Raw genomic sequence first — 56,566 nt, 5'->3', positions numbered from 1 at the left:
GGCCGCACGTGGCCGAGCAGCTCGCGGAATGCCTGATCGACGGCAGTGAGCGGCGCGGGGCCCGCCCCGACGGCATCGTCGTCTTCCTGTGCCAGGACCCCGAAACGGGCGGCAGCGGCCAGCGGCGCGCCGATCTGAGCCCTGAGCGCCTCTCTCGCAGCCCCGCTGCTGCTATTGCGGCAACCTCCCGTCTCCCGACCGTTTTCGAGCCGTACAGGGCGTCACAGGCGTTCAGCGTCATCATCCAGCCCCAGACTCAAGACGCACCCGTCAACGCGCTACTGAACTTGACCCGGTGATGTCGAGTGATTGCCTGAAAGGCGAGGCATGGGTCCGGTAGGTCTGTGCGGGTGAACCCCTCCATACCCTCCGACCAGACTCCCTCCGAGGACGTCGAGCCCACCTCCGTCGCGGAGACCGTGAAGAGCCCGTTCAAGAAGCACAGGAGGAACATCATTGGCGGCGGCACGGTCCTCGCCGTCGTCGCGGGCAGCGTATTTATGAGTCTGGCCAAAGGGCAGGACGACACCGAGGACACCGACGGCTCCGACTCGTCCCCCGACCCCGTAACCGAGGATCGGAAGCGCCAAACACCTTGCGAGCACCAGGTATCCGGGTACGAGAGGATGACCAAGTACGGGCCTCAGGCTGTTCGCCCCTACTCTCGGGGTGGCTCCACGGCCTGAAGCCGGCTGCGCTCCCGTCCGCCTCTCACCCCGGCGTGGGTCAACCCGTCGCTCTGTGCGTGCTTGGCCGCCCCCCCGCTGCCGGAGCGGACCAGTCGCTGTCCAGCGAACGGCCCGGGGCCGATCAGGCGTCGGGCCGGAGTGCCGTACTCGGCGGAGTCGGCGAGCCAGTCCCATGCCCGCTCGTACAGGACGATGTCCTCCTCGCCGGTCAGCCAGAGTTCCTCGCTGATCGTCTCGACGATGACGAGGCGCCGGTCGGTAGATCCAGAAGGCGTGCGGTGCGGTGCAGCGCAACTGGGCGCCGAACGGGATAATGCCGAGTTCGATGCGACGCTGCCCGACGAGGTTGTACAGGAGGTCAAGTTGCTCCGCCATGATGTCCGCCGAGCAGGGCCGGTGGTACAACGCGGCCTCGCAGACGAGGAAGCGGAAGGCCTTCTCCGGGTCGTACAGCGCTTGGCTGCCTGCGCATCCGCTTCTCGACGGCGTCCTCGGTGGTAGCCGGGATCTGACGGAAGTCGGGGTTGGTGTCGAAGACGACCCGCGCGTACTCCGGGGTCTGGAAGAGGCCGGGAATTCGCGAGACTTCGAGACCGCGGATCACCGACGTGGCCTCGCTCTGGCGTACGGCGATCTCCTGGCGACCCCGGTGTCCGCCGGCCAGCTGTCGTCGCCATGAGCGGTGGCGCTGCTTCATGTCGAGACCCGCTAGCAGCCCGTGCAGCTCGGGTTCCACCTCTGCACGGTCGAGGGCATGCGCCCACGCGGTCAGATCATCACGGCTGGGGGTCTGCTTGCCGTTCTGGAGGCGGCTCACCTTTGAGGTCTGCCATCCGAGCCGGGCGGCCAGCTCCTTGCCTTCCAGCCCGGCCTCGGCGCGCAGCTCACGCAGCCGGGCGTCGAGGGCTTCGCGGGCCGTCTGGAAGTCGGTCGTCACACGCTCGAAGTTGCCGCCCGTGTGGGTGCGCCCGTTCGGCCCGCCGCCCACCAGCGCGCCCCGCCGCCACGCCTGGGCCAGCACCGCCGCGTTCGTGGAACTGTGGCGCACCCGCCACGCCATCACCGCGGTGCCCGGACTGGGACCGCGCCCCGCCGACTCAGGCGGCGCCGTGGCCTGCGACGACCTGGACGCCCGCGTGCGCGCCCTGGCGCACGTTCTCCTTGACCTGGGCGGAGCTCACCTTGCCGCCACCGAACCCCGAGCCGTCGTTGGAGTGGAACTCGCTCCAGTCGAAGTGAGCGGAGGAACCGTCGCTGTTCTCCAGGCTGTTCAGCATGCTCTGCGTCTGCGGTCCGACGACACCGTCGGACGTCAACCGTAGGCGGACTGGAACCGCCTGAACGCGCTCTCGGTGGCCGGTCCGAAGGCGCCGTCCCAGGCGACACAGGTCTGCTGGGCGCCGGATGCCGCCCACCCGCACCTGCAGTTCCGTCACGTCGGCACCCCTCGTGCCCTGCTGGAGGGTGCGCGTCCAGCCGTACGCCGAAGCCGTGCCCGCCGTCCCCGCGCCCACGGCAAGCGCCATACCGGCCACTGCCGACCAGCCTGCCGCGCCGCGCAGGAGGGTGCGACGGCGAACGCCGTCGTCCGCGCTCCCCGCAGCGTTCAAGTCCGCCATGACACATCCCTTTCCGCGGTACCTCGGTCCTGGTGATCCCATCCGCTGCCTGCCGTCCGGCGAGGAGGTGCTTCTCAGCCGAACGCCTTGACCGCCTGGTAGTAGGTCCATGCCGTGCTGTCACAGGCGGTCTTCGTGCCGCCGGTGTAGTTGAGGCAGACGCGCTTGAGATCCTCGTGGAGGGCGCTGTCGAGGCGGGACTTGTTGGCGCTGAAGGTGCCCGCGGCCTTGTAGTTGCGGTAGCCGAAGTCATGGCGGGCGCAGGACATGGAGAAGGGGAATCCGAACGGGTTGTCCGGGGAGCTGGAGCAGTAGTCGGTGGACCAGTCGAACGCGTACGCGGACCAGGCGGCCTGGTTCGCGCGGGCGGCGGCCCAGGTGTTGTAGCTCGACGCGCTGGTCTGGGTCCAGTTCGCGAGGACCTGGGGCTTGTCCGCAGGTGCGGCGTCGGCGGCGGTCGCGGTGCCGACGACGGTGATGACGGCCAGGGCCGAGGCGGAAAGGCCGACGGAAAGTCTTCGGTGCATCGCAACACCTCCATGAGACCGCGAACCGCCCGTCGGTTCGCAGGTGCATGACAAGATGATTGAGGCACCAACAGGGCTTGCCAACCCCCCTGTGCTTACTGAGTGGTGAAATCCTGGCAGCGCTCAACGCCGCTCCTATCGCCAACCTCGCCGACCTCGCCGCCGTGGTCACCGCTCGGTGATCGCGTAAGGTCCGCACCCACCGCGAACCCCCGGTGACGGCCTCGCCGCCGCACACCCAGCAGCCCGGCGTCCAGCACACGCTGGGCCGGACCGCAGCAGGAGTCGCGTGAGCACGGGGCGGTCTGAATTTCTGGGCACTCTCGCGAGCCGAGCTGTCGGAGAGGGCTTGTACCCTGAACGCATTCGGCGATCGGACGATCACGGGTACGGGCATGCGGGAACGGGGCGCGCGTCCAAGGGCGGAAGCGCGGGGATTTGGATGAGTGACGCACATCCGATACGCAGCCGCAGACCGGGCCTCTCGGTCGGCGCGCGCATCATCGCCGTGGTCGTCCTCGCCGCGATCGGGGCCGTCGGCGCCTGGCTCCAGCACGACGCTCCCGGCCGGAGGGCGGAGCCGCGTACGGAGTTCACCGCGAACAACCCGCCCGCCGGTCTGCCCACCGCGCTCACCACCGGCCAGCACCTCCACTGGTCCCGCTGCACCTCACCGCCCGCCGCGCGCACGGGCTACGACTGCGCCACCATGAAGGCCCCCCTCGATTATCGGAAACCGGACGGCAGGACGATCGACGTCGCCCTGATCCGCCGCAAGGCCACCGGGCCGAACGCCCGGCGCATCGGCTCGCTCGTCCTCAACTTCGGCGGCCCCGGCGTGTCCGGCGTGAGCGGACTCCCCGAACGCCTCAACCAGTACGAGCCGCTCCTCGACCGCTACGACCTGGTCTCCTTCGACCCGCGCGGCGTCGGCGCGACCATCCCCGTGCGATGCGGGAAGACCGCGGACGACACCGGCTACGACGCGGCCGACGCCTGCGCCGAGCGCTCCGGGGCGCTCCTCCCGTACATCGGCACCTCGCACACCGCGCGCGACCTCGACCTGATGCGCTACCTCCTCGGCGACGAGCGGCTGCACTACTTCGGCGTCTCGTACGGAACGGCGCTCGGCGCGGTCTACGCCCACCTGTACCCTTCGCACGTCGGACGGCTCGTCCTCGAAGCGTCCGTCGATCCGACCGAGGACCTCGCCGAGGAGCAGGTGTCGCAGGTCAAGGCGGTCCAGGCGGCGTTCGACCGGTTCGCCGCGCACTGCGCGGCCCGTATCCGCCACTGCCCGACCGGCGACGGGCCCGAGGAGGCCGCGCGGCGCATGGCGCGCCTGGCCGACCGCCTGGGGAAGAAGCCCGCCCCGGCCGGAGCCGGAAGGAACCTCGACGCCGACGACCTCGCGTACGCCGTCAGCGACCATCTCGACCTCGGCACGGACGGCTGGACGCCGCTCGCCAAAGCCCTCACCGCGCTGATCGACCACAACGACGGCCGTCCGCTGAGCAAGGGCGCTGACGACATCGGCTCCGCCGACCGCGCGGCGACCCCGCGCGACGACAGCCGCGCCGCCCTGACCGCGATCACCTGCGCGGACTCCAGCCTGCGCCCCGGCTTCGAACGCCTCGACCGGGACGAGGCCCGCATCAAAGCTGCCTCACCTGTCTTCGGCGCAGCCTGGTCCACCGGCGTCTACCTCTGCTACGACTGGCCGTTCGACGGCGAGCGCGCCACGCTCCAGGTGAACGCCGATGGCGCGGCCCCCGTTTTGGTGGTCGGCGGTACCGGCGACCCGACCACCCCCTACCCCGGCGCCCGCCACATGGCCCGCGCCCTGGGCGACGGCGTCGGCGTCCTCCTGACGGCCCAGGAGGAGGGCCACGGCACATACCCGCAGAACCGCTGCGTCAAGGAGACGGTCGACCACTACCTCCGCACGGGCCGCACCCCGGCTCCGGGGACGGTGTGCCGGGGCAGCATGTCCTGAGGCCCGTACGGATCCGCCGGGCGGCTTCGAGCACCTCCTCGCGATCGCTTCAGAGCCGGATCCGTTCATGCTCACCAAGGGCAGACAGTTGGCAGAGACCGTTCTCACGGTGGCGACAGATCCTGCGGATGCTGCGGCGACAGCACCTGATCCTGCGAGAAGGCTGGCGTCGCTGTGCGGAGTGGACGCGGCCACCTGGTCCTGGCCGACGTCGACCTGTCGGGCTGCCCGTTCGCCCGCACCGTGCACCTGGACCAACTGCGCGTGGAAGGCGCCTTCACGTTCGACACAACCCCGTCCCCCGCGCGCTGGCGACGCTGGCTGCCCGTACGGTTCACAGAGCGCCGCGTCCTCGCCGAAGAACACCACTGGCGCGCCGGCCTGCCGAGCGCCGTACGGGGCTGGAACCCGGCACTCCTCGGCGCGGGACGAACCGGCCCGCTGCAGCCGGCGCCGGTGTACTGGGTCCTGCGCAAAGCCGTCGAGGACGGAAGGCGTGAACCCGGGGCTGGCGCGTTGCACCCTGGCTTTGCCGTCGGCGATGCCTCTGGTCAAGGTGGCGTGCCCCGGGCGTTACTCGGGTGAAGGTGAGTATGGGTACTCATGTGGGCAGTGATCGGCTTCCTGCATGTTGCGTGTATGCGATCGACATCCCTCTCGAAGCCTGTTCTGGTGGCCGCGCTCGGCTGCATGGTCCTCTCCGGCTGCGGCACTCAGAACGCCGCCGAACACACCCCCGCAGGCAGCGCGGTCTCGGCGACAACCCTGCTGGATGCTCCGCAAAGCGATCCGGAGACGCGGTTCCTTGAGCTGATCAACCGCGTCACGCTGCACTGCGTCCCGGACGCTCCCAACGACAAGGCTGATGATGTCGCGCCCAAGCCGGAGGACCTGCCCGGTTGGGAGGGAGCGCCTGCACCGAGATACGGGCCGGGCGAGACTCCGCCAGGTGTCGCGAACGCCGACGGCGACATACCTGTTCGACTTCCTTCGGGTGCTCCCGAGCCGCCGGAGTCGACCCCTTCTCCCGCCAAGCCCAAGTCGCTCATGGACGTGCCGCTGACCGATATCGAGAAGTGCAGCGGCAGCGAGCACGCAAAGCGCGTCAGCGAGGCGTTCAAGAACACGAAGACGACCAGCTACCAGACGATGCACAAGAAGCTGACGAGCCTGGGCTACCCGGCGTCGCGGATTCACCAGATGCCGAACCGTGCGGGCGCGCCAGTGGCAAGGCTCGACCTGCGCTTCATGAGCGACCACTTGGCTTTGGAGGTCACCGGCGCCAGAAGCGGGGTGACAGTCGAAGCGTTCGGGGCTTCGGAGATGGACAACGTGAAGGTGACCGACGTTAAACGGAAGCCGAAGCCGGACGAGCCCAGGTCCTGACCGGATCACACGGGACGTGCGCAAGAAAGGGGGAGGCCTTCGACGTCCTTCCTTAAGGGTGAACGACCGTGGCCAGGGGCAAGCGACGGCCGCACTCGCCCCGGCAAGGAAAGCGCAGCGCTGTCGAAACTCGGGTTCCGGCTCACGTGTCGAGCGACCAGCGGAGCGAATTGATCGACCTGCTCGGGGCGATGGCCGAAGCCGAGTCCGGCCCGCGCGGCGAGAGTTCCTGGAAGGGTTCCCAGAAGGCTTCGGGGTCCCTGATGATGCGGTCCGGCCTCTGCTTGACGAGTAGAGCCGGACGCGCTTGCGGAGCAGATGGGAGCCCGGCCCGGCCGAACGACCCTTGCGCGTTCTCACCGAAGGCTGGTGGGTGGTCTTCTTTCGCATCGGCGGTTCAGCGGGCTGATCAGAGCCAGGCCCGTACCGTGAGTGTGGCGGTCAGCGCTCGCAGTACGAGCACGTCGCCGGTCGCCGTCAGCGTTACCAAGCGGTGTTTCCGGCGGCGGGCTGTTCACCACGAGGGGTGATCACGAGAGATGTACGCCCAGCGCAACGGACAGCGCGCGGAGTTCTACGTCCGCGTCGGCCCGAGCACGGTGCCCGCACGCCACCATGAGGTCGCCTCCGGATTCCGGCAGACACCCACATCGTTGAGAGGCCGGCATGTAAGTCATTGTCCGGTTCGCTGATGTGTGTGGCTGAGGCGCAGTGATCATTTGTTTGGCGTCAGCCGATACCGGGTGCCGAGGACGAAACTCAGTGGGCGGGAACCGGCTCGGACGACGGCTGCCACTCCCGCCTGATCAGCCCGTAGACCCACGAGTCGGAGACCTCGCCGTTGACGACGCAGTCTTCCCGCAACGTCCCTTCACGCACGAAGCCGAGCTTCTCCAGCACACGGGCAGAAGCCACGTTGCGAGTATCGGTCTCCGCTTGGACGCGATTTAGGTCCAGCGTGTCGAATGCCCACCGCAGCAGAGCGCGCGCGGCCTCGGTCGCGTAGCCGTGGCCCCACGCTGCATCGTCGAAACAGTAGCCGAGCGACGCGCTGCGGTAGTCCGGATTCCACCTGTTCAGGCTGCACCAGCCGATGAACGCCCCGTCGGAGACACGGTCCACGGCCAGCCGCGCCCCGGTGCCCTCCTGTGCCATCTGTCGGCAAGCCGTGATGAACTTCTCGGCGCGCACGCTTTCGCTCCACGGGGGCGAGTCCCAGTAGCGCAGCACGTAGGCGCTGCTGTGCAGTGCGAAGAGGTCGTTCGCATCCGCGTCTTCGAAGGCACGCAGTCGAAGGCGAGCGGTGTGCAACGACGGGGCGGGCAGCGATGTCCTCATGTTCCCTCCCCTGATCGGTGGCCGATCAATCAGACATCCGATGCGGGTCACTCGCAACGGGTTTTCTCAGCGGGCTGGCAGAACGACGTGTCCGCTCATCGGCGCGACCGAGCGGCCCAGAGGACGGCATCTGAGGTGATGCCCGGTTTGGGCTTTCGGTTGGGCTGAGAAGGGCTGCTTGCGGCCCGCCGGAGGGGCTGCGGCCGTGACAGGGTGCGTAACACCTGCTCGGTCCCAGCCAGGCTCCCTCACTATGGCCCGTCAGCTTTGCGGCCGGCGGCACGGGCAGTGGCGGACGGAGCAGCTCCAGCAGCGTCTTGCAAGTGACCCGGTTCTCCTCGGCGGCGGTGTCGAACGCGTCCAGCCATGTGGGCAGCCCCACGACCCTCTCCCGAGCCCTTCCGCCTGCCCGGTGATCTCCCGCTCCTCCAGCTGCGCCGGCAGTGCCCCCGACGTCAGCTCCAATGGCTTCACGGAGCTGAGGGCGACCGGGATGAATGGCATGTACTTGACTGATCAGGCCCTGCATCAGACCGCCCCACTGGCAATCGGCGGCGCCGGCGGCCTCGGCGAGGGTGTCGCCGACACCATGAGACTCGTCGCCCGCGACGTTCGGAGCGCAGTCATCGCGGGCACCGGCCACTGGGTGGCCGAGGAGGCGCCCCAGGAAGTGCTCGCGGCGCTGACCACGTTCTCGGCCCCGTCCCGCGAGCGCCGGTCCGCCTGAGGTGAGCAGCGCTGCGGTGCCCTCGGTATCCCGCGCGAGCACCGGCGGGCCGCAGCGGCGAACCGGGACTGTCGCTCGGTCGATCAGCGAACCTGGCGACCAGTGAACTCGGTGGGTCAGCGAGCCGTTTCATGCCCCGACCGCATAGCGTTGCATATGCCGTGTTACGCAGTATTCCCGCAGAGAGGAACGTCATGAAGATCGCAGTCATCGGCGGTACCGGTCTGATCGGTTCGCAGGTCGTAAGGAACCTGAACGCCGCCGGACACGAGGCCGTACCCCACTCGAAGTCGACCGGAGTCGACATCATCGGCGGACAGGGTCTGGACGAGGCGGTGGCGGGAGCCGACGCCGTTGTCAACCTGACCAACTCCCCGACCTTCGACGAAGCCTCGCTCGCCTTTTTCCAGACCTCGATGGACAACCTCTTGGCCGCGGCTCAGAAGGGCGGCGTCGGCCACTTCGTCATCCTCTCGATCGTCGGCGCGGACCAGGTGCCGGAGCTCGACTACTACCGCGCCAAGGTGCTCCAGGAGAAGATCCTCATGGCGGGGCCGATCCCCTACTCGATCGTGCGGGCCACGCAGTTCATGGACTTCATGGACGCAGTCCTGTCCTGGACCGCCGACGCCGACACCGTCCGGCTGCCGGCCACGCCCATCCAGCCCATCGCTTCCAAGGACGTAGCCGACGCGGTGGCGGAGGTCGCCGTCGGTGCGCCGCTGAACGGCATCCGCAACATCGCAGGACCCGAGGCCTTCCCCCTGGACGAGCTGGGCCGGATGACCATGTCCCACAAGGGCGACACCCGTACCGTCGTCACCGACCCCACCGCCGGCATGTTCGCCGTCGTCAAGGGCGACGTCCTCACCGACAAGAACGCGCGCCTCGCCCCCACCCGCTACGCCGACTGGCTCTCCTGACATCCCCGCCTCGTGTCCGTGGAGCAGTTGAGCGAGGTAGACGATCGTGTATCCGCAGACGGTCACGTGCTGCTGCGCGCCGAAAGGCTGCGCGCTGCTCGACGAGACCGTCACCGTCATCAGGCGCGAGCGGCCCTTCCAGGTTGAGCCGACGTCTTCTCACCGTTCGACCGGTTGCGACAGAGCGTGCTTGACCTGCCTGGTCCGCTCGCCGGCAAGGACTTCAACCCGGTCGTTCGCCAGAGCGTCCATGGTCTGTTCCGCGACATCCTCCACGCTGATCTTCGGTGAGTTCGTAAAGGAGCTGAGATCCGTCTCCACGAAACCGGCGTGGACGCCGATCCTCGGCAGGGCGGCTTCCTACCCGTTGTCCTCGTTCCGGCCGTCTTCGAAGACGAACAGCGGCTTGGTGCCGTGCGCGGGTGCCTCGGCGAGCGCGACGGCCTCGGGGAAGCGTTCGAGCGGGAACGGCTGGCCCCTGGGGATGCTCAGGACCCCGTCGGCGACGAGACCGCGCACCTGGGACAGCGCACGCAGCACGTCCTCGGGCGAGGCGGCGCCGAACCAGCGGTTCAGCCAGAAGCCCCGGACCGTCTTGGTCTCGTAGATGAGTGAGCGTGCCTGGAGCGGAATCGTCAGTGCCGAGGGGTCGCTCTGCCGGTGGGTTGAGAGCGCGCCGTAGACCACGACCTCCCCGCCCGGAGCCAGTGCCTGGGACACCTGGGCGCCCACCGCGCCAGCGACACAGTCGACGGCCTTTCGCACGCCGGTCGGCCCCGCCGTCTCGGCGACGCGCTGCAGCAGGTCCTCGTCCTCAGTGCAGATGACCTCGTCCCCACCGAGCGCCCTGATCTCCTCGACGGCGGCGCGTCGCCGCACCACGTTGATCGTGCGGACACCCAGATGCCTGCACAGCTGGATGACGAGCCGGCCGACGGTGGAGCCTGCGGCCGTCTGCAGCAGCCATTCGCCCGGCTGTACGTCGAGTTCGCGCGTCACGAGGAGCAGGGCGGTCAACGGGTTGACGGCCAGCTGGCAGGCGCTGGAGTCGCTGAGGTCGTCCGAGACCGGGAGGAGCCGTTGCGTGTCGGCGACGAGGTACTCCTGCCACGTGCCGGCCACCGGGGGCCCGGGTATCGCCGGGACCGCGGCGACCACTACGCGCTCGCCGACCGTCGGTGCTGCGGTGTCCGGGCCCAGGGCCGCGACACGGCCCACGCACTCCATGGCACCCCCGACAGCCGGGAACGCGGCGGAGAAGCCGTAGCGGCCGCGCAGCACGTGCAGATCACTGGCGTGAATCGGAGTCGCCTTCACCCGGATCAGCGCCTGACCAGCTTGCGGCGTCGGAACAGGCCGGGATTCCGGGCGCAGGACATCAGTGGGCTCGCCAGCCTTCACGGCCACGAGCGCGCGCATGGATCGATGCATAAGCGGCCCCTCGTCTCTCAGCCCTCGAGAAGTCCGACGCGATGCCGTGGCTGGCATCCTCATGACCCGGACTGTCTCCGGCGTCGCTTTCCAAAGGCCTTGATTCGCTTACTCAGGATGACCGGGTCGGCACTGAGGCTCGTGGTCATGATCACGAGACGCAGCGCTCCCCGCTGAGTGCAGATGAGTCCCCTGTCTTCTCACGCTACGCCCGGATCCGGAAGGATTCCCGGCAGTGGATCGTCCACTCTGTTCTGCATGCCCGCCGCGCCAATCCAGGGCCGCGCAGAGAGCCCCGGCTCGATCGGGGTGCGTTTCGTCGTACGGCGGGTTCGCAGGAACTCCCGTAGAAGGGCCTCAGGGCCCCGAACCGCTCGCCTTGCGAGCCACTTGGGCATGGCGTGACACGGCGATGAGGGGCTGCTGCTCTCTCCCCGCTTCGACGAGGGGCTGCGTGACGGGGTCGAAGCGGCCGCGGCTGCCGATCCGGTCCAGGCCATCCTCGTCGACCATTCCGACAAGCCGACGAAGGGGATGTAGTCCCATGTCGGCGGACACCGACGTCGCAGCCCTGCGCAGAGACGGTCGGATCGTGGTCGTGGGCGCATCCCTGGCGGGCCTGCGCGCCGCGGAGACCCTGCGCGAGAAAGGCTTCAACGACTCCCTGACCATGATCGGTGACGAACCGTACGAGCCCTACGACCGGCCCCCGCTGTCCCAGCAGGTGCTGCTGGGGCGGGCGCGAGCCGAGGACACAGAGCTACCACGGCGGCGCGACGTCGACGCCGAATGGCGTCTGGGCGTGCCCGCCGAGGGCCTGGACCGGGACGCCAAGCATGTACGTCTGGCGAACGGGGACACCGTCGGCTACGACCGCACGCTGATCGCCACCGGGACCAGACCGCGACCCTGGTCCCACTCCGAACAGGCGGAGCTGCAAGGGGTATTCGTCCCGCGGCCCCGCGACGACTCCGCACGCCTGAACCGGAGACTGGCCGCCGGCCCGTCCCGAGTGCTGGTGATCGGCGCCGGTTTCACAGGCTGTGAAGTCGCCTCTGCTTGGGGGTAGACGGCCCGGGCCTCCGGGTCGATCACCGGCGGTGCGTGCGTCGCAGCAGGCTACGGACAAGCCTGCGCGTCGAACGCAATGAGGGCCGGGTCATGCCGGACGGGGTGGTGTCGTCCTGGGCTAGTGGGATTGCAGGCATAGGGTGGCTGCGTCCGGCGAACTCCATCAGGCAGACGGCGGGATACGCAGGGGCCTCGCCGAAACGGAGAGTGATGCGGAAGGACTGCGGCGGATCGCCGGGCAGCTCGGCAGTGAGTGCGGTCGTGGGTTCGCGGTGCCCTGTACGAGCGTGGAGGTAGTCGACCACCTTGCCGTCCACGAGCAGCTCGGTCTCGCGTGCGCCATGGCGTGTTTGCACCGTGACGGAGTGACCTTCCACATCCAGGTGGAAGCGATGGGCGTGGGTCACGACACACCTCCCGGGATCTTGAAGGCGACGCGTATTCCCAGCGTATGCGGCGCTTGACGGCAGCGCAGTGGGCGGCGTCCGAACGTCGGCACTCCCTTCAGCTGCCGTCAACGGAAGGAAAGGAAGTCGGTCAGGGCGCGTGTGCCAGAGCCTGCGGATCCGCTTAGGGCTTCCGCGGTGCGGCGGACGCCGTCTGGTCGGGGCCGTCGCCACGGCTGAGGTGCACACCGATCGCTGACGTCGCCAGGCCCAGTACGGCGGCTGTGCACCAGGCGATCCGGAAGTCATGAAGGGAGGTGGCGCCGACGTGGGAGCCGACCACCGCGACTAGGACGGCGACGCCGACCGTGGCCGCGCTCGCGGAAGACGGCGACCCCGGCGAGAAGACCGTGGCTTCTGCCTGCAGCGACGATCTTGTCACCATCACGCCGGACGAGGACCTCGACCGGGCGGTCGTGCTCATGCGTGAGCATTCCCTCCGCCGTCTTCCGGTCGTCGAGGAGGGCGACGCCGTGGGCCTCGTCTCCATCGGCGACCTGGCGATCGAACGCGATGAACGCTCGGCAATGTGCGACATCAGCGCCGCCGGGCCCAATCAGTAGGACAGCCCATACCGCGTGAGGAACGCCGCGCGGATGTCGGCGACGTTCCTCACGCGTGCAGTCAGAGCCCGGTCCAGCTACCGGGCATGGCTGCGTGAGCGGTGGCTTTCCGGCGAAGCCGTGCTGTGGTGGTGCGCGGATGCCTCCGCAACCTGCTTGAGCCCCCAGCTCGTGGCGGCGTCCCCGACCTTGGCGGGCTGTTCATGCACGTGACCCTCGGGGTGACGGAAGTGGGAGAGTGGGAACCTGTCGCCGGCACCAGAGCGATATGACGTCGCGCCGGTGGGTTTCGCCAGGGGCAAGCCTGGCCCGGCCTCTACGTACGCCTCGCGCTCCGGCGTCGTCCCGCTTGCCATCTCTGTTCCCACTGAAGGCTGCGCTGGTTGATCGGGCCGCGGCTGGGTCAGCCAGGCGACGGCTGCGCCGGTGAGAGCGACCGGCCATTCCACGACCCCGGCCGCACCAAGCACTGCGGCCCCGGTATAGACCGCCATACGGCGGCCTGCCGGAGAGACCGTGCCTATCCGGTCCAGCGCGCCGTCGGCGACCCTGCTCACCTGCTCGGCTCCGGGCAAGCGGCGGAGCGCAGAGGTGACCACACGCGACGACTGCGAAAGATCCGACCAGCTCTTTTTGACCTGGCTCATCGTGGACTCCCTCCTCTTGACTTCAAAGGGGGCTCACTCCGGCTTCCCATTGTCGCGGCCGATATACGGGGTTGAGCAGGCCAGCTGCCCCTCGACACGACGCACTTCCGGATCTCGTTACCTTCATACATCTCGCCGATCTTGCTGTCGTGGTGGATCGCCCCGATGGGGCAGGGCCGGTCGTCGGCGCCGAGCTCACGGGCGAAACCCAGGCCACCGAATGCCTGGACGGCGTCGCGTGCCATGTCGACGGAGAGCGGGTGGCATGGAACTTGGCCATTGCCGTCTCGGTTCGGGGAACGGGTTGCCGGCGTCCAGGCGCAGTGCGGCCTTGGTGTAAAGCGTTCTGGCCGTCTCGATCTCGGTGGCACGTTGGCCGAGCAGGATCTGCCAGTGAGCGGTAGGGGACGCGAAACGTTCATTATGGCTCTGCTCTGGGATGTCCTGCGCTATGACCGCACTGTGCCTGCCGCCCGCTTCACCGATGCCTACGTTGAGCCGGTCAGCACGGTTGGGCCGGTCGGTCCAGGCGGACAACGACCATGGCGATGTCGTCGTTGGCGCCGCTAGTGAGGTTGAGGCGGGCGAGGAGTGCGTCGGCGAGGTGTTCCGCGCTGAACTCGGTGCAGGTAGCGAGTGTGTCGGTCAGGCGGTTGAGGCCGGTGTCGATGTCCTCGTCGCGGCGTTCGATCAGGCCGTCGGTGTAGAGGATGAGGGTGTCGCCGGGCGTGTAGGTCGCGGTGGCCTGGGGGCGGGGGACGTGTTCGGGGCGGACGCCCAGCGGTGGGTCGGTGGCCTGGTCGAGCAGGTCACAGCTGCCGTCCGCGTGCAGCAGCACGGGTGGGGGGTGGCCGGCGCTGCTGTAGATGAGCAGGTGGCTGTGGCAGTCCACGAGGACCTCGACCGCGGTGGCGGCCAGTGCTCCCTCGACCGAACGCGCATACAGCCCCAGGACTTCCAGTGCTTGGGCGGGGCCGTAGACGGCCCGGGTGGCGGCGCTCAGCGCGCTGCGGAGCCTGCCCATGACGGTGGCGGCCATCAGCCCGTGGCCGACCACGTCGCCGACCGTGACCGTGAAGCGGTCCATGGGCAGGTCGACCGCGTCGTACCAGTCGCCGCACACGTTCAGTGATCCGGTCGCGGGCAGGTAGCGCACGGCGATGTCCGGGTGCCGGGCGAGATCGGGGGAGTGGAGCATGGCTTCTTGCAGGGCGACGGCGATGCGCCGTTCACGGGCGTGGGCTTGCCGCAGTTCCTCGTTCAGCCGCTGCAGCTGCCGTGCCCGGGAGTACAGCTCGGCTTCCATCGCCGCTTCCCGGCCGGGGCTGACCGACGGCAGGTTGGTCGTGCGGCGGGCGCGGACGACGTCGGTCATGTCCTCCGACCGGTGGATGATCCAGGCGACCTCTCCGTCCGGGCCCAGGACCGGCACGTTGATCGCGGTCCACCACCGCTCCTTGAACGCATCGGGGTTGCCAGCGACCGGGATGTCGTACTTCTGCAACGCCATGTGATCCGTCTGGCGGGAGGACAGCACCCGGTGCAGTGAGTCCTTCAGCGTCGCTACCCCGTCGGCTTCGGGTTCGGCGGGATTGTCCGGGAAAGTGTCGAAGAGGTACTGCCCGACCAGCTCGCCGCGGGTTCGCCCGGTCACCGCGCAAAAGGCCGGGTTGGCGTCGGCGATCACCAGGTCCGTGCCGAGCACCAGGCACGGGCTCGGAAGGGCGGCGAACACCCCGGGGTAGTCGATCTTCGGTGTCACACGCATTCCCTGCCAGTGGCTCGCTCTTCAATCTACGAAGGGTCCGGCCCCAGCGCTCGCCGAGCTCGCTGGTGGGCAGCGGGTGGCAGCTGCGTTCGCTGGTGGGCACCGGGTGGCAGTTGCGTTCGCTCGTCGGACATATGCCGCACGGGCAGCCGCCTCCCGGCCGCCGCCTGAGCGGCAGGCCGAGGTGCTCACCTCAGACGGGCAGAGCCTCGTCAAGGCCGGCTGCGCCTGCGGTGCCAGGTGCGAACAGGTCGTCGGTTCCGTGATGGAGGTCGGCCGGCGAGGTCAGTTGGTCAGCGCTTGGTGGAGGGTTTCGTGGCACTCGATGACGGTGTCGAGGCCGACGAGTTGCAGGGTGCGCATCACTGCACCTGTCGGGCGTGCCAGGCGGAGCCAGCCGCCGGCCTCGGTGAGGGCGCGGTGGGCGGCGATGAGAACGTTGATGCCGCTGGAGTCCATGAACGTCACCTGGTGCAGGTCCACGACGACGCGGGGCCGGGGCTTGCCGGTCAGGTCCAGTGCCTGGCTGAGCGCGTCACCGGTGTGATGGTCGATCTCGCCAGCCGGGGTCAGTACGTGGATACCGTCGGTGGCGGCGACCACGATGGACAGCTGCTCCAGCCGCTCGGCCTTCTTGGTGTCCGCCATTTCTTCCTCAGCCATGTCGGTGATCCTGGCACAGCCAACCGTCATCGTGTATCGCTGCCCCGTATGTATCGGGTGATGCCCGGGTGAGACGGAGGTAACACAGGGGCATCGGGTATCACTCTCGCTGGGGCGGGTATCCGCGCGAGGTGTGAACGGTGTATTGAAGGTGGCCACGATGGAAGCAGTGCCTGTGGGTGAGGACGGCACCACACCGGGCGAGAGGGCGCTGCAGGCCACCATTGCCTTGGATGGGGACGGCACGGTCATTGCCCAGGCCCGGCATCTGGCTGCCGACTTCCTGACCCGCGTGCAGGCCGACCACGGTCTGCCGGTTTCGCAGCGTGCCATGGATCTGACCCAGCTGGTGGTCAGCGAGCTGGTCACAAACGCCCGCAAATATGCTCCGGGGCCGGTGCTGCTGGACCTGCGGATTGCCGGGGACACGGTCGAGGTCGTGGTGTGGGACTCCGACCCGGTGCTGCCCATCGCCCGGGCCGCGGACGCCGGCCGAGTCGGACAGCACGGCTTGGAGATCGTCATGGCCGTCTGCCAGGGCTTCGAAGCGCAGCGGGAACCGGTCGGTAAACGCATCACCGCCCGTATTGCCTTGCTGGACGATCCAGGCGGCGCTGTCGCCGGTCACCGCCCCCTGTAACAGCAGGGCAGGCGGCCGAAGCGCACCGGTCCGAAGCCGCCCAACCGACGCCGGCAGTGGTCAGCAGGAGACGCTCGTGGCTGAGTGGAGCCGGACAGCGCCCTTGCGACGGACAGCGCTGTGCGATGGGGGAGCCCGCCTGACGTTCAGCGCGCCAGGAAAGTGGGCCAGAGCCGTTACCGTCTCATGGCGCTCGTGGCGCCAGCGCGCGTTGGACGGGTGCTTCGGCGTTAAGTCGTATGGCTGTGTCCCCGTCGGCAGCAGCGCCCGTCTGCTGGTTGAGCACCGACTGCCGGTCTCGCGGCCGGTGACGATGCTGCGTCGAAGAAACCCAGGTCAGTGTGTGGCGTGGGTGATCAAGCTGTGACGGCTGTAGGCGCGCATCTCCATCAAGGTGCTGGTCCAGCAATCATCCCCATTAACCCGTGACACTCCTGTCGCGCCGCACGCTGACCTGAGTGACCCCGGGCGGGGTCATGGCGCCCAGCCTCCGGGGGGAGACATACGGGCGCTTCAGGGGCAGGCCTGGTTCCCCCCGTAACCGGGCCTGCCCTTACTCGCCCCTGTCCGTATCGTCCGGCAGGCGGCCGCTGCGCGGGGCTGTGACACTGCCGGTGTTCTTGGCGCTGTATGAGTGGACCCAGGACCCAGGGGTCCCGTGGCGCTCGCTATCTCCCGTTTGAGCGAGCAGTCGCGTACAAGGAGCAGGCAGGTACGTTCCCCCGTCGTCTGCCTGCCTCGTACGCGGGGCTGTCGAGGGCTGTTGCGCTCGGCCGCGCTGCCAATCGGCTGGCCACCTGCGGCCGAAGGGTTACGGCCTTTGTGGGGGGTGGGGGTCGTGGAACTACGAGCGTTGTGGTGATCGGGGTGTGTGTGCAGGGGCTGCTGGCGGAGCGCTATCAGTTGCAGGAACGGCTGGGGCGCGGGGCGATGGGGGAGGTGTGGCGGGCCGCCGACCAGCTCCTGGAACGCCCCGTGGCCATCAAGTTGCTGTTCGCGCAGGCGGCTGCGGAAGCCGAGCGCTTTCGCCTGGAGGCGCAGACCGCGGGTCGGCTCAACCACCCCAACGTCGTCGGCATGTACGACTTCGGCTCGCACTATGACCAGTTCTACCTCGTCATGGAACTCGTCGACGGCTGGACTCTCGCACAGGAACGGTCCCTGCGTGGTGTGCTGAGCCCGCAGGACGCGGCAGCCATCGTTGCTCAGGCGGCAGCTGGTCTGGCCGCGGCGCATCAGCGCGGAGTGATCCACCGGGACATCAAGCCTGCCAACGTGATGCTGAGCGAGGACCGCACAGCGAAGATCGCCGACTTCGGGATCGCCCGCTTCGCCGACGAAGCGGCCAGCGCTCTGACCGCCACCGGGAAGATCCTCGGCACCGCCGACTACCTTGCTCCCGAACGCGCCCTCGGGCGCGCCGCCCAGCCCGCGTCCGACGTCTACTCCCTCGGCTGCGTGCTGTACGAACTCCTCACGGGCAGGCCCCCGTTCCGCGGCGCGACCTCCCTGGCCGTGGTGCAGCAGCACGTCGACGCCATCCCAGCACCGCCCAACCGGCTGCGCCCCGAGATACCGCAGCAACTCTCCGACTACGTGCTGCTCCTGCTGGCCAAGGACCCTGCCCACCGGCCCACCGCTGGGCAGGCGGCCTACTGGCTCGCCGGCTCTCACCGGACGGCGGCCCAGGCCGCACCCCGCAGTGTGACGGTCACATCGGCGCCGCCCATGGCTTCCGCTCCCGCTCCCGGCCCGCGGTCCCGTCAATCCCGGAGCGCGACGCATTCCCGCCCGCGCGGCCGCCGCAGACTGGCCACCCAAGCCACTTTCTGCGGCATTGGCTTGGGTCTCTTCGCCGCGGCAGCAGCACTGGGAGCGTCGATGCGATCCAGCGATGGTGCCCCCTCGTCGCCATCCTCGCCCGCCCCGGCGACGGTCACCCCGGCTACGGTCATCTCCGAACCCGCAAACCGGACACCGTCCCCAGCCGTATCCTCTGCCGCTCCGACCCGCACCGCGCTGCCCGCGCGGGAACGCGATGACGACCAGGATCACGGAGGCCGGGACAAGCACGGGCGGGGGAAAGGCAAGAGGCAGCACTCCGACGACTGAGTCGCTGCCGACTGCGGCACAACAGTCCCTGCGCCACCCGTGCGTCCAGCTCAGCGCGCAACCACGACCGACGGGGCCAGGCTCCGGGACGAGGCTCCAGCACACGGCTGCCCGCGACTTCTGCCCGATCTCAAAGCCCGCCAGGTGGGGCCGCGAGCGGATCGGGGGAATGGCCCCGGCTCGCGCCGCCCCTGCCAGTGCTGTGCCTGCCGCTGCGGCGGTCTCGGCTGCTCGTGCCCAGCCGCCTCGACGAGCCGGAGCAGCTGCGCCCGGAAGCGTGCCGTGGCACAGCGTCACGGTCGGACATGGCGCGGCAGCTCGGCGCGCAGCTGACTCAGGCCGGGCCGAGGCGCCCGTGAGAGGGGGCGTGGTGCGCCGCCTCCTGAGAGTCGCCGACGGTGTGTTGGCTCCCTGGCAGGGGCGTGTCGATTGACGTCCTGGTTACAGACCGCAGGAGCCGCGGTCGAGGTGGAAGTAGCGTGCGTTGGCCCAGCGGCACAGCCTGATGCCGACGGCGACGCCGACGATGGTGACCAAGGCGGGGAGGTATCCGCCGGCGACCTGGACGATCGGGATTGCCGGGCACCCGCCGGAGATCGCCCAGCCTGTACCGAACAGCACAGCGCCCGGGATCACGCCGGCGTGGATGCGCCCGGGGGTGCGGCGGATTCGCAGCAGAGCGAACGCGCACACGATGATCACGACGGCACCGGCGAAGGAGAGGAGCATGCGCAGGTCCTGGAAGGTGAACATGCGGTTCAGTTCGGTGTAGTCGCCGAAGCCGATGTTGGAGACGGTGAAGCCGAGAGCCAGTCCGGTGATGATGTTGGCCAGCAGAATTGCGCCCCGAGTACGCATCAGATCACCTTCCAGAGCAGGAACGACACCGCGACGGCGGTACCGAAGAACACGGCGGTCGCAACGAGGCTGACCGGGCGCAGGCGACCGCAGCCGTTGAGTCCGTGGCCGGAGCTGCATCCGCCGGCCAGCCGAGTGCCGAAGCCGACAAGCACGCCTCCGACGAACAGCAGGACGAGCATGGTGATCGGATCGGCAGTGACCAGGTTGCGAAAGCCCGGTCCCATGTCGAAGCGGAGGTGGAACCGGCCCGAGGTGAGTGCGGCGATCAGCCCGCCGAGGAAGATCGACACCAGAAGGGCAGCCTGGGTGACCAACGGGGCTGGACCCGGGCCGGCGACCGGGGTGTCCTCAGTCTCCGTCGGCTCGGCATCGGTATCGGCTTCGAGTGGCTGTGACGTCCCGTATGCACCCGGCGGCCCTACGGGCGCGCCCGGACCGGTGCCGAAGTGCTCCGCCGTAGCCGCAGCAAGGGCTTCCGCCCGGGCACGGTCGTCGGTGAACTCCTCGTCCATCCTCTCCAGGCGCCGCTCCCTGCGCCAGTGCAGCACGCGGTCCCACGCGGACGACACCCCGAAGGACCGGTCCGTGGTGAGGGCGTAGTTGATGGTGATCAAGGCGAGCCCGGCAGCGCCGGCCCACCAGGGCCAGTAGCCGCTCATGCGGGGCCTCCCATCCATTCGGTGAATCGGGCCCACAAGCCGCGCTTCGAGCGGGTCCCTTGCCGTGCACGCCGGGACGGGCGGTCCTGAGGCTGGGGAAATTGCGGGGACGGTGACGGTCGGTGTACCGAGACGGAGATCGGCGCAGATGCCGGCCCGAGCCGGATCCCTGCCTCTGACGCCGCGGCCGCAGGTCCTGATGGCTGTGGCGGCCGAGCCGGTTCGGGCTGCGACCAGGACGCACTCTCCGGTGACCACGGATGGCGCTGGGGCGGCGGGGCCTGCAGCGGCTCCTGCCCCGGGTCGACGGCGCCAGACCGGCCCATGTCACCGCCCGCGTCCTCGAGGTGTCGCGCGCGGGCTCCGTTGGGCAGCAGACTGATCGGTACACGCTCCCCGGTGAGTGACATCTCGTAGCGCGCGCAACCGAGCCAATGATCCTCGCTGTCGCAGTAGTAGTCGCGCCACCCCTGCAAGCTCGATCTAAGCAAGGGGAAAAGGGGGCAGCCTACGGCGTGCGAGCAACTCACGTTGCTCCCTTCTGACCGGCGCACACCACCCGTTCGACTGAGCGGTTGCCCGTTCTCGGTTCCATGCCCTCGCCGCGCCAGGCCGACGATCCCAAAATGACGCGGTGACGGCCTGTCAATGCGGAATGCTTCCTCCATTTTTCGGCCGGGCGTGATCGAACCACTGTGACGGTGCCCCGAGCAAACTCAGGGGCATCCGTCACCGTGACCGTTCGAGCTCACTGGGTGAGATATGCCATGCGGCACCCAGGCCATCCTGTCCCTCATAGCTGGACAAGGGCGCCAAAAGAAGTGGAATGACCGGAGGTTGACACGCCCTCATGGCGGACGCGTTGCCGACAGTGGCCAGCAATTCATGGAGGCTGTGCCCATTTGGAGGTTCATTGTGGCGAAAATGTGAAGTTCCGCTGTGACGAAACTGTTGATATTACTGAGCCGTACATCAGGATCGGCGCCAACGGAGGAAACCATGTGCCAACGTGCTGTCTGTAGGTCATGCCGGAAGGCGACCTACGAGGGCTGCGGAAGACACGTGGAGCAAGTACTCGTCGGCGTGCCGACACTTCAGCGATGCACGTGCGAGTCGGCGCCGCGCACGAGTGCACGCACAGAGGAGCCGATACCTCCAACGAAGGCGGCGCCGGTCCGGCCGGGCACCAAGGACGGCTGGTGGGGCCGGCTCATCGCTTGGGTGAAAAGCCCAGCATGACGTCGGCAGAAGTTCCCCCTATGAGGCGGTTCGGCGACGTCGGCCGGCCGATGTACACGCGCCCCGCGTCACCCGGAGTGCTTGGACTGGGCCGGTGAAACTCTTTGACGCCTCCGGGCTGACTCGTCCCGTGGACGGGTCGGGGCTCCGCACGCTGCATGTCCGGCCAGGACTTGTCCGGCCGATCACCGGGACTGCGTGATTGTGGACGTGCGATGCGACGGGTGTCATGGGAGACGCGACACTGACTGGAAGCGGGCCCGTAGCTGACTGCGGGCCCGCATCCCCGCAGAGGTCACCCAGTGCGCCGTCGCGCCTATCAGGGCAGCCGCGGCGTAGTGGCGAGCTGACGGCCTGGCCGGACGCCTCCAGCGTGGCCTCCAGTCGCTCGTTCCTCCACGCCTTCGGCAGCCTCGGCTTGATCTGTGGGGACCATCGCGCGGCCTGGTCGGGGATCAGGCCGAGGCTGCCGAATGGGCGTTATGGACCTGGCGCGGGGTTACTCAGTGGGTATGGCGAAACTGCATCCAGGAAGGGACGCCGACCGCGATGACGAGGTGCCTGCACCGGAGGAGGCATGAGCAGGCGCTGCATGAGACGCTCCCGGCCGCTTTGATCAAGGGACAGGGTGCCGCCTGAATGATCAGTTAGCACGCCGGGTGGCGAACGGAGCGCGGCGGCTGTCGCATAGCTTGGGGCCGCCGCTGTCGCCTCCATCGCCGGGTACGGATGGTTGTCACTCACTTTCGGGTGTTGGCTGGTGGCGGGGGTGGGGCTGCGAAGCAGCGTTCGCGGCGGTGGTACGGCTTGATGGGGTGTCAAAGGGTGGATTCCGGGTGTTGATGGAGGATGAAGGTAAGAGTCACGGAATTATGGGTGATGTGTAACAACGCTCGTGTACTGCGCGTGCTTGGCGTGTCGGTGGGGAGGGTGGAGTGTGCGGCCAACCGGCCGTTACCGCCTTCGCGTAAGCCCTGCTCACGGCCTGTGGCCGCGGGAGGATTGCGCCATGCCCTGCAGGGAGATCCTGTGTGTGTTTCCGCTTTCGTGCCCGGTGCTGGGGGCGTGTCCCTCGGTAACAGCGCTTGACCGACGAACTCCGGCCCCCGGGACGCGGTGTCGGTGACTGACGAGGTGAAGGGCCCATACTGCGGACGCCCTTACAAGCGTTGGCGTCGCCTGAGTCGTGCTCTTCTGGCGACGGAGCTTCGTCACCGATCCACTTTTCCGCCGTCGCCGGCCAGCGGACGCCTATCGCCTTGATGGCAATCGTCGCGAAGGCTGGGCGGAAGCGGACTGTCCTTGGTGCCGATCACTGGCACGGGGCCAATGGACAACGGCGGCACAAGAAGGCCAGGACTGGTAGGGAACCCAGTGCACAGCACACTCGGCCCCAGGGGGCGAGGCGTGCGAACGAAGCGTAGGCAGAACGGAGCGAGATCATGCAGACCATCACCGCATCGACCGATCGAGCACTGGACGATGCCCCGGCGGAGGACTTCCTGCTGGCGCCGCCCAAGTCCGCGGACCGCATTGCCTGCCGCGTCGATCCTCGCGATCTGCGGCGCCTGAACCTGTACGCAGTGCTGACCGCTGCTGGGATCGCTCCCTGGCCAGGAGACCGGGAAGCGATCGAGGAGCTCAGCACACTGCCCGACAGCGTGCACGCTACCCTGCACCACTGGCTCAGCTCCGGCAGGTGACGCGCTGGACGCCGGACCGTGCGTCCACAGGAGCGGATGCGGGGCCGGAAGGCCTGCTGCGATGCGCCCCGGGCTGTGTCCCTTCGCTGGCATCGTCGCGCTCTCCTCTGCCAACAGCGTCTATCACTGCGGTCGTGCGGCGCTGCCACGACGGGACGTTCCAGGCGGAGATGAACGGTTGCCCGTCCTAAGCGGCGGGGAGCCACGAGGTCCCCGGGTCCCAGGGTTCGCTCCTGCAGCGTACTGGGGGTCCCTTCCCCCTGAGACCTTGAGAGACACGCATGCGTGCTCCGCCCCAGCAGAGGCAGGCGCCCGATCCCTCCAGTTCCGCGCGACGGACCTGTCCTCCGGCCGCGTAGAGCAGACGACGGATTCACCCACGGAGGGGGTTGCACAGTGACAGCGCGTGCACTCAAGCAGGCACTGAGGGGTGTTAGGGCTACGGCGATCGCGGCGGCGGTGATGGCAGTGCTGACCGCGTCGCAGGCGCCGAGGGCGGTCTCTGCCGAGTCCGCAGAGCCTGGGCCGGAGGCGGCGCCTCCCGAGCACGGCCTCAGCATGTCCGGCGACACCCCGTACCGCACCGGTCTTCCCCCGCTACGAACGCGGAAGAAGGGTTCGGCACAGGAGGTGGCGGGCGGTGGCGCCCTGCCCGCGACCGTGTTCGCCGCGTACCGGCGTGCCGAGGGGGAGTTGGCGCGCAGCGCGCCACGCTGCCGGCTGCGCTGGCAACTGCTGGCCGCCATCGGCCAGGTGGAGTCCGGGCAGGCACAGGGCGGCCGGGTGACCCGGGACGGTACGACTGTGACACCTGTCCTCGGCCCGCGGCTGACCGGCGGTGCCTTCGCCAGCGTGCCGGACACCGACAGCGGCGCGTACGACGGGGACGCGGTGTACGACCGCGCGGTCGGCCCGATGCAGTTCATCCCGTCCACCTGGGCTCGCTGGGGCGCGGACGGCAACGGTGACGGGCGGACGGATCCGAACAACGTCTACGACGCGGCGCTCGCCGCCGCCCGCTATCTGTGCGCGGGCGGCCGGGACCTGTCGAACCCCGCCGGCCTGGACCGGGCAATCCTGGGCTACAACCACTCGGACGCCTACCTGCGCACCGTCAAGGCGTGGTACACGTACTACCTGACCGGACACCGCGTGGTGCCGGACGCGTCCGACGGATCCCGGGCGGACCGGCCGGAGCCGTCCCGCCCGAAGAGGCCGAAGCCCTCACCGTCGAAGCCGTCAGATGACCGGAAGCCGGGCCCCGGTCCTTCGCGCTCGCCGTCGATGCCACCCACCTCATCTTCCCCCAGCCCGTCCCCCAAGCCGGGCGTCCCGAAGGAGACCAGGACGCCGCTGGTTCCGGTCCCCGAACCGACCCTCACGCTGCCCGGCGGCGGTGTGCTGCCCGACGCGGGGCCGCTGACCACCGGCAACGGCTGAAACATGATGGGTGCCTCCCCCCTCCACAACTGCCACTACTCGGCGGTAATGTCGCCACGGCCGGAAGCAAAGGACCGGCGGGCGAGTGCGAAGGGGCCCTCATGGCGACGGACATGCCTGCGGACACAGCGGCCGCCGACGAGCGTTGGCAGCGCATGTGGAGCCATCGCGAGCAGTTGCTCAAGGTGGCCCGGCGACGTTCCATGAGCCAAGAGGACGCCGAGGACGCCGTTCAAGAGGCGATGCTGCGAGCAGCGGAGCGCCCGCACCTCGACGACGAGCGGCTCGGCGCCTGGCTGACGACGGTGACGATGCGGCTGTGCATCGACCGGTACCGGCAGGTCAACCGCGAGGCCGAGGTGGGCAGCCGCCCCACGCTCATCGCGCCGGGCCCGGTACCCGTCGAGGAGGTGGTGTGTGACCGGGCCGAGGCGAAGTGGCTCGCCGTACGCAGTGGTGAGTTGCCCGCCCGGCAGGCGGAGGCGCTTCGGTTGAGGTCCGAGGACCTGGACGTGAGCCAGGTCGCGGTGCGGATGGGACTCAGCTACCGGACGGTCGAGTCGCTGCTGGCCCGCGCCCGGCGGACGCTGCGCGCCTCACTGGCCGGGACGCTCGGGCTGGTGCTGTTCCTGATCGGGCGCGGGCGGCTGCGTGGGGGCGGCAATGCCCAGGCGGTCGCGGTCACCTCGACGGCGGCGACCCTGGTGGTGGCGGGGTTCGTGATGCCGTTCGCGCTCGACGGGAGCCGACACGGGAGCGGTCCGGTGCCTCGACCGGTCATATCCAGCGAAGAGCAGGTTCTGAGCGGCGAGGCCGCGGGCGGGGGGCGCACCCCTGGGACGCCCGCCACCTCCCCCTCGGCGCGGGGGGACTGGGTCCGGACGCCCTCACCCACCGGAGAAACGTCTCTGCTGCCGGGGTCGGAGGCACCGAAGGTGCCGTCCCTGCCAGATGTGCCCGCGTCCGCGCTCCCGAAGCTGTCGGTGACGCGGGTTCCGCAGGTGCCCGAGGTGCCGGTTGTGACGGCCGCCACGCCGGACCTGCGGACCGCCGTGCCGGACCTGCCGACGAAGCAGGCCGTCCCGTCGCTCCCGTCGCTTCCCCCGGCCTCGGCCGTACCGGCCGCCCCGCTCTCCGTCCCCGCCCCAGAGACCCCTTCGCGCACGCCATCGCCGAAGCTGCCGTAGCGCCCCGCACCCACGTCCGCAAAAAATTCCTCGTCCGCCGCGACGGACACCCCTCCCCTCCCCGTAGAGCAGACGTCGGAGCTGCTCCACGGGCGAAGGGTGATACCGGATGGGTGTCGAGATCTGTGTGGAAGGGCTGACCAAGTCCTTCGGCCACCAGGTCATCTGGCAGGACGTCTCGCTGACGCTGCCGGCCGGGGAGGTGTCGGTGATGCTCGGCCCCTCGGGGACGGGCAAGTCGGTGTTCCTCAAGACGCTCGTGGGACTGCTGAAGCCGGAGCGGGGCTCCATCACGATCCAGGGCCGGGACATCACCAGGCTCCGCGAGCGCGACCTGTACGAAGTGCGGAAGCTGTTCGGCGTGCTGTTCCAGGACGGCGCGCTGTTCGGCTCGATGAACCTCTACGACAACATCGCCTTCCCGCTGCGCGAGCACACCCGCAGGTCCGAGAGCGAGATCAGACGGATCGTCCTCGAGAAGATGGACATGGTCGGGCTGATCGGCGCCGAGGGGAAACTGCCCGGCGAGATCTCCGGCGGTATGCGCAAGCGCGCCGGACTCGCCCGTGCCTTGGTGCTCGACCCGGAGATCATCCTGTTCGACGAGCCCGACTCGGGCCTGGACCCGGTCCGCGTGGCCTACCTCAATCAGCTCATCGTCGACCTCAACGCGCAGATCGACGCGACCTTCCTGATCGTCACCCACGACATCGCCTCCGCTCGCCAGGTTCCGGACAACATCGGGCTGCTGTTCCGGCGCGAGCTGGTGATGTTCGGCCCCCGCGAGGAACTGCTGGCCAGTGACGAGCCCGTCGTACGGCAGTTCCTGAACGGCCGGATGCAGGGGCCGATCGGCATGGCGGAGGAGAAGGACGCGGCCCAGGTGGAGCAGGAACTGGCCCAGATCGACGAGGAGGGTCCGACCGACGCGCCGACTCCCCGGCTTCTCCCCGGCCCGGGCATCACCCGCCCGCCCCGCTGGGAGGCGATCGCGAGACGCGAGGCGGAGCTGCGCGTGACGGGGGTGACGGGCCCATGAGGTTCTCCCCGACGGGTGCGCTCCGGCACTCGGGCAGCCTCTTCACGATGGCGCTGGACGTGGTCCGGGCCCTTCCCCGGCGGCCCTTCCAGGCGCGGGAGTTCATCCAGCAGGCGTGGTTCGTCGCCAGTGTCACGATCCTGCCGACGGCTCTAGTCTCGATCCCCTTCGGTGCGGTCATCGCGCTGCAGATCGGCAGCCTGACCAGACAGTTGGGCGCGCAATCCTTCTCCGGTGCCGCGTCTGTGCTCGCCGTGCTGCGGGAGGCCTCGCCGATCGTCACCGCGCTGCTGATCGCGGGCGCGGGCGGCACGGCGATCTGCGCGGACCTCGGGGCGCGCAAGATCCGGGACGAGATCGACGCGCTGCAGGTGCTCGGCATCGACCCGATCCACCGGCTCGTCGTACCGCGGGTGCTGGCGTCGATGGTCGTGGCCGTCCTGCTCAACGGCCTCGTCTCGGTGGTCGGTGTCGCGGGCGGCTACTTCTTCAACGTCGTCCTCCAGCACGGCACGCCCGGCGCCTACCTGGCGTCCTTCACCACCCTTGCCCAGCTGTCCGACCTGTGGGCGGCGGAGATCAAGGCGCTGGTGTTCGGGGCCATCGCAGCGATCGTCGCCTCGTACAAGGGGCTGACGGCGCAGGGCGGCCCGAAGGGCGTGGGTGACGCCGTCAACCAGTCCGTGGTGATCACCTTCATGTTGCTGTTCGTGACCAACTTCGTGATGACCGCCGTGTACTTCCAGGTCGTCCCGCAGAGGGGTTAGCCGATGAGACCGAAAGACGTCCTCGACCGCCCCCTGCGCTCACTCGAAGAGCTGGGCGCGCAGCTGTCCTTCTACGGGCGCTCCCTGGCCTGGACGGGCCGCACCCTGCGCCGCTACAAGAAGGAGATCCTGCGGCTGCTCGCCGAGGTGAGCTTCGGGCGCGGCGCGCTCGCCGTCGTCGGCGGCACGGTCGGCGTGATCGCGTTCCTGTCCTTCTTCACCGGCACCGAGGTCGGCCTCCAGGGCTACGCGGCCCTCAACCAACTCGGCACCTCCAACTTCGTGGCGTTCCTGTCGGCGTACTTCAACACCCGGGAGATCGCCCCGCTGGTGGCTGGACTCGCCCTGTCCGCGACGGTCGGCGCGGGGTTCACCGCGCAGCTCGGCGCGATGCGGATCAGCGAGGAGACCGACGCGCTGGAGGTGATGGGCGTCCCGTCGCTGCCGTTCCTGGTGACGACGCGGATGGTCGCCGGCTTCGTCGCGGTGATTCCGCTGTACGTGGTCGGGCTGCTGTCCTCGTACCTGGCGGCCCGCACCATCACCACCGGCTACTACGGACAGTCCACCGGCACGTACGACCACTACTTCCACCAGTACCTGCCGCCCGTCGACGTGTTCTGGTCCTTCGGCAAGGTGATCGTCTTCGCCCTGCTGATCATCCTGGTGCACTGCTACTACGGCTACCACGCGAGCGGCGGCCCGGCCGGCGTCGGCGTCGCGGTGGGCCGGGCGGTGCGGACCTCCATCGTCGCCGTCAATGTCCTGGACTTCTTCCTGAGCCTCGCGATCTGGGGCGCCAACACGACCGTACGGATAGCGGGGTGAGACCGGTGCATACGCACAGAACGAGGCTCAGGCTGTACGGCATCGCGTTCCTCGCCGTGCTCGCGCTGCTGCTGTCGCTCGCGGTGGCCGTCTACCGGCAGGCCTTCACCTCCGTCGTGCCCATCACCCTGGAGGCCGGCACCCTCGGCAACCAGCTCGAGCCACGCGCCGACGTCAAACTGCGCGGGCTGCTGGTCGGCGAGGTGCGCGAGGTGCACGCCGACGGCACGAAGGCGACCCTCGACATCGCGCTCAAGCCGCAGTACGTGTCGTACATCCCCTCGGACGTCCACGCGCGGCTGCTGCCCAAGACGCTGTTCGGCGAGAAGTACGTCGACCTGGTCGCTCCCTCCGACGCCGCGCACCCGCCGGCCCGGCCCATCCGAGCGGGCGACGTCATCACCCAGGACCGCACCAGGGCCGGCATCGAGGTGCAGCAGCTGATGAACGACCTGCTGCCGCTGCTGCGCACGGTCCGGCCGGGCGAACTCGACGCCACCCTCTCGGCGTTCGCCACCGCACTGGAGGGGCGCGGCGACCGGATCGGCGGCAACCTCGCCCGGGTCGAAAGCTATCTGCGCCGCCTCAACCCGCACATGCCCTCCCTCAAGGAGGACATCACGCGGTTCGCGGACGTCGCCGAGTTGTACGGCGACGCCGCCCCGGACCTGATGCGCATCCTGCGCAACACGGTCACCACCAGCCGGACGATCGTCGAGAAGAAGGACCAGTTGGCATCGGCTCTGCGTGCGACCGCCTCCGTGGCGGGCACAGCGAACGACTTCCTGACCGAGAACGGCGACCGGCTGATCACCCTGGGACGGGTCTCCCGCCCCACGCTGGAGTTGTTCGCCCGCTACTCCCCGGAGTACCCGTGCCTGTTGCAGGGCCTGGTCCGGCAGGAGAAGGCGTCCGAGGACGCGTTCCGGGGCGGCGAGATGCGGATCACCCTCGAGGTCGTCCGGCCCCAGGGAGCGTACCGGCCCGGTGAGGAGCCGGTGTACGGCGAGCGGTCCGGCCCGGACTGCCGCGGCCTGCCGCATCCGCAGGTGCCGGGGCCGAAGCCTCGTCTCCACGACGGTACGTCGGCCGGAGGTTCCGGCGGCGCACCTCCCGGAGGTTCCGGCGTGTCCGCCACGCGGGCCGAGCAGCGGGCCGTCGGTTCCCTCGTGGCCCCGGTCATGGGCGTCCCCGTGGACCGGGTGCCGCCCGTGGCGACCCTGCTGTTCGGGCCGCTTGCGCGCGGGACGGCGGTGAGTGTCGCATGAGCGGGTCAGGAGCCCGGCAGACCGCCGCCCCGCTGGTCAAGTTCAGCCTCTTCGCGCTGGTCACGATCGCGGCGACGGCGCTGCTCGCCGCCACCATCGTCAACGTCTCCCTCACCTCCAAGGAGACCTATCACGCGGTGTTCACCGACGTCACCGGGCTGGAGACCGGCGACGACATCCGGGTGGCCGGAGTGCGGGTGGGAGAGGTCGAGGGCATCCGGATCAAGGACCGGACCCTGGCGGAGGTCACCTTCACCGTCAGCGCGGAACGGCCGCTGCTCGCCGGGACCCGTGCGGTCGTCCGCTACCGCAACCTGGTCGGGCAGCGGTACGTCGCGCTCACCGACAGCCCGGGCGACGGCACCACCCGGCTGGGCCCGGGCGGCACCATCCCGCTGTCCCGGACCCGGCCGGCGCTGGACCTCAACGCCCTGCTGAACGGCTTCAAGCCGCTGTTCGCCGCGCTCAGCCCGAGCGACGTCAACCAGCTCGCCACCGAGATCGTCCGGACCCTCCAGGGCGAGGGCGGCACGGTGAACAGCCTGCTCGCGCACACGGCGTCGCTCACCAGCACCCTCGCCGACCGCGACAAGCTGATCGGGTCGGTGATCGACAACCTCAACACCGTCCTGGAGACGCTCGACAAGCGCGGCTCCCGTTTCTCCGGTCTGCTCACGCAACTGCGCCGGGTGGTCTCGGGGCTGTCCGCCGACCGCAAGCCCATCGGGGAGTCGCTGGTGAGCATCGGCGACCTCACGGACGTCACGTCGGGGCTGCTGAAGGACGCGCGTCCACCGCTGAAGGACGACATCGCCGGGATCGGCGATCTCACCGGAACGCTTAACAAGAACGAGAACACCGTGGAGGGCGTCCTGAAGCGGCTGCCGAACAAGCTCGAGAAACTGACGGGCACCGCCTCGTACGGCTCGTGGTTCAACTTCTACCTCTGCGACTTCGACGGCCGGATCGTGCTGCCGAAGACGAAGCAGGTGATCACCCCGGACATGCACGTGGCGCGGGCGAGGTGCGGCGGATGAGCACGCGCATCGGGCGGGGCACCGCCCGCCGCCCCGAGCCGCTGGTGAGGGTCCGGGTCCTGCCGCCGAAGCTGCCGAAACTCCCCAGGCTGCTGCCCAGGCGCGCACCCCGCCCCGAACCCCTCGTGAAGGTGCGCGTCCTGCCCCCGAAGCTGCCGAAACTCCCCAGGCTGCTGCCCAGGCGCGCACCCCGCCCCGAACCCCTCGTGAAGGTGCGCGTCCTGCCGCCGAAGCTGCCCAGGATCCGGCTCGAGCTCCCACACCTGAAGCCCTTCCGCATGGGTGCACCTCCCAGCGGTAGCCGGGGGAGGAACCCGGTCGTCGTCGGCGCCGTCGGCCTCACCGTCCTCGCGCTGCTCACTGTCGCTGCCTTCAACGCCGACAGCCTGCCGCTGATCGGCGGCGGTGACACCTACAGCGCGGCCTTCTCCGAGGCCGGCGGGCTGAAGCCGGGCGACGAGGTACGGATCGCCGGGGTCAAGGTCGGCAAGGTCGCGGAGGTCGACCTCGACGGCGACCACGTCAAGGTGACCTTCAAGGTGAAGGGGAGCCCGGCGTTCGGTACCGACACGGGTGCGGCGATCCGGGTCAAGACGATCCTCGGCGCCAAGTACCTGGCCCTGTACCCGAAGGGGCCCGGCCGGCTGAAGGCGGGCGGCGAGATCCCGCTCCGGCGGACCGTGTCGGCCTACGACGTCGTCCAGGCCTTCAGCGACCTGACGACCACCAACGAGGAGGTCGACACCGACCGGCTCGCGAAGGCGCTGGACACGATCTCCGTCACCTTCCAGGACTCCCCAGAGGAGGTGCGGGCGTCGATCAAGGGGCTGTCGCGGATCTCCCGGACCGTCGCAGCCCGTGACAAGGCTCTGCGCGGACTCCTCGACCATGCGAACGGCGTCACCAAGGTGCTGGCCGGTCACACGAAGGACTTCTCCGCGCTGGTGAAGGACGGCGACGCCCTGTTCAAGGAGATCGACAAGCGGCGCACAGCGATCCACGCGCTGCTCAAGAGTTCCGCGCTGCTGGGCATCGAGTTGTCCGGCCTGGTCGACGACAACAGCAAGGTGATCGGGCCCGCGCTGAAGAACCTCAACACCTTCGTGACGATGCTCGAACGCAACCAGGCGAGCCTCGACCGCAGCGTCCGGCTGCTCGCCCCCTACGTCCGGCTCTTCACCAACACTCTCGGCAACGGGCGCTGGTTCGACTCCTACATCCAGAACCTGGTCGCCGCCCCGGTCACGCCCCGGACGGGAGGCGCCCGATGACCCGCAGACTCCTGGCCCTGTTCACCGCGCTCGCGATCCTCGTCGGCCTCGCCGTCGTCCTCTGGCCGGGCCCCGGCCCCGTCCGCGTCACGGCGTACTTCCCGCGCACCGTCGGCATCTACGCCGGCTCCGACGTCCGCGTCCTCGGCGTCCGCATCGGCGAGGTCAGGAAGATCACGCCGGAGGGCGGCCGGGTACGGGTCGAGCTGGAGTACGACCGGGGCCGCAAGGTGCCGGCCGGCGCACAGGCCGCCATCGTCAACTCCTCCGTCGTCAGCGACCGTTACGTGCAGCTGCTGCCGGTGTACCGCAAGGGCGCGGTGCTGCGGGACGGAGACGTCATCCCCGAGTCCCGTACGGCCGTCCCCGTGGAACTCGACCGGATCTTCGACAGCCTGCACACCACCGCCGAGGCGCTCGGCCCGAACGGCGCCAACAAGAAGGGCTCGCTGTCCCGGCTGCTCGGGGTGAGCGCGGACAACCTCCAGGGGCAGGGCGAGAACCTCCACCGGACGGTGCGGGACCTGTCCCAGGCGGTCACCACGCTGTCCGACGGGCGCGGCGACCTGTTCGGGACCGTGCGGAACCTTCAGGTGTTCACGGCCGCGCTGGCTGCGGACGACACCAGCGTGCGGTCATTCAACAGTGACCTCGCCGTCGTGGCCGGGCAGCTCGCGGGGGAGCGCAAGGATCTCGCGGCCGCGCTGAAGTACCTGGCCGCCGCGCTCGGCGACGTGTCCGGCTTCGTGAAGGGCAACAAGAAGGCGCTGACCTCGGACGTGCGGGGCCTGGCCAAGGTCACCAAGGTCCTCGTAACCCAACGGAAAGCTCTGGAGGAGCTGTTGACCGTCGCCCCCACGGGCCTGTCGAACCTGCAGAACGCCTACAACCCCGCCGCCGGCACTCTCGACACCCGCAACAACGCGCAGTCCTCGCAGGATCCGGCTTCCCTTCTCTGCTCGATCCTGAAGACGACCGGCAAGGACCACGACGACTGCGCCGGGCTGAAGAAACTCCTCGACTCCCTCCCCGAGCTTCCGTCGACTCCCGCGTCGACGGGCACGGTCGACAAGACCCTCGGCGGAATCCTGAAGGCACCGGCATGAGCGCGCGGCGCAAGGGCCGGACGGCCGCCTGGGCGGCGGTCGGCTCGCTGCTGCTGACCGGCTGCGAGTTCAACGGCTGGTACGACGTCCCGCTCCCCGGCGGCGCCGCCTCGGACGGTCACGCCTACCACGTCACCGTCGAGTTCCGGGACGTCCTGGACCTCGTGCCGCAGTCGGCGGTCAAGGTCAACGACGTGACCGTCGGCGCGGTGGAGAAGGTGGAACTGGACGGCTGGCACGCCCGCGTGCGGCTCCGGGTCGCCGACTCGGTGAAGCTGCCCGGCAACGCGGTCGCCGATCTGAGGCAGACCAGCATGCTCGGCGAGAAGTACGTCGCCCTGTCCGCGCCGGCCGGCACGCGGCCCCTCGGACGGCTCCGCGACGGCGACCGCATCCCGCTGTCCCGCAGCGGCCGCAACCCGGAGGTCGAGGAGGTGCTGTCGGCCCTGTCCGCGCTGCTCAACGGCGGCGGGGTGGCCCAGCTGAAGACGATCACCGTCGAGTTGAACAAGGCCCTCGGCGGCCGCGAGGACCGGGTCAGGTCCCTGCTGAGGCAGCTCGACACGTTCCTCGGCGGCCTCGACGACCAGCGGGCGGAGATCGTGCGCGCGCTGAAGGGCGTCGACCGGCTCGCGAAGCGGCTGAAGAAGGAGAAGAAGACGATCGCCCTGGCCGTCGACACCATGCCGCCCGCCCTGAAGGCCCTCGCCGACCAGCGCAAGGACCTGACGAAGATGCTCACCGCCCTGTCCGGGCTCGGCAAAACCGCCACCAAGGTGGTGAATGCCTCCCACGATGACACCGTCGGTGACCTGAAGAAACTCCAGCCCATCCTGCGGGAGCTGAACAAGGCGGGTGACGACCTGCCCGACTCCATGGAGATCCTCACCACGTACCCGTTCCCGCGCAACGCGACGGATGCCATCAAGGGCGACTACGTCAACCTGAAGATCACCGCCGACCTCGACCTGGCGGACCTCTACGGCAACGTCACCGGCAAGCCCGGCAAGGGCAGGAAGTCCCCGGACCCCGGAGCACCGCGTCATCCCAGCCTTCCCACTCCTACCCTGCCGTCCCTCCCGTCCCTGCCGTCCACCCCGTCCCTGCCTTCGACCCCGCCCGTGCCCTCCGCGCCTCCGACGCCCTCCGACGGCAGCAGCCTGCTGTGCCCGCCGGTGTGCACCGCCGCCTACAGCACCGGGGACGACTCGAGTCACCTCCCGCCAGGGATCGACCTCGGCCTCGCCGAACTGATGCTGAAGGGGATACTGCCGTGATCACACGCACGGTCAAGGCCCAATTGCTCGCCTTCGCGGCCGTCACCGCCCTCGGGGTGTCGTACGTCGGCGCCCGGTACACGGGCCTCGCGGACGAGGTCCTGCACCGCGGGTACACCGTGCGCGCCGACTTCGCCGAGTCCGGAGGCATCTTCTCCGGCGCCGAGGTCACCTACCGGGGCGTGCCGGTAGGCCGCGTGGGCGATCTGCGGCTGACCGGGTCCGGGGTCTCGGTGGCGCTCAAGATCGAGGACGGCGCCCCGAGGATCCCGGCCGACACGCTCGCGGTGGTAGCCGACCGTTCGGCGGTGGGCGAGCAGTACGTCGACCTCCAGCCGCGGCGGTCGGGCGAGCCGTACCTCACGGATGGCAGCCCGATCCCGCGCAGCCGCACCCGGACCCCGCTGCCGGTCACCGACCTTGTCCTCAGCCTCGACCGACTGGTCAACTCGGTCGGCAAGGACGATCTGCGGGTCACCGTGGACGAGCTGGGCAAGGCCTTCGCCGGCACCGGACCGAACCTGAGCCGGCTGGTGGACTCCGGCAACGCGCTGGTGGAATCGGGATCCGAGTCGCTCCCCCAGACGGTCTCGCTGATCGAAAACTCGCGGAAGGTGCTCAAGACACAGGCTGACCAGGGTTCGGCCATCAAGTCGTTTTCCCACGACCTGGCCACGCTCACCGAGCAACTGAAGTCGAGCGACGGCGATCTGCGCAGGCTGATCGGCAACACCACGCCCGCCGCCCAGCAGTTGGACTCCCTGCTGAAGTCCACCCGGCCGCACGTACCGGTCCTGCTGGCCAACCTCATCAGCGGCGGCCAGATCACCCTGGCCCGGCTGCCCGGCGTCGAACAAGCCCTGGTCACGCTTCCGCTCACGGTCGCGGGCAGCTACACGGTCATCCCCGGCGACGGCACCACCCACTTCGGCATGACCGTGAACGCCGACGACCCTCCCGCGTGCACCCAGGGCTACGGCACCCAGCGGCGCGACCCTGCCGACACCAGCACCCGCCCGGCGAACACCGACGCGCGCTGCACGGTACCGCGCGGCAGCAAGACCTCCGTGCGTGGTGCCCAGAACGCGCCCGGCCCGACCACCAGTCGGTACAGCGCCGACCAGGCCGCCTTCGTGGCCCCCTACGACCCGGAGACGGGCACCGTGACCGGCCCGGACGGAACGCCCGTCGAGATCGGCTCGACGGGCGGAGAACAGACCGTGTTCGGAAAGGAGTCGTGGCAATGGCTGCTCGTTGGACCGATGGCGTGACAGGGAGCCGGGCGAGGCTGCTGTCGGCGGGGCTCGTCGCCACGACCGTGCTGACGACCGTGCTGTGTGTCTGGCTGGGCTTGAAGCTGGCCGACCAGCGCGCGGCCGAACAGCGCCGTCAGGACATCCTGGCGGCGGCCCGCCAGTCGGCGCTGAACTTCACCTCGCTCGACTACCGGCACTACGACCGGGACAGCGGCAATGTGCTGAAGGGCGCCACCGGCGAGTTCAAGAAGCAGTTCGCCGCGCAGACCGCACAACTGACGAAGCTGGTTGCGCAGAACAAGTCGGTTTCACAGGGGCAGGTCCTGGAATCGGGCATCGTGCGGTCCGACGCGCGCTCCGCCCGGGTCCTGGTCGTGGCCGACAGCAAGGTGACCAACATCGGGGCGCCCCAGGGCCAGGCGCGCACCTACCGCCTCCAGCTCGACCTCACGCGCGTGGCCGGCCGCTGGCTGACCTCCGATGTCACGTTCGTGGGCTGAACCGACTGTGAGGCCATCAATGAGGAGAGACACCGTGGCGATTCCCACCTCCCGCACCCGCGGGACCGGCTCACCGGCCCGGCGCACCATGACTGCGGCCGCCCGCGCGGCAGCCAAGCGCGCCGGACGGCCCGTGCGCCCCGAGCGCGGCGCCCACCAGGAAGCGCAGACTCCCGCCGGGCGCACCCTGCTCGTCGAGCCCTCGACGAACGGCTGGGAGGGCCCGTCGGAGCCCGAGTCGTTCGAGGAGGAGCCAGAGGACGGCGCGCGCCCGCGCAAGGCCGGCAGGCCGGGCGTGCTCACCGTAGTGCCGAGCGTCGTCCTCGTGGCGGCCCTGATTGCGGCCGCCGTACTCGGGTGGCAGTACTCGCAGGAGCGGCAGACGGAGCAGGCCCGCGGCGAGGCCATGGCAGCCGCGCGTAAGGCGGCGCCGGTCGTGCTGTCGTACGACTACCGGCACCTGGATCGGGACTTCTCCCGGGCCCGCGCCCTGCTGACCGGGCACTTCCGCGACCAGTACGGCAAGACCACGAAGGCGGCGGTCGCGCCAACCGCGACGAAGTATCACGGCGTGGTGAAAGCCACCGTGGCCACACCCGCCGACGGCAGCGCCCCGGCGGTGTCCGTCGTGTCGGCCACGCCGGACCGGGCCGTCGTGCTGCTCTTCGTCAACCAGGTCACCCAGAGCACTCAGGTTCCGCAGCCCCGGCTGGACCTCAACCGGGTGCGTATGACGCTCACCCGCACCTCCGGCGGCTGGAAGGTGAGCGGCGTCGACGCCCTCTGACCAGGCCTCCGTATGTGCTGTTGCGCAGTCGTGCGGGGAGTGGGGGGCGGCCCGGATGGTATGGCGTGCCCGCGGGCGCCCTTCGGCCTCCTTCGAGAAGAGTTCCGTTTCTCGCGACGGACGCCGCCTGCCTCGCCGTAGAGCAGACGAAGGCATCACCCCTACCGCCACACACCACCACCTTTCGTCCGACTCGCGAACCCACGAGGTACCTGTGGCTCTCCTCTCCACGCTCCGTCTTCACCACCGCCCGCGATCGCGGGGGCGTCTCGCCATCGGGTTGCTGGCGCTCATCGCCGGAACCCTGCCGAGTGCGGCCGCCGACGCCGCCACCCCGCCCTCCGGATCGGTCAGCGACACCGCGCCCACGACCACATGGAGCGCCGGTCCCTTCGCCGTCCCCAACGTCTCTGGCACTGCGGGGACGGTGAGCTGCGCGACTGCGCAACCCTGCGACGACTACGCCCTCAAGGTGTCGGTGCCCGCGGACTACGACGCCGGTCACAGCCTGCGCATCGGCATCAGGTGGCCGGACTCCGCCGCAGACTTCGACCTGTACGTCCTCGATGCGGACGGCCGGGAGGTGGCCGCCTCAGCCTCATCCAGCGACCCCGAGACCGTGCTGCTTCCGGCGGTCTCGGCGTCGTACACCGTGCGTGTGGTGCCGTACGCGCCGCTTGGCGACAGCTTCACCGGCACCGCAAGCCTGATCACCGCTCCGGTCGATCCACCGCCGAGTACGGCCACACCACCGACGTACGCGAACTCCTGGGCATCCGATGGCATCGCGAACGCGCACAACGCCGGTGAACCCTCGATCGGCGTCGACCGTGCGAGTGGCGCCGCGATGTTCCAGGCGTACACGTCGACGCTCAAGGTCACCTACGACAGTGCCGGTGCCGCCACATGGCAGGACAAAAGCGCGAGCGCGGCCAACGGCTGCCCCCAGGGCAGCACCACCAGCCTCGACCCGATCCTGTTCACCGACCCGGTCACCCACCGCACCTTCGAGTCTCAGCTCGCCGGCAAGACCGCGCTGACCTGCTACACCGACGACGACGGTGAAACGTGGACGCCGACAGGCGGCTCCGGCATCAACTCCGGTGTGGACCACCAGACCATCGGTGGCGGTCCCTTCGCCCCGGGCGGACCAGGCGCCCTCACGTCGTACCCGGACGCCGTCCTCTACTGCTCGCAGGACATCGCTGATGCCTCCTGCGCGGTCAGCCGGGACGGCGGTCTGACGTACGGGCCCGCCGTACCGATGTACTCGCTGCTGGACTGCGGCGGCCTGCATGGGCATGTGAAGGTCGCCCCGGACGGCACGGTGTACGTGCCCAACAAGGGCTGCGGTGACCATCAAGCCGTGGCCGTCTCCGAGGACAACGGGCTGACGTGGGCCGTCCGCACGAACCCGTCCAGCACGGCCGCTGACTCGGACCCGAGCGTGGGCATCGGAGCCGGCGGGACTGTCTACCTGGGCTACCAGCACAGCGACGGCACGCCCCGTATCGCCGTCAGCCACGACAAGGGCATGACGTGGCTGTACGACCAGAACGTCGGCGCGTCCCTCGGCATCAAGAACGTCGTCTTCCCGGCCGTGACAGCGGGTGACGACAACCGCGCCGCCTTCGTCTTCCTCGGCACCACCACGGGCGGCAACTACCAGGACCCGGCCTTCCAGGGCGTGTGGCACCTATACGTGGCCACCACCTACGACGGCGGCCAGTCCTGGGTCACCGCCGACGCCACCCCCACCGACCCCGTCCAGAAGGGCTCGATCTGCACGGGCGGCACCACCTGCGGCAAGGACCGCAACCTCCTGGACTTCATCGACGCGACCACCGACGCCCAGGGCCGCGTGCTCGCCGCCTACGCCGACGGCTGCACCGGCACCTGCGCGACCGGAGGTGCGCAGAACTACGACGCGCTGGCCTCCATCGCCCGCCAGTCCTCCGGTAACACGCTGTACGGCGCGTACGACGCCATGGTCAGCGGCAAGCACAAGAAGCCCGGAGGAGACCAGTAGATGAGACCGTCGCTCTCGGCTGCCGTACTGGCAGGAGCCGTCCTCAGCCTGGCCGCGGTCACCGGATGCTCGGCAGCGAGCAAGCACGCCGAGCGCCCGGGGGCGACGCCGTACCCGGCGAAGCGGGCAACCGATCCGCCGGCCCGGAACACGGCCGGTGCCGCGCCCGACAGCTGTCCCACGGCCGCCTCACTGCCGCTCCCCAAGGACTTCCCGGAGAACTTGCCGATGCCCGACGGCGCGGTCGTGACCTCGGTGGAGCACCGCACCGGCGGTCGACTCGTCGTCGCTACCGTCGTACGGGGCGGCTTCGACACCACCCTGGCGTTCCTGCACACGCAGCTGCCCAAGGCCGGCTACATCCCTGAGGAGGGCGAAGTGGAGGAGGACGACGCCGAGTCGGACTTCTCCACCGCGACCGTCCGGGGTCGCTGGGCCCTGCGGAAGATGCCCGACTGCGCGGGAGGGGTGTACCTGACGTACCTGACGGCTGCCGCCTCCTGAACCCAGCCCGGCCGAGCCCTGTCCCCGGCCGGTTAAACTGCAAGGGGCCGGTCACGCGGGACCGACCGAACCGCCGATGGCATCGGCAGCCAGGTGGCTAGGGGGCCCTCGGGGAACAGAAACACGCGTCTGCCGAAGCAGACTCGCCACATGAAATGAACTTTCAGGGTGCAGGTGAGGGCTGAGTGGCCTCGGGAAAGCCCAGCTGGTCGAGCAGCGTGCTGAAGAGGTCTTCTGTGAAGGTCTCGTGCGAGCGCAGCAGCTCTTCGATGCTGGCTGTCTCCGGCGTGACGGGGGTGCCGGCGGCCGCGGCCCAGGCAACGGCGCCCTCGGCGTCGGCGGGTATCTCGGCGTCGAGCTCGGCGCGTTTATGTCTGACGGCCTCGTGGAACTCCGGCGTGTCCAGCCACATAAGTTGATCTTCGAGGTCCTCGGGCTCTTCGGCCAGAAGCCTGGCGGCGTTGTCGAGGTTAAGCCATGCCTGCCAGCGCTGTCCGGTGGTGTCCAGCCCGGTCACGAGAGCAAGGGAACTGTCGGAGACGTCGGCGACGCAGGCCGGTGCCCTGCTCCACTCAACCAGGACAGGCAGGTCCGCGTCGTCCCAGATCCCGGAATCGATCTGGAGCGTCTGCCAACCGCCCGGCCGTGACTCCCACGCGTGCAAGGTTGCCTTGAGTTCTTCGCCGAGGCTGTCGAACACGGGAGCTTCCAGCAGAGGGCGGTCGCTGCGAGCAAAGACCAGGTGACCCGAGAATCCCACGGCAGTTCCTCCTTCAAGGTGTTGGACGCACCATATGGGCTGCCGCTGACAGCACGGGCATGGTCAGCATCTCGCGGCCCGCCAGGCTCATCTGCTGAGACGGCGATACCCGATGAGTGCTGCGGCGGAGGCAACGAACACGAGGAAGTGCCCGGCTTCGCGTTCATGGCGGCGGTGCAGACGTCGCCGGCCATCCCGCTGGGACACGGCTCTCTCGACCCCCAGCGGTGGCGGCCCAGCCGCGGTGAGGACTCGACTCCCTTGCGGGCGATGCGGTGGCGGATGCCGCGTCCGCGAAGGCATCGGCGCGGGTGGTCGTAGTCGTAAGCGTTCAACAAGAAGTACCGCGACAGCGGTGAACTCCTCGGCGCCTATGGTCTGGCGGATGCGGCCAACGCCCAGCTCGTGCCCCGTAAGGGCGACGCCCCGGCGGTCACGGACGGCCCGTACCTGGATACCAAGGAGTACGTCGCCAGCTTCTACCTGCTGGACCGCGACAGCCTTCAGCGGGCGCAGGCGATCGCCGCGGACATGCCGTTCGCCGACGTGGAGCCGGTCGAACTGTGGCCCGTCCTGCACGAGTCCGCGGCGGACGTGTGACCGCCGAGCGCCACGGCGTCGAGGACCTGCTGCGCGAGCTGGCGCCGCAGGGTCCTCGGGGCGCTCGTCCGCCGCTACGGCGTCTTCGACGCGTGTGAGCCCAAGTCGACCGAGGTGAGGATGGCGTCAGCGCCCTTGTCTGACCTCGATGCCAGGTCTCTGGCGTCCGGTGCGGCGCTAATCGTCGTCCGGCACGGTCGGCAAGGTGGGCCGGGGACCTTCGTCGGGCACAACTACCAGGCGTACGGCCATGTGGCGTGATTCGGGTGGGTGGTCGTCGGGCTCGGTCAGGTACTTGCGCAGCAGCGTCTGGTATTCCTCGATGAACGAGGCGACCTGCTCCTTCGTCATCCGCAGCCCGGAGCGATGTATCTGGTTCCAACCTGCGGAGGAGTCGTAACCGGCGTATGCGCTCACGACCAGGTTCAGGTCATGGGTCATCTTGAGCGCGCCGATCTTCACAGCGGCCTCGCGTTCGTCTGCCGTCAACTCCAGGCCCGGCGGAGTGAAGATGTCCGTCATGAGCGACTTCCACCAGCGTTCCCTGCCGGTGGACCGCTCCTGGATCTCGGCGATCAGTTTGAGGTCAGCGAGTTTGCGCAGGTGGTAGCTGGTGGTGCCGGTGCTTTCGCCGAGTGCCTTGGCGACGCTGGTGGAGTTCGCTTCGCCGTGCTCGCCGAGGTAGCTCAAGATGTCGCGGCGCACCGGGTTGGACAGTGCCTTGTAGAAGGCTTTGAGGTCCGGGCCGGTGAGCACTCTCTTCTCAGGGCGCTCGACCATGCCGATCAGTGTACTGCAGAGACTCTCTGCGGTTACTGCAGAGAGTGTTTGCAGAATATCTCTGCGATCGTTACTTTGATTCAACAGCGCGCCAATGGGCGCCTGGACGCTCGGGGGTTGAGATGCGAAAAAACCTGTTCGGGAGGCTGTTACTGGCCGCAGGGCTGGCGCTGGTGCCGTGGCTCGCGGTGCTGTGGACGACATTGCCGGACCCCTATCCGGCGCAGCACTGGCGGGTCGCCTGGGTCGCCTGGGTCGCCTGGGTCGGCTTGGATGCGTTGGAGACCGCCGGTCTGCTGACGTCGGCGGTGCTGGTCCGGCGTAGCGACCACAGGGCGCCGCTGGCCTCGATCGGGACGGCCGTGTTGTTACTGGTCGACGCCTGGTTCGACGTCATGACGGCCGGGCACCACGTCGCCATCTCGCTGGCGCTGGCCTGCACGCTGGAACTCCCTCTGGCGGCATTGTGCGCTGTCGTCGCACTGCGACCGCCGGTGGTGGCGGCCGTTCGGGCAACTGCGGTGCAGCGGGTGGCCCTCTATGTCTGAATCACTGGATGCTCAGACGCGGGACGAGATCGACGATCAGGTCGCCGAGGCGTTCGACGCCTACCTGGCCGACAGGCTGGCCGAACCGGGGCCATTGCGCGCGTCACTGGCATCGAGCCGCAGCACCAGGCTAGTGCTGGGCACAGTCGGATTGGGTGCACTTGCCACGGCGCTGGCACCGGACGGAAACATCGTCGTCTGCTGGATCTGGGGCGCGATCGCGGTGACAAATGTCGCCTGGCTGCTGACCGCACGCCACAGGTGACGGTCCGTGGACCAAGCCCTCGCCTACCAGGTGATCGCACTTGGTCCACTAGACAAGTACCGCACCTGGATTGAGAAGTCCTCCGCCGCCCGCGGGACGATGATGGCCAGCCGCGCCACCCCGCCCATGGAGCTCTCCGCGCTTCGCGAGATCACCGAGGGCGGCTACCGCCTCTACGCCGGCGTCTTCCTCACCGGGTGCCGCGACGCGGCCCTCGAGGAATCCTACGACCAGCTCTGGCCGTGGTGGGCAGATGGGACCGTGAACGCCATGGAGCTGTCGGGAGTCGAGGACATGGCCACGAGGAAGCCCACGCCCCAACCCCGCCCTGGACAGGCTGCTTGAGCAGGCACGATGGACTCGCACGCAGTTGGAGCAGCAAGTCAATCGGCTCGGTCCCCAGGCGGGATTACATCTGACATACGACCGGACGACCGTTGCGCACTGGATTGCCGGTACGCCACCGAAACCCGAGGTCAGGCCGCTCATTCTTGAGGCGCTGTCCGCAAGGCTGGGGGCGACCGGTCACCCATGCGGAAGCCGGGCTTCAACCGGGCCGGCCCGATGACACCGTTCAATCGGTCGACGCTGTCGAGGAGTTGATCGACCTATGTACGCGGACATGGACCCATCCCGCCGCGGCGTCCTGGCCACGACCGTCTTCTCTGCTGCCTTATCCGTGCCTGTGTTCCAACGCAGTGCTTGGGCCGCCGACGATCCGGTGACACCGGGCAAGGCCACCACCCGGATCGGGGCCTCCCAGGTCGCCTCGGTTCGGTCGATGACAGAGCGGATCGCGGACATCCTCGACGAGTTCGGAGCCGGCCACGCCCGGCCGATGGCGGCCGCGTTCCTCGTGAACACGGTCGGGCCGTGGCTGCGGGCGCAGGCCTCCGAGATCGTGCACCGGGACATGCTCGCTGCCGCCTCCGACCTGACATATCTCACGGGCTGGATGGCCATGTACGAGAAAGCCCACGGCCTGGGGCAGACGTACTACGTCAAGGCGCTGAAACTCGCCGACGAGGCCGGCGACCACGTCACCTACTGCCGGACACTGCGGGGCATGTCGTTGCAGGCCTCGAGCCTGGGCTACGGGCGAATGGCGCTCCAGTTGGCGGACTCCGCGGCTGAAGCCGCACCGTCGGCCGGCCACGCCTGGTGGCCTTCCTGCGCGGGGAACAGGCCCACGCCGCATCGATGGTGGGCGACCGCAGCCAGGAGGCCCACGCCCGGCTGCGCGGGGCCGAGGAGGCACTCGGCCGCGCGGACAACCGGCGGGACGCCATCGGCGGATACGACCGGACCGCCTACCTCTTCCACGTCTCTCGCGTGCTGAAGGAGGAGGGCGACCTGGCCCCGTACGCGCGAACCGGTGCAGTGCGGGAGCTGAGCGGCCGCATACGAGAGGTCGCAGCGGCCAAGGCCTGAAACTAGGGCGCCTCCGGGGGAGCTGTCGAGGCACCCCGGAGGCGATGCCCTCCACGATACGGCCTACCCGGCATGCGTGGCTGGACAAGCCGACGATCCGGGCCCTACTGCTCCCTGACGGCCTCAGGTTTGTGCGCGGGGACCCTGGCGTTGCGGAGCTTCGCGGGGAGGACCGCGTGCAACCGGGGCCACACCCCGCTGGCCTCGGTCCACACGGTCAGGCGAGTGCCAACAGGTCATGCCCCGAGCCGCCTCGCCCGATAGAGCCACACCGACCAACCCGCCGCCCTGACGCGACGGGGCATAGAATCCGATCCCATGCCGAAGCCTGACGAGCTGATCATTGACATCGCCGCCCTTGTGGAGTCCGGGCAGAGCAGTCAGATGTCCCTGACCGTGGTCACCGGTGGTGCTGTCATCACCGGTCGGCTGGCTCCTGAAGCCATGTGGAGGCAGAGGGTGAGGGAGGTGCTGACGGACTCCGCCCAGCTGAGCGAGTTCTCCGCTGTCTTCGACACCTCCGCGAGGCAGGCCGGGCCGCCCACGCATCTGCACTTCCACGTCGCCCGGATCCTGCAGGGGCCGGTGGGAATCCCGGAGACGGGCGGGATGTACCGCGTCGCGATCGAGGACGTCAGTGCCTGGACCGTGGGCGACTTCAGCTACTCCGACCACTGACCTACCGGGACAGGGCACACGAAGACGCCCGACCGGCCTGGGCCGGTCGGGCCTCACCGCTCTGTTCGGCTCACCCCTGCCCGTACGTCAGGACGTCAGGCCGATCGGCGGAGTGCCGAGCATCGCGGAAGCCCGCTGGTACGAGCCGGCCACGGGGGCAGGTGCGGTGGCGGGGCGGGTGCGGCAGGTGAAGCCGAGTTGGGTCATGACCCGCAGGACTTCACCGGCGCTGAAATCCCGGCGGTCCTGGCGGGTGATGACCTGGCCGACCTGCTTGGCAGGGTGATGGCGTCGTCCGATGATGACGAACTCACTGGTGACCGGCTCGGGTCTGACGCCCTTCATCGATTCCACCACGCCGCTCTTGGTCAGGTCGTACGACGCGGCGGGCCGCCGCACCCGCATGGTCGCCTCCGGTCGCACCGTCGACATGGCATACGACGCGGCGGGCCGCGAACTCACCCGGCACATCGGCGACTTCCTCACCCTGAACAGCACCTACGACGCGCGGGGCCGACTCGTCACCCAGTCCGCCATCGGCCCGAACGACCGCACCCTCCAGCGCCGCGCCTACACCTACCGCGGCGACGGCCATCTCGCCGTCCTCGACGACCAGCTGAACGGCCGGCGCCGCTTCGACCTCGACGCGGTCGGCCGCGTCACCGCCGTTCACGCCGAGGGCTGGACCGAGACCTACGCCTACGACGCCGCCGGCAACCAGACGCACGCCTCCTGGCCCGCCCCGCACCCCGGCCAGGAGGCCACCGGCGACCGCACCTACAGCGGTACTCGCATCACCCGCGCCAGACACGTCCGCTACGAGCACGACGCTCTGGGCCGGATCACCCTGCGCCAGAAGACCCGGCTGTCACGCAAGCCGGAGACCTGGCGCTACGCGTGGGACACGGAGGACCGGCTCGTCCAGGTCACCACCCCGGACGGCACCCGCTGGCGCTACACCTATGACCCGCTGGGCCGCCGCACCGCGAAGCTCCGCCTCGGCCCCGACGGCGACACGGTCGTCGAACGCGTCGACTTCACCTGGGACGGCACGACGCTGTGCGAGCAGACGACGCGGGCCGACGGCCTGCCGTACCCGGTCACCCTCACCTGGGACCACCAGGGCCTGAAGCCCATTGCCCAGACCGAGCGCACCACCGCGGCCGACACCCCGCAGACGGAGATCGACTCCCGCTTCTTCGCGATCGTCACCGACCTCGTCGGATCCCCCCGCGAACTCGTCGACGAACACGGCGACATCGCCTGGCGCACCCGCACCACCCTCTGGGGCGCCACCACCTGGAACACCGACGCCACCACCTACACCCCGCTCCGCTTCCCCGGCCAGTACAGCGACCCCGAGACCGGCCTGCACACAACTACTTCCGCCACTACGACCCCGAAACCGCCCGCTACCTCGCACGGACGTTCGTGGCTCCGTTCAAGCGCGAACGCATGACGTGGATCAAACCGTCATTCCTGTGGATGATGTACCGCTCCGGCTGGGCCCGGAAGCCCAACCAGGAACGCGTCCTGCGCATCGACATCGACCGGGTGGGGTTCGAGTGGGCGCTGGCGCACGCGGCCCTGAGTCACTTCCGCTCCGGTGTGCACGCGGACCGGGACCAGTGGCGCGCGGAGGTCGCCGACTGCCCGGTGCGGGTGCAGTGGGATCCGGACCGGTCGATCCAGCTGGAAGCGCAGCCGTGGCGTGCCATTAAGGTCGGCCTGTCCGGCGAGGCCGTGGACCGTTACGTGGACCAGTGGATCGTGGACATGACGGACGTCACCGGATTGGCTCGCTCGACTCACTCCGCCGTACTCGACGGAAGAACTGCGGACGCCCTGCGCCAGTTGCCGGCCGAGCGCCCATACCCGCTTCCGGAGCACCTCCGCCGCCGACTGGGAGCGGACGGCTGACCGGTTCATCAAGTCGAACGGCATGACGGTGATCGGGAAAGTTGTGCAGCGCGCCTGGTGAAGAATTCCGGGCAGCCCTTCTGGGGAGCCATTTGGTTGCCGACTCGCTCCCGGAGCCCCTTCGACACCCCGTAAGACCACCCGGAAACCTTGTCCCTGACCAGGGAAAAGGCCATCTGCGCTGGCAGGCTCGCCATCCGAACCTCATTCGGGACGAAGAAGTCGCCGCGCAATGTCTCGTCGCGGCGGTTCCGCCGTCGCAGCCTGCTCTGTCTGACGTCAATCGAGCAGCGTGGCTGAGGCCGGTGGGGCAGCGATACACACGCGCGCCTGATCGGTTGACGCACCCGCCATCGTGGCTGACTGTCGTCGGCCGGGGCTCAGACCTGGGTCCGCCGCACACCAGTGCACGCGATCAGCCTGGTGCCGTCATCGGTGAGGAACAGCATGAACGTCCACGAGCCATCGGCAGTCCTGATCTGCCCCAGGCGAACCGGCTGCTGATGCCGAGTGAGCAGCTGCACGGCGCGTTCCAGGTTCGTGGTCTCGATGCCCCGGCGACGCGTGTGCAGCAGTCTGCGTCCATAGACGCGAGCGGGCGATGCGGCGGACACAGCCCCATCCCAGACCACGTAGGAGCCGCCGCAGCGGAGCGCGACCAGAGCGGCTACGGACGCCTCATCGCTGCCGACCAGCAGTCGTTCGAGTCGTTCCCGCTCCATACCCGTCACCCCCGCCCGGATCCTGCTGTACAGCAGCCGGATACAGCAACCACAGCAACCGTCCCCATCCCATGGCGTCCCCTAGAGGCCAGAACGCAACCTGTATGACCGTCTCCGACCCATCTCTCTAAAGCTACGGATCAGAAGGGCACACGGCTGGCGGCATCACGGTCGCCAGCCGCTGTCACGCCGGATGGGTCGTAGTAACGGTCGCCCAGGGGCCGAGCCTGCCCCTTATGAGCACTGTCATACTCCCCGCGTGACCCGCGACCAGGAGCTTGCCGAGCCGATCGATCCCGCGGAAGTACTGGCCGCGACGCACTGGGGTGCCTTGCAGCATGCTTATGGGCCGGCCGACGACGTCCCCGAGATGCTGATCGGGCTCACGGGCCTGGATGAGGGCGTACGGTCTCGGGCGCTGGACGACTTGCATCACGTGGTTCACCACCAGAACACCCTGTATACCGCTACGGCCCCGGCCGCCCTGTACGTGGCGGGGATTCTCAGCGATGAGCGCTCACTCCGGTCCGTCCAGAAGGACTCTCGCAGCTTTCCCGGGCCGATGCGTGCCGAGCTGCTGGGATGGCTTGACTCCGTGGCGGATGAGGCAGACGACGAAGCCGCAGCGATCAGTCGCCGTTTCGGCTTCCCTCCGGAGGACTACCCGCCGTTCGTCGAGATCTGCCGCATTCGACCGCGGCTCTTCCGTGCCACGTCTGCGTTTCTCGACGACCCTGACGTCCACGTGCGCGAGGCAGCCGTCTCCACCTGCATCCCGTTGCTGGACGACCCGCGCCTGCTCCACCACCGAGTCGCCTTGGCGCCTCTCTTGCGGGATGTGCTGGCCGCAAGTGCGCTCTGGCAGTATCGCGAGCGGTCGATCGAGGCCCTGACGACCTGGGGTGAGGACACCGCCGGGCTGGAGGTCCGACCCGAGCGGTACTCGTTCTGCTACTCGGAGCTCAAGCCCTCACCGTGGACCGACGAGCCGTGGAACGGTCACGACACCGATCCCCCTTTCTGATGGGCCTTCCCAGCCACGCCGCCGACAGAAGACCGTCTCAGTTTCCGTCTCATTCAGCGACGGACACCACCGTTCAGGCCCGTCCGGCCCGCGGCTTGTGATGAGCACCCGGACGGTCATGAACGCAGGTGAATGCCCCGGCACGGCCCCTGGTGGGCCGCCAACAGACTTGGAAAGCGTGTTGGGGCATAGGCCCAGCGGGCCTACTTGTGTCTACTCAAAGAACAACGCTCGTGTTGCCGTCTAGCTGTCGCAACTGCCCCCCCATCGAGCATCTGAGCAAGATAGCGTGACGGCGGTGCCTGGTCGGTCCTGCCCTCGCGCGGGCCGGGCCACCGTGCAGGGCGTGTGACCGCCAGCGTGGCCCGAGAGTGGCCGTAACAGTTGACTTCGCGGATGCCTCAGCAAGCCCTATTCGCTCATTTCGTATCGAATGCCTGGGCGACGGCGAGGCTGTCTTCGTAGACGTGATGCCGGGTGACAAGGCCGTCTTCGACGGTGAGGCGCAGAGCAAACCGAGCGCGATAAGCGCGTCCGGTAGAGCGAGCAGTCTGACGGATCTCGCCGATCACGACCGCGTCGCGGCCGTCGACGAGGATGCGCTCGATCTCGGTCGATGCCTGCTCGGGCACATGGTGCTCGGCGAGCTCGCGGTAGTGGGCGGCGGCATCGGCACGGGTGGACCGGTGACGGATCCAGGGAGTGGAGGCCCGGCCGTGCTCGGCCTCCGGCCAGTCCAGCTTCCAGTCGCCTTGCTCGGCATACATCTCGGCGATGCTTTCGGGATCGCCCCCGCCGATCCGGCGCAACAGCTCGTCCACGACAGCACGAGTGGTCGCAGATGCGGCTACGGGCATGACTCATCACTCCGATCCGACTTCCGCGTCCGCCTGACGCGGCGAGATCGACATTCTCGCCAGCGCCGACAGAACGGCGCCATTACCTCCCAGGTAACGGGTGCGTGCGTCCGCCGTGCGTCCCACGTGCCGCCTCGCGCGTCGTGCTATCGAGTTCGCACCCGCCACCCACCCGCTTCATGCGTAAGCGATAAGTTCGGGCGACGGATCGGGTCTGCCCTGGCATGACTCGACTCATCGCTGACATCTCCGTCTCTCTCGACGGCTTCGTCACCGGGCCAGACCCCAGCCCGGACAACGGTCTCGGCACCGGTGGCGAGGCCCTGCACACGTGGGCGTTTTCCGACGATCCCGACGACCGCCGGATCCTGCGCGAGGGGACCGCCCGCTCGGGCGCCGTTGTCCTCGGCCGCCACCTCTTCGAGGTCGTCGGCGGCCCGAAAGGCTGGGACGACACGTCCGGCTACGGCGCAGGCGAGGTCGGCAAGCTCGCCTTCGCCGTCGTGACCAGCTCGCCGTCAGAGTCGGTGCGGACGACCAACCTCGACTGGACGTTCGTCACCACCGGTCTCCCCGACGCCGTCACCGCCGCGCGCGAGCGAGCCGTCGCAGCGTCGTCGGACAGCGGCAAGGATCTCGACGTCGTCCTCATGGGCGGCGGCGCCACCGTCTGCTCGGCGTTCGAAGCAGGGCCGGTCGACGCGCTGACGCTGCACCTCGCGCCCATCGTGCTGGGCGCCGGGACACCACTGTTCACCGGTCAAGCACCGCGCACGCTGGTGCAGCGGAGGGTGATTTCGACCTCGACCGCGACCCACCTGACCTACGACGTCTTCCGGTGATCCGATGACCACTGTCAATGCCAATGAGATCGCTTTGGGTATCGAGTCGTTCGGTGACGACGACGCGCCACTCGTCCTGCTCGCGGGCGGGACGACGATGCTCTCCTGGCCCGACGGACTATGCGAGCGCCTCGCCGCCGGCGGGCGCCGTGTGGTGCGCTACGACCTGCGCGACAGCGGGGAGTCGACGACGACGGATCCGGAGGCGCCCGCCTACACCCTGCGCGGCCTCGCCGCCGACGCGGCGGCCCTCGCTGACATGCTCGGCGGGAGGCCCGCACACCTCGCGGGGATAGGTGTCGGCGGAATGGTCGCGCAAGTGGCCGTGCTCGACCACCCCGGCGCGTTCTCGGCGCTCACCCTGATCGGCACCCGTGCGGTTGCCCCCGGCCCGTCCGACGACGACCTCCCCGACCATGACCAGGCGACGATGAGCCGGCTGTTCGCCCGTCCGATGCCCGATTGGACCGACCGCGAGGCGGTCGCGGCGTTCGCTGCCGCCGGCGCGGAGATCCTCGGCAACGACCCCGTCGCCGCGCGCGCGATCGCCAAGCGCATCTGGGACCGCACGCCCGGCACCGCACCCCCGGTCCAGATGGCCAACCAGATGGGCATGGTGTTCTCCAGGCTTGACTGCAAACCCCGCTGGCGCGAGCGCCTGCCCGAAATCGAGATCCCCACGCTCGTCGTCCACGGCCGCCGCGACCCGTTCTTTCCCGTCGGCAACGGCGAGGCGATCGCGCGCGAGATTTCCGGGGCACGGCTGCTCGTCCTCAAGGAGGCCGCCACTGCGATTCCCGATGCGGCGGTCGGCGAGGTCTCCGAGGCAATGCTCGCGCTCGGATAGAGCACGGCGGGTGCCGCGCGGGTCGGGCCGACACGCAGCAGTGACGTCGGCAGCTCGGGCGGAACCGACCGGCGCGCCGCCCAGGAGCAGGCACGTACGTGGCTGGAGCGCTTCGGGGTGCTGGCCCGCGCCCTGGTCACTGGCCCGAAGGTCGGCTGCTGCTTCTGCTGATTCCTGGGCTCGGCTTCCTCGGGCAGCGCGCGCCTGGGTGCCGTGCACCGCGACCGCCGTATGGCCAGGTTGCCGCTCTAGGGCGGGTGCGTCGGATCGCCGCGCTGGAGTCCGGGCCCGCGTGCCTCGTGGGCTCGTTCCTGGGCATCGCGGCGGGGGGCAGGATTCGCGCTGTACGCCGACCGGTTCCCGGCGCGGCTGTGGTGCGTGCTGGTTGCCGTCATGCTCGCGGTCCTGGCCGTGGGCGTGGCGGTGAGCCTGACCGCGCTGCGCCGGGTGGTCGCCTCGCCGCTCGGCGAGGTTCGCGCGACACCGCGGCGAACGGGCGGGGACCAGGCGGTCACGCTGGGCGTGACCTTGGTCGTCGTGGCCATGACCGGCGGCACCCTGACGCTCGCATACGGATCCGCGGGGCTGGCGCCGTTGGCCCTGTTCGGCGCATTGCTCCTGGTCGGGGCGGGGGCCGTGTGGTTGAGCGGCGGCATGGCCCGGCTGGCCGGGCGCTGGGGGGCCGCGCGCGCCCAGAGTCCGGCCGTACTTATCGCCGGGGAGCGGCTGTCCGCCGATCCCTGGGCGGCGGCGCGCACCCATGCCGCCGTCCTGATGGCGACGGTGGTGGGAACCGGCTTCATGGGCGTATGCGAGGGATTGCTCCCCGGGCGGCCTGGTGATTCTTGCCAATTTGATCAACGCGTTCGGCACTGGCCTCTACCAGACGGTGAGCGCGATGTACCTGACCCGGTCCGTGGGCCTGACGGCCGCCGAGGTCGGACTCGGGATCAGCGTCGGGGCGGCGGCCGCCGTCGTCGCGGGTCCTCCGCTCGGCCGTGCGGCCGACCGCAAGGGTCCACGCGACCTGCTAGTCGTCACCTTCCTGGTGCAGTGCACGGGTTCGGTCTGCCTCACGCTCGTGCATGGGTTCGCCGTCTTCCTGGCTGTCTCGGTGCTGACGGGCGCCTCGCTGGCCGGCACCAGAGGTGCCCAGGGAGCCCTCGTCGCCCGACTCGTCCCGGCCGACCGGCGCCCACGCACCCGGGCCGTCATGCGGGGAACCGCCAACGTCGGCCTCGCCGTGGGAGCGATGAATCGCCGGCCTGGGACTGGTCGCCGACAGCGGGCCCGGGTACGTCGCCCTGATTCTGGGAGACGCGGCGACCTTCACGCTGGCTGCGCTGACGACCCTGCGCCTCCCGCGGACGGCGGCCGCCGACGGACCTGGGGCCGGTCCGCGGCTCGCCGCCCTGCGCGATCGTCCCCTTTTGATGTTCACTGTGCTCGACGGACTGATGTGGCTGGGGCGAGGACGGGCGCGTGCAGGAACTCCTGGGCCGGGCGGGCGTCCGGTTCACCGGCGCCGGCAGCACGGTATGTGCGGCAGCGTGGCACAAGGACCGGGCACAGGCGACCCTGGGCGCGGCAGGGCTGCCGGTCGCCGAGCGCGCCGTGTGGCGGCCCGCAGCCGGCGAGGTGCTGCAGGACGTACGGCAGATGGTGGCCGCGGGGCCGGTGGTGGCCAAGCCGGTCGCCGACGGCTACAGCGTGTCGGTGCACCGGATCGACTCCCCGCCCCAGCTGGAGTTGGTCGGCGACGAGTTGAGCCAAGACCGGGTAGACCTCCTGGTGGAGCCGTTCCTTCCGGGCCGGGAGTTCACCGTCGCCGTGGTGGGTGACCACGTACTCCCGGTGGTGGAGATCGAACTGACGACCCCACTGTTCGACTACACGGCCAAGTACCAGCCCGGAGGGGTGAGCGAAGTGTGCCCCGCGCCTCGAGCCGGTCATGAACAAGATCCGTGTTCCCCGGCTCGGTGCGGGCCGGCCAAGGCGACGGCCGGACAGCGTTGGTGCCGACAAGGCGTACAGCAACGGACTGATCCGCTGTTACCTGCGACGGCGCGGGATCCGGCACCCTGAAAAGAGCGACACCAAGTCCGCCCGCCAACGCCGAGGTTCAGACGGCGGCCGACCGCCCGGGTTCGACAAGACCCGGTACAAGGCCAGGAACACCGTCGAGCGGGCGATCAACAAGATGAAGCAGTTCCGAGGCGTTGCTACTCGCTACGACAAGCGCGGATACGTCTACCTCGGCACCGTTACCGTCGCTGCACTCCTGATCTGGCTCCGCTCGTGATCGAGGAGACAGGCTCTAGTCGGAGACCAGGCACACGCGCTCGGTCCAGCCTCGTTCGGTGATGTGTTCCTCGCAGGCGCGGAGGCGCCCGTCAAGCGTGGCGGGGTTCTGTGTGACGCATCGGTCGTAGACGTACGCCAGCGGTGGTGCGGCACTCACGGGGACAACACCCACCGATAAGCCGAGTGTGCGGAAGGTGACAAGAGAACACCGCGTCGGTAAGGCAGCGGAAGGATCTGCGGGCGAACTCAGGACCTGTCACATGCCGCACGAAAACCGGTATTGGTTTGCGGCCCGGAATCGCGGTTGCCGACCAGATCACTCCGTTATGGGCAGGCACTCGGCCAGCAGGTCGACGACGTCACGCCAAGCTCGCTGCGCGTGCTGCGGGTGGTAGCCGACGCCGGGGCGCACGGTGTGGTCGACCGTTGGGTGATGAAAGGCGTGCAAGGCGCCGCCGTAGACCACGAGGCGCCAGTCGACACCTGCAGCCTGCATCTCGGCGGTGAATGCGTTCCGTTGAGCGGGCGGCATGATCGGGTCTTCCGACCCGACCCCGGCCCACACTGGGCAGCGAATGCGCGCCGTCTCGCCTGGTCGGCCCGTGGTCAGTGCGTTGACTGTCGCGATCGCGCGCAGGTTGACGCCGTCGCGCCCGAGTTCCAGCGCGATTGCGCCTCCGATGCCGTAGCCGATGGCGGCGATCAGGTCGGGGTCGGTCCGCGGCTCGGCGCGGAGCACGTCGAGCGCCGCGTGGCCGATGTCTCTCATCCGGTCGGGGTCGGCGAGCAGTGGCAGGCAACGGGCCAGCATCTCCTCAGGGTCGCCCAAATAGCGTCCGCCGTGGAGGTCGAAGGCCAGCGCCACGTATCCCAACTCGGCGAGCGCATCGGCCCGGCGGCGCTCGACGTCGCTGAGCCCCACCCCCTCGGGCCCGACTAGGACCGCGGGCCGGTGGTCGACACCGGCCGGGAGCGCGAGGTGCCCGATCATCGTCAGGCCGTCGGCCGCGTATTCGATCGTGCGCGTTGCAACCGTCGTCATGAGCCTGGACTGTAGTGATCGTCGGGCCTGGTCGGGCCGGTGTTCTGCCGCTGGCAGAGGGCAGGTCTCTGGCGTATTCCGGAACCACCCGGTCAGCGGTTCAGTTGCGCCATCAAGTCCCGGTTCGTGGCGCGTGCGGCGGCGAGGTCCTGGTCGCGCTCGGCGAGTTCGGAGCGGAGGTCGAGGATCCGCTGCTCCAGCTCGCCGATCCGGCGGGTGAGTGTTTCGATGTCGGCGGGTGCACCGAGCCCCGAGGCTTCCCAGACGGCCTGGTCGAGTGCTTTGGACAGGCGTCGTTCGAGTCGGGTGATGCGTGCGGAGAGACGGCCGGGATGTGAGGTTCCCGACGTCGGCCAGCACCGACTGGCGGCTGGCCTGGCTCGGCATCCTGCTGCACGCCGGCGCCGACGCCGGTCTCCTGCGCCTGGACATCGACACCTGAGATGTCGGCTTCAGCCTGGCCGGCGTCGCCCTCATCACCAGCGCTCCCGACCAACGCGAACGGGCCGGCCGCCTCCTCGACCTGCTCCTCGACGCCTCCGTTACGGAGCAGGCAGGCCGGCGCCCAGCTCGTGACCCCACCTACCGCCGCGATCCCGCCCGCATGGACCGTGATCGGCACGTGGGCTTCACCAGCAGTTCTCAAAGGCTCGCACCGGAACAACGACAAGACAGACGGCTCACAGTGCAGGCTTCGGGCTCGCTTGTGCCGCAAGAGGGCAAGAGTGTCGGCGTATGAAGCGCGGAGCAGCCGCGGTGGCCATGGGAGGGTTCTTCCTCTTCGGTACCGTATGCCTCATCCTCGGCGCGCTGGCCGGAGCCCGCTTCGAACGGGGCCAGCTCGTCGAACGTCCTACCACCGTGGCAGCAGGATCGACTTCAGCCAAGCGCCCAGGGAGACATCCGCCGTGTCCGACCTCGACAGCCAGGTTCCCTACTGGGATGCCGCCGCGGCCACGAAGACGTTCACCCACCCGCTCCATCTGCCCTGGCTCGACGGAATCAGCAGGCACGGCGCGATCCTCGACTACGGATGCGGATACGGCCGCATCATGAAGGAGCTCGAACAGCGCGGCTTCGGCAACCTCACCGGCGTCGACACCTCACCAGGAATGATCAGCCAGGCACGCCACCTGCACCCCACCATGCGCTTTGCCGCCCTGGACGCCCCACCGGCCTCGCCCCGTCCAGACGCACACTTCGACGCCGTTCTGCTCTTCGCCGTGCTGACCTGCATCCCCGGTGATGAAGCCCAGCATCAGCTGATCGCCGAGCTGAACCGCATCCTCAAGCCCGGCGGAATCCTCTACGTCAGCGATCTTCTGCTGCAAGACGACGAACGCAACCGTAACCGTTACGGCCGCCATGCCGATCACTACGGCAGCTACGGCGTGTTCCAAACCGGCGACGGTGCGGTCTGCCGCCACCACCCCCGCGAGTGGTTCTCCACCCTGCTCGCTGGGTTCCAGACCATCGACACCCGGACCATTACGGTGCCCACCATGAACGGTCACGAGTCGACCGGGATCCAGATCCTCGCCCGCAAGCCCACATCGCCATGAACGCGGCTTAGATCCATAGGTCTTGACTATTACTCGGTTGCGGATCCCTTACATACACGACCCGTGATCCGGCAGGGGTATCACGATCGCCTCGGAACACAGCGCCGCAAGATCCTTGGGCGCCCGAAGCCCGCGCCGATCCGACGCCGAGCGCTCAGCGCTTGGTCTCGTACCTGGTCAGGACCACGCCGTCGGGAAACGCCCGGGTCTCCACCAGGGTCAGGTTCACCCAGTTGTCCAGGGCTGCGAAGAACGGCGTGCCGCCGCCCACCAGGACCGGATGGGTGACGATCACGTACTCGTCGATCAGCCCGGCCCGCATGGCCGCCGCGGCGAGTGTGGCACCCCCGATGTCCATGGGGCCGCCGTCGTCGGCCTTGAGCCTGGTGATCTCGGTGACCGCGTCGCCGGTGACCAGACGGGTGTTCCAGTCGACCGTGCTGGTCGTAGAGGACAACACCACCTTAGGCATGTCCCGCCAGCGGCCGGCGTACTCGATCGCCGCCGGTGTGGCACCCGGCTGCTTGTCGGCGGTCGGCCAGTGGGAGCTCATCGTCTCCCACAGCTTGCGCCCGTACAGCGCCAGGCCCGTCGCGTCCACCCGGTCGGACCACCACTGGAACAGCTCGTCGCTCGGCACACTCCAGCCGAGGTCGTCGCCGGGCGCGGCGATGTAGCCGTCCAGGCTCATGTTCATGGCAAAGGTCAGTTTCCGCATGGCGTCAGCCTCCCGTGAGTCAGTATTCGGCGTACAGACCAGCACGGCGCGGAAGAAGCATTGGTCAGGCCACACTGCCGCAGTCACTGGCAGTCCGGCACCGCCCAGCTGCTGCCTCGGCTCATCGCCCGCCGTACCCGCGGCCCGCTGTTCCTCACCGACCGCAAGGCCCAGGCCGGGACGCCGACATTGGATGTGCCCGGAGACCAGACGGGTTCGGCAGCCGGGTGTTCCCCTCGAAGATCTCCTCGGTCCGGCGGTAGGAGAATCTCTTTCTTCGTCCGTCCGGCGGCGACTTGCCGTGCGACGTAGGCGCGAGTGCGGGCGTCGCCGGACATACGGACCAGGGCGATGCGGTAGAG

The 56,566-nt window shown here is 69.1% G+C and carries 51 protein-coding genes and 10 pseudogenes (1 of these 61 cut by a window edge); 41 read left to right on the top strand and 20 right to left on the bottom strand.

The features are described 5' to 3' along the window. Both AB0924_RS26460 and AB0924_RS26455 read left to right on the top strand, forming a co-directional pair. A pseudogene (locus tag AB0924_RS26460) lies at positions 1–125 on the top strand (DUF4192 family protein); its annotated part reaches 197 nt to the left of the window's first position; the annotation flags it as partial. Positions 126–350: 225 nt separating this feature from the next. Next, the gene (locus AB0924_RS26455; RefSeq protein ID WP_358938378.1) at positions 351–686 is read left to right on the top strand and encodes a hypothetical protein; all 336 of its coding nucleotides are present in this window, start codon (positions 351–353) and stop codon (positions 684–686) included. A gap of 119 nt (positions 687–805) precedes the next feature. Here AB0924_RS26455 and AB0924_RS26450 read toward each other — a convergent pair. The 3 genes and pseudogenes from AB0924_RS26450 to AB0924_RS26440 all read right to left on the bottom strand — a co-directional run. Beyond that, positions 806–1,626: pseudogene (locus AB0924_RS26450) on the bottom strand (helix-turn-helix transcriptional regulator); the annotation flags it as partial. A 160-nt stretch (positions 1,627–1,786) separates the two neighbouring features. Continuing rightward, entirely contained in the window at positions 1,787–1,966 is a 180-nt protein-coding gene (locus AB0924_RS26445) for a hypothetical protein (RefSeq protein ID WP_366912706.1), read from the bottom strand. 416 nt (positions 1,967–2,382) lie between these two features. Beyond that, the gene (locus tag AB0924_RS26440; protein ID WP_366912705.1) at positions 2,383–2,835 is read right to left on the bottom strand and encodes a phospholipase; all 453 of its coding nucleotides are present in this window, start codon (positions 2,833–2,835) and stop codon (positions 2,383–2,385) included. A 442-nt stretch (positions 2,836–3,277) separates the two neighbouring features. Between AB0924_RS26440 and AB0924_RS26435 the strand changes: the two genes are divergently transcribed. The 3 genes from AB0924_RS26435 (at position 3,278) to AB0924_RS26425 (ending at position 6,217) form a co-directional block, all read left to right on the top strand. After that, entirely contained in the window at positions 3,278–4,831 is a 1,554-nt protein-coding gene (locus tag AB0924_RS26435; protein ID WP_366912704.1) for an alpha/beta hydrolase, read from the top strand. A 174-nt stretch (positions 4,832–5,005) separates the two neighbouring features. After that, positions 5,006–5,416, top strand: a complete 411-nt coding sequence (locus AB0924_RS26430; RefSeq protein WP_358938389.1) for a hypothetical protein — start codon at positions 5,006–5,008, stop codon at positions 5,414–5,416. An 18-nt stretch (positions 5,417–5,434) separates the two neighbouring features. After that, positions 5,435–6,217: a hypothetical protein gene (locus AB0924_RS26425; RefSeq protein WP_358938391.1), complete on the top strand. Its 783-nt coding sequence runs from the start codon at positions 5,435–5,437 to the stop codon at positions 6,215–6,217. A gap of 759 nt (positions 6,218–6,976) precedes the next feature. On the opposite strand, the gene AB0924_RS26420 is transcribed toward AB0924_RS26425, so the two are convergent. Beyond that, on the bottom strand, positions 6,977–7,555 hold the full coding sequence (locus tag AB0924_RS26420; protein ID WP_358938393.1) for a GNAT family N-acetyltransferase: 579 nt from the start codon (positions 7,553–7,555) through the stop codon (positions 6,977–6,979). Positions 7,556–8,057: 502 nt separating this feature from the next. On the opposite strand from AB0924_RS26420, the gene AB0924_RS26415 reads away from it, so the two are divergent. Together AB0924_RS26415 and AB0924_RS26410 are read left to right on the top strand one after the other, a co-directional pair. Then, the gene (locus AB0924_RS26415) at positions 8,058–8,282 is read left to right on the top strand and encodes a hypothetical protein (protein ID WP_358938395.1); all 225 of its coding nucleotides are present in this window, start codon (positions 8,058–8,060) and stop codon (positions 8,280–8,282) included. A 194-nt stretch (positions 8,283–8,476) separates the two neighbouring features. After that, the gene (locus AB0924_RS26410; protein ID WP_366912703.1) at positions 8,477–9,205 is read left to right on the top strand and encodes an SDR family oxidoreductase; all 729 of its coding nucleotides are present in this window, start codon (positions 8,477–8,479) and stop codon (positions 9,203–9,205) included. Positions 9,206–9,364: 159 nt separating this feature from the next. On the opposite strand, the gene AB0924_RS26405 is transcribed toward AB0924_RS26410, so the two are convergent. Together AB0924_RS26405 and AB0924_RS26400 are read right to left on the bottom strand one after the other, a co-directional pair. Beyond that, positions 9,365–9,526 (bottom strand): hypothetical protein, encoded by a 162-nt coding sequence (locus AB0924_RS26405; RefSeq protein ID WP_366912702.1) that lies wholly within the window; start codon positions 9,524–9,526, stop codon positions 9,365–9,367. Between the two features lie 39 nt (positions 9,527–9,565). After that, positions 9,566–10,624 carry a zinc-dependent alcohol dehydrogenase family protein gene (locus tag AB0924_RS26400; protein WP_366912701.1) on the bottom strand — a complete coding sequence of 353 codons (1,059 nt, stop codon included), beginning with the start codon at positions 10,622–10,624 and terminating at the stop codon, positions 9,566–9,568. A gap of 556 nt (positions 10,625–11,180) precedes the next feature. Here AB0924_RS26400 and AB0924_RS26395 point away from each other — a divergent pair. Continuing rightward, positions 11,181–11,696, top strand: a pseudogene (locus AB0924_RS26395) (FAD/NAD(P)-binding oxidoreductase); the annotation flags it as partial. Positions 11,697–11,727: 31 nt separating this feature from the next. Here AB0924_RS26395 and AB0924_RS26390 read toward each other — a convergent pair. Continuing rightward, positions 11,728–12,114, bottom strand: coding sequence for a hypothetical protein (locus tag AB0924_RS26390; protein WP_366912700.1), 387 nt, complete (start codon positions 12,112–12,114; stop codon positions 11,728–11,730). Positions 12,115–12,461: 347 nt separating this feature from the next. Between AB0924_RS26390 and AB0924_RS26385 the strand changes: the two are divergent. Further along, a pseudogene (locus tag AB0924_RS26385) lies at positions 12,462–12,716 on the top strand (CBS domain-containing protein); the annotation flags it as partial. A 77-nt stretch (positions 12,717–12,793) separates the two neighbouring features. Here the strand turns inward: AB0924_RS26385 and AB0924_RS26380 are convergent. The 3 genes from AB0924_RS26380 to AB0924_RS26370 all read right to left on the bottom strand — a co-directional run bounded on the left by AB0924_RS26380 (position 12,794) and on the right by AB0924_RS26370 (position 15,794). Beyond that, complete coding sequence (locus tag AB0924_RS26380) at positions 12,794–13,363, bottom strand: hypothetical protein (RefSeq protein WP_366912699.1); 570 nt, start codon at positions 13,361–13,363, stop codon at positions 12,794–12,796. Positions 13,364–13,865: 502 nt separating this feature from the next. After that, entirely contained in the window at positions 13,866–15,125 is a 1,260-nt protein-coding gene (locus tag AB0924_RS26375) for a SpoIIE family protein phosphatase (protein ID WP_358938407.1), read from the bottom strand. A gap of 291 nt (positions 15,126–15,416) precedes the next feature. Next, a complete protein-coding gene (locus tag AB0924_RS26370) occupies positions 15,417–15,794 on the bottom strand; it encodes an STAS domain-containing protein (protein WP_366912698.1) in 378 nt (125 codons plus the stop codon). A 160-nt stretch (positions 15,795–15,954) separates the two neighbouring features. Here AB0924_RS26370 and AB0924_RS26365 point away from each other — a divergent pair, with 160 nt between their 5' ends. Next, positions 15,955–16,434: an ATP-binding protein gene (locus tag AB0924_RS26365; protein WP_366912697.1), complete on the top strand. Its 480-nt coding sequence runs from the start codon at positions 15,955–15,957 to the stop codon at positions 16,432–16,434. A gap of 855 nt (positions 16,435–17,289) precedes the next feature. Next, positions 17,290–18,546, top strand: a complete 1,257-nt coding sequence (locus AB0924_RS26360; RefSeq protein ID WP_366912696.1) for a serine/threonine-protein kinase — start codon at positions 17,290–17,292, stop codon at positions 18,544–18,546. A gap of 441 nt (positions 18,547–18,987) precedes the next feature. On the opposite strand, the gene AB0924_RS26355 is transcribed toward AB0924_RS26360, so the two are convergent. After that, a complete protein-coding gene (locus AB0924_RS26355; protein ID WP_358938415.1) occupies positions 18,988–19,404 on the bottom strand; it encodes a YeeE/YedE thiosulfate transporter family protein in 417 nt (138 codons plus the stop codon). Next, positions 19,404–20,066: a YeeE/YedE thiosulfate transporter family protein gene (locus tag AB0924_RS26350; protein WP_366912695.1), complete on the bottom strand. Its 663-nt coding sequence runs from the start codon at positions 20,064–20,066 to the stop codon at positions 19,404–19,406. Before AB0924_RS26350 ends, AB0924_RS26355 begins: the two co-directional genes overlap by 1 nt. Positions 20,067–22,747: 2,681 nt before the next feature. Here AB0924_RS26350 and AB0924_RS26345 point away from each other — a divergent pair. The 16 genes from AB0924_RS26345 (at position 22,748) to AB0924_RS26270 (ending at position 39,304) form a co-directional block, all read left to right on the top strand. Next, the gene (locus AB0924_RS26345) at positions 22,748–23,008 is read left to right on the top strand and encodes a hypothetical protein (protein WP_358938419.1); all 261 of its coding nucleotides are present in this window, start codon (positions 22,748–22,750) and stop codon (positions 23,006–23,008) included. Positions 23,009–23,566: 558 nt separating this feature from the next. Continuing rightward, positions 23,567–24,448, top strand: a complete 882-nt coding sequence (locus AB0924_RS26340; protein ID WP_366912693.1) for a lytic transglycosylase domain-containing protein — start codon at positions 23,567–23,569, stop codon at positions 24,446–24,448. Positions 24,449–24,561: 113 nt separating this feature from the next. Further along, positions 24,562–25,635: a sigma-70 family RNA polymerase sigma factor gene (locus tag AB0924_RS26335; RefSeq protein WP_366912692.1), complete on the top strand. Its 1,074-nt coding sequence runs from the start codon at positions 24,562–24,564 to the stop codon at positions 25,633–25,635. Between the two features lie 109 nt (positions 25,636–25,744). After that, complete coding sequence (locus tag AB0924_RS26330; RefSeq protein WP_358937791.1) at positions 25,745–26,674, top strand: ABC transporter ATP-binding protein; 930 nt, start codon at positions 25,745–25,747, stop codon at positions 26,672–26,674. Further along, positions 26,671–27,441, top strand: a complete 771-nt coding sequence (locus AB0924_RS26325; RefSeq protein WP_366912690.1) for an ABC transporter permease — start codon at positions 26,671–26,673, stop codon at positions 27,439–27,441. The genes AB0924_RS26330 and AB0924_RS26325 overlap by 4 nt, the downstream gene beginning before the upstream one ends. Before the next feature lie 3 nt (positions 27,442–27,444). Next, positions 27,445–28,269, top strand: a complete 825-nt coding sequence (locus AB0924_RS26320; RefSeq protein WP_358937787.1) for an ABC transporter permease — start codon at positions 27,445–27,447, stop codon at positions 28,267–28,269. Positions 28,270–28,274: 5 nt separating this feature from the next. Next, complete coding sequence (locus AB0924_RS26315; protein ID WP_366912689.1) at positions 28,275–29,537, top strand: MCE family protein; 1,263 nt, start codon at positions 28,275–28,277, stop codon at positions 29,535–29,537. Beyond that, entirely contained in the window at positions 29,534–30,574 is a 1,041-nt protein-coding gene (locus AB0924_RS26310) for an MCE family protein (RefSeq protein ID WP_358937783.1), read from the top strand. Before AB0924_RS26315 ends, AB0924_RS26310 begins: the two co-directional genes overlap by 4 nt. 278 nt (positions 30,575–30,852) lie before the next feature. After that, complete coding sequence (locus tag AB0924_RS26305; RefSeq protein ID WP_366912735.1) at positions 30,853–31,845, top strand: MCE family protein; 993 nt, start codon at positions 30,853–30,855, stop codon at positions 31,843–31,845. Then, positions 31,842–32,951 (top strand): MCE family protein, encoded by a 1,110-nt coding sequence (locus tag AB0924_RS26300; RefSeq protein ID WP_358937781.1) that lies wholly within the window; start codon positions 31,842–31,844, stop codon positions 32,949–32,951. The genes AB0924_RS26305 and AB0924_RS26300 overlap by 4 nt, the downstream gene beginning before the upstream one ends. Next, a complete protein-coding gene (locus tag AB0924_RS26295; RefSeq protein WP_358937779.1) occupies positions 32,948–34,228 on the top strand; it encodes an MCE family protein in 1,281 nt (426 codons plus the stop codon). The genes AB0924_RS26300 and AB0924_RS26295 overlap by 4 nt, the downstream gene beginning before the upstream one ends. Beyond that, positions 34,225–35,499, top strand: a complete 1,275-nt coding sequence (locus AB0924_RS26290) for an MlaD family protein (RefSeq protein WP_358937777.1) — start codon at positions 34,225–34,227, stop codon at positions 35,497–35,499. The genes AB0924_RS26295 and AB0924_RS26290 overlap by 4 nt, the downstream gene beginning before the upstream one ends. Then, positions 35,472–35,984 (top strand): hypothetical protein, encoded by a 513-nt coding sequence (locus AB0924_RS26285; protein WP_358937775.1) that lies wholly within the window; start codon positions 35,472–35,474, stop codon positions 35,982–35,984. Before AB0924_RS26290 ends, AB0924_RS26285 begins: the two co-directional genes overlap by 28 nt. A 34-nt stretch (positions 35,985–36,018) precedes the next feature. Continuing rightward, positions 36,019–36,771, top strand: a complete 753-nt coding sequence (locus AB0924_RS26280) for a hypothetical protein (RefSeq protein ID WP_358937773.1) — start codon at positions 36,019–36,021, stop codon at positions 36,769–36,771. A gap of 427 nt (positions 36,772–37,198) precedes the next feature. Continuing rightward, entirely contained in the window at positions 37,199–38,800 is a 1,602-nt protein-coding gene (locus AB0924_RS26275; protein WP_366912687.1) for a sialidase family protein, read from the top strand. Continuing rightward, entirely contained in the window at positions 38,801–39,304 is a 504-nt protein-coding gene (locus AB0924_RS26270; RefSeq protein ID WP_366912686.1) for a hypothetical protein, read from the top strand. Between the two features lie 163 nt (positions 39,305–39,467). Here AB0924_RS26270 and AB0924_RS26265 read toward each other — a convergent pair whose 3' ends face one another. Both AB0924_RS26265 and AB0924_RS26260 read right to left on the bottom strand, forming a co-directional pair. Further along, entirely contained in the window at positions 39,468–40,064 is a 597-nt protein-coding gene (locus AB0924_RS26265; RefSeq protein ID WP_366912685.1) for a hypothetical protein, read from the bottom strand. Between the two features lie 87 nt (positions 40,065–40,151). After that, positions 40,152–40,390: pseudogene (locus AB0924_RS26260) on the bottom strand (IS5/IS1182 family transposase); the annotation flags it as partial. Between the two features lie 52 nt (positions 40,391–40,442). On the opposite strand from AB0924_RS26260, the gene AB0924_RS26255 reads away from it, so the two are divergent. Next, positions 40,443–40,664: a YciI family protein gene (locus AB0924_RS26255; RefSeq protein WP_366912734.1), complete on the top strand. Its 222-nt coding sequence runs from the start codon at positions 40,443–40,445 to the stop codon at positions 40,662–40,664. A gap of 177 nt (positions 40,665–40,841) precedes the next feature. Here the strand turns inward: AB0924_RS26255 and AB0924_RS26250 are convergent, their stop codons facing one another. After that, positions 40,842–41,444, bottom strand: a complete 603-nt coding sequence (locus AB0924_RS26250; RefSeq protein ID WP_366912684.1) for a helix-turn-helix domain-containing protein — start codon at positions 41,442–41,444, stop codon at positions 40,842–40,844. A 122-nt stretch (positions 41,445–41,566) separates the two neighbouring features. On the opposite strand from AB0924_RS26250, the gene AB0924_RS26245 reads away from it, so the two are divergent. From AB0924_RS26245 to AB0924_RS26230, 4 genes and pseudogenes are all read left to right on the top strand, one after another. Further along, positions 41,567–41,992 (top strand): hypothetical protein, encoded by a 426-nt coding sequence (locus AB0924_RS26245; RefSeq protein ID WP_366912683.1) that lies wholly within the window; start codon positions 41,567–41,569, stop codon positions 41,990–41,992. Next, complete coding sequence (locus tag AB0924_RS26240; protein WP_366912682.1) at positions 41,985–42,257, top strand: hypothetical protein; 273 nt, start codon at positions 41,985–41,987, stop codon at positions 42,255–42,257. Before AB0924_RS26245 ends, AB0924_RS26240 begins: the two co-directional genes overlap by 8 nt. Positions 42,258–42,551: 294 nt before the next feature. After that, positions 42,552–43,688: pseudogene (locus AB0924_RS26235) on the top strand (hypothetical protein). 318 nt (positions 43,689–44,006) lie between these two features. Beyond that, on the top strand, positions 44,007–44,366 hold the full coding sequence (locus tag AB0924_RS26230; protein WP_366912681.1) for a hypothetical protein: 360 nt from the start codon (positions 44,007–44,009) through the stop codon (positions 44,364–44,366). An 87-nt stretch (positions 44,367–44,453) separates the two neighbouring features. On the opposite strand, the gene AB0924_RS26225 is transcribed toward AB0924_RS26230, so the two are convergent. Beyond that, positions 44,454–44,798 carry an SCO5918 family protein gene (locus tag AB0924_RS26225; RefSeq protein WP_366912680.1) on the bottom strand — a complete coding sequence of 115 codons (345 nt, stop codon included), beginning with the start codon at positions 44,796–44,798 and terminating at the stop codon, positions 44,454–44,456. On the opposite strand from AB0924_RS26225, the pseudogene AB0924_RS26220 reads away from it, so the two are divergent. Beyond that, positions 44,740–45,785, top strand: a pseudogene (locus AB0924_RS26220) (RHS repeat-associated core domain-containing protein); the annotation flags it as partial. The gene AB0924_RS26225 and the pseudogene AB0924_RS26220 sit on opposite strands and share 59 nt — an antisense overlap. A 36-nt stretch (positions 45,786–45,821) precedes the next feature. Further along, positions 45,822–46,286, top strand: a complete 465-nt coding sequence (locus AB0924_RS26215; RefSeq protein ID WP_366912733.1) for a DUF4291 family protein — start codon at positions 45,822–45,824, stop codon at positions 46,284–46,286. 380 nt (positions 46,287–46,666) lie between these two features. Here the strand turns inward: AB0924_RS26215 and AB0924_RS26210 are convergent, their stop codons facing one another. Continuing rightward, entirely contained in the window at positions 46,667–47,008 is a 342-nt protein-coding gene (locus tag AB0924_RS26210; RefSeq protein ID WP_366912679.1) for a hypothetical protein, read from the bottom strand. Positions 47,009–47,267: 259 nt separating this feature from the next. Between AB0924_RS26210 and AB0924_RS26205 the strand changes: the two genes are divergently transcribed. After that, positions 47,268–48,032, top strand: a complete 765-nt coding sequence (locus AB0924_RS26205; RefSeq protein ID WP_366912678.1) for a hypothetical protein — start codon at positions 47,268–47,270, stop codon at positions 48,030–48,032. Positions 48,033–48,451: 419 nt separating this feature from the next. On the opposite strand, the gene AB0924_RS26200 is transcribed toward AB0924_RS26205, so the two are convergent. Beyond that, positions 48,452–48,889, bottom strand: a complete 438-nt coding sequence (locus AB0924_RS26200) for a nuclear transport factor 2 family protein (protein WP_366912677.1) — start codon at positions 48,887–48,889, stop codon at positions 48,452–48,454. Positions 48,890–49,113: 224 nt separating this feature from the next. On the opposite strand from AB0924_RS26200, the gene AB0924_RS26195 reads away from it, so the two are divergent. The 5 genes and pseudogenes from AB0924_RS26195 to AB0924_RS26175 all read left to right on the top strand — a co-directional run. Beyond that, entirely contained in the window at positions 49,114–49,731 is a 618-nt protein-coding gene (locus AB0924_RS26195; protein ID WP_366912676.1) for a dihydrofolate reductase family protein, read from the top strand. 4 nt (positions 49,732–49,735) lie between these two features. Continuing rightward, positions 49,736–50,578, top strand: coding sequence for an alpha/beta hydrolase (locus AB0924_RS26190; protein ID WP_366912675.1), 843 nt, complete (start codon positions 49,736–49,738; stop codon positions 50,576–50,578). Between the two features lie 838 nt (positions 50,579–51,416). Continuing rightward, positions 51,417–51,818, top strand: a pseudogene (locus AB0924_RS26185) (MFS transporter); the annotation flags it as partial. 242 nt (positions 51,819–52,060) lie between these two features. Further along, positions 52,061–52,462, top strand: a pseudogene (locus AB0924_RS26180) (D-alanine--D-alanine ligase); the annotation flags it as partial. Positions 52,463–52,520: 58 nt separating this feature from the next. After that, a pseudogene (locus AB0924_RS26175) lies at positions 52,521–52,880 on the top strand (transposase); the annotation flags it as partial. A gap of 318 nt (positions 52,881–53,198) precedes the next feature. On the opposite strand, the gene AB0924_RS26170 reads toward AB0924_RS26175, so the two are convergent. Then, entirely contained in the window at positions 53,199–53,924 is a 726-nt protein-coding gene (locus AB0924_RS26170) for a dienelactone hydrolase family protein (protein ID WP_366912674.1), read from the bottom strand. A 908-nt stretch (positions 53,925–54,832) separates the two neighbouring features. On the opposite strand from AB0924_RS26170, the gene AB0924_RS26165 reads away from it, so the two are divergent. Beyond that, complete coding sequence (locus tag AB0924_RS26165) at positions 54,833–55,486, top strand: class I SAM-dependent methyltransferase (RefSeq protein WP_366912673.1); 654 nt, start codon at positions 54,833–54,835, stop codon at positions 55,484–55,486. A gap of 154 nt (positions 55,487–55,640) precedes the next feature. Here the strand turns inward: AB0924_RS26165 and AB0924_RS26160 are convergent, their stop codons facing one another. Continuing rightward, positions 55,641–56,204: a dihydrofolate reductase family protein gene (locus tag AB0924_RS26160; RefSeq protein ID WP_366912672.1), complete on the bottom strand. Its 564-nt coding sequence runs from the start codon at positions 56,202–56,204 to the stop codon at positions 55,641–55,643. Between the last annotated feature and the right edge of the window lie 362 nt (positions 56,205–56,566).

Source organism: Streptomyces sp. NPDC047869 (assembly GCF_040704065.1).
Lineage (GTDB): Bacteria > Actinomycetota > Actinomycetes > Streptomycetales > Streptomycetaceae > Streptomyces.
The sequence above is the reverse complement of the archived record's forward strand: the minus strand, read 5'-3'. Positions and strand labels throughout refer to the sequence as shown.

Coding starts and splice junctions, on each gene's coding strand:
- AB0924_RS26435 (WP_366912704.1), top strand. CDS start 3,278: ATGAGTGACGCACATCCGATACGCAGCCGCAGACCGGGCCTCTCGGTC.
- AB0924_RS26170 (WP_366912674.1), bottom strand. CDS start 53,924: ATGACGACGGTTGCAACGCGCACGATCGAATACGCGGCCGACGGCCTG.
- AB0924_RS26160 (WP_366912672.1), bottom strand. CDS start 56,204: ATGCGGAAACTGACCTTTGCCATGAACATGAGCCTGGACGGCTACATC.
- AB0924_RS26240 (WP_366912682.1), top strand. CDS start 41,985: ATGTCTGAATCACTGGATGCTCAGACGCGGGACGAGATCGACGATCAG.
- AB0924_RS26400 (WP_366912701.1), bottom strand. CDS start 10,624: ATGCGCGCGCTCGTGGCCGTGAAGGCTGGCGAGCCCACTGATGTCCTG.
- AB0924_RS26380 (WP_366912699.1), bottom strand. CDS start 13,363: ATGAGCCAGGTCAAAAAGAGCTGGTCGGATCTTTCGCAGTCGTCGCGT.
- AB0924_RS26425 (WP_358938391.1), top strand. CDS start 5,435: ATGTGGGCAGTGATCGGCTTCCTGCATGTTGCGTGTATGCGATCGACA.
- AB0924_RS26310 (WP_358937783.1), top strand. CDS start 29,534: ATGAGCGGGTCAGGAGCCCGGCAGACCGCCGCCCCGCTGGTCAAGTTC.
- AB0924_RS26230 (WP_366912681.1), top strand. CDS start 44,007: ATGCCGAAGCCTGACGAGCTGATCATTGACATCGCCGCCCTTGTGGAG.
- AB0924_RS26245 (WP_366912683.1), top strand. CDS start 41,567: ATGCGAAAAAACCTGTTCGGGAGGCTGTTACTGGCCGCAGGGCTGGCG.
- AB0924_RS26330 (WP_358937791.1), top strand. CDS start 25,745: ATGGGTGTCGAGATCTGTGTGGAAGGGCTGACCAAGTCCTTCGGCCAC.
- AB0924_RS26320 (WP_358937787.1), top strand. CDS start 27,445: ATGAGACCGAAAGACGTCCTCGACCGCCCCCTGCGCTCACTCGAAGAG.
- AB0924_RS26420 (WP_358938393.1), bottom strand. CDS start 7,555: ATGAGGACATCGCTGCCCGCCCCGTCGTTGCACACCGCTCGCCTTCGA.
- AB0924_RS26350 (WP_366912695.1), bottom strand. CDS start 20,066: ATGAGCGGCTACTGGCCCTGGTGGGCCGGCGCTGCCGGGCTCGCCTTG.
- AB0924_RS26215 (WP_366912733.1), top strand. CDS start 45,822: ATGACGTGGATCAAACCGTCATTCCTGTGGATGATGTACCGCTCCGGC.
- AB0924_RS26410 (WP_366912703.1), top strand. CDS start 8,477: ATGAAGATCGCAGTCATCGGCGGTACCGGTCTGATCGGTTCGCAGGTC.
- AB0924_RS26200 (WP_366912677.1), bottom strand. CDS start 48,889: ATGCCCGTAGCCGCATCTGCGACCACTCGTGCTGTCGTGGACGAGCTG.
- AB0924_RS26305 (WP_366912735.1), top strand. CDS start 30,853: ATGGGTGCACCTCCCAGCGGTAGCCGGGGGAGGAACCCGGTCGTCGTC.
- AB0924_RS26285 (WP_358937775.1), top strand. CDS start 35,472: ATGGCTGCTCGTTGGACCGATGGCGTGACAGGGAGCCGGGCGAGGCTG.
- AB0924_RS26365 (WP_366912697.1), top strand. CDS start 15,955: ATGGAAGCAGTGCCTGTGGGTGAGGACGGCACCACACCGGGCGAGAGG.
- AB0924_RS26325 (WP_366912690.1), top strand. CDS start 26,671: ATGAGGTTCTCCCCGACGGGTGCGCTCCGGCACTCGGGCAGCCTCTTC.
- AB0924_RS26345 (WP_358938419.1), top strand. CDS start 22,748: ATGCAGACCATCACCGCATCGACCGATCGAGCACTGGACGATGCCCCG.
- AB0924_RS26300 (WP_358937781.1), top strand. CDS start 31,842: ATGACCCGCAGACTCCTGGCCCTGTTCACCGCGCTCGCGATCCTCGTC.
- AB0924_RS26415 (WP_358938395.1), top strand. CDS start 8,058: ATGTACTTGACTGATCAGGCCCTGCATCAGACCGCCCCACTGGCAATC.
- AB0924_RS26355 (WP_358938415.1), bottom strand. CDS start 19,404: ATGCGTACTCGGGGCGCAATTCTGCTGGCCAACATCATCACCGGACTG.
- AB0924_RS26340 (WP_366912693.1), top strand. CDS start 23,567: ATGTCCGGCGACACCCCGTACCGCACCGGTCTTCCCCCGCTACGAACG.
- AB0924_RS26370 (WP_366912698.1), bottom strand. CDS start 15,794: ATGGCTGAGGAAGAAATGGCGGACACCAAGAAGGCCGAGCGGCTGGAG.
- AB0924_RS26250 (WP_366912684.1), bottom strand. CDS start 41,444: ATGGTCGAGCGCCCTGAGAAGAGAGTGCTCACCGGCCCGGACCTCAAA.
- AB0924_RS26190 (WP_366912675.1), top strand. CDS start 49,736: ATGACCACTGTCAATGCCAATGAGATCGCTTTGGGTATCGAGTCGTTC.
- AB0924_RS26440 (WP_366912705.1), bottom strand. CDS start 2,835: ATGCACCGAAGACTTTCCGTCGGCCTTTCCGCCTCGGCCCTGGCCGTC.
- AB0924_RS26445 (WP_366912706.1), bottom strand. CDS start 1,966: ATGCTGAACAGCCTGGAGAACAGCGACGGTTCCTCCGCTCACTTCGAC.
- AB0924_RS26335 (WP_366912692.1), top strand. CDS start 24,562: ATGCCTGCGGACACAGCGGCCGCCGACGAGCGTTGGCAGCGCATGTGG.
- AB0924_RS26295 (WP_358937779.1), top strand. CDS start 32,948: ATGAGCGCGCGGCGCAAGGGCCGGACGGCCGCCTGGGCGGCGGTCGGC.
- AB0924_RS26270 (WP_366912686.1), top strand. CDS start 38,801: ATGAGACCGTCGCTCTCGGCTGCCGTACTGGCAGGAGCCGTCCTCAGC.
- AB0924_RS26225 (WP_366912680.1), bottom strand. CDS start 44,798: ATGTCGACGGTGCGACCGGAGGCGACCATGCGGGTGCGGCGGCCCGCC.
- AB0924_RS26195 (WP_366912676.1), top strand. CDS start 49,114: ATGACTCGACTCATCGCTGACATCTCCGTCTCTCTCGACGGCTTCGTC.
- AB0924_RS26210 (WP_366912679.1), bottom strand. CDS start 47,008: ATGGAGCGGGAACGACTCGAACGACTGCTGGTCGGCAGCGATGAGGCG.